The 57,671-nt window shown below is 33.5% G+C and carries 40 protein-coding genes, 2 tRNA genes and 1 pseudogene (1 of these 43 running past the window's edge); 17 read left to right on the top strand and 26 right to left on the bottom strand.

Annotated elements, in window-relative coordinates; translation table 11 throughout:
- Positions 1-458 carry the beginning of a M1 family metallopeptidase gene (locus E0I26_RS15010; RefSeq protein WP_131917259.1) on the bottom strand. 1,606 nt of this gene lie to the left of the window's left edge, so 458 of the gene's 2,064 nt are visible here — the first part of the coding sequence; its start codon is at positions 456-458; its stop codon lies beyond the left edge, outside the window.
- Positions 459-561: 103 nt separating this feature from the next.
- Between E0I26_RS15010 and E0I26_RS15005 the strand changes: the two genes are divergently transcribed.
- Positions 562-1,299: a Dph6-related ATP pyrophosphatase gene (locus E0I26_RS15005; RefSeq protein WP_131917258.1), complete on the top strand. Its 738-nt coding sequence runs from the start codon at positions 562-564 to the stop codon at positions 1,297-1,299.
- Between the two features lie 67 nt (positions 1,300-1,366).
- Here E0I26_RS15005 and E0I26_RS15000 read toward each other — a convergent pair whose 3' ends face one another.
- The 5 genes from E0I26_RS15000 to E0I26_RS14980 all read right to left on the bottom strand — a co-directional run bounded on the left by E0I26_RS15000 (position 1,367) and on the right by E0I26_RS14980 (position 5,832).
- On the bottom strand, positions 1,367-2,851 hold the full coding sequence (locus tag E0I26_RS15000) for an aminopeptidase P N-terminal domain-containing protein (protein ID WP_131917257.1): 1,485 nt from the start codon (positions 2,849-2,851) through the stop codon (positions 1,367-1,369).
- A gap of 254 nt (positions 2,852-3,105) precedes the next feature.
- Positions 3,106-3,531, bottom strand: coding sequence for a hypothetical protein (locus E0I26_RS14995; RefSeq protein WP_131917256.1), 426 nt, complete (start codon positions 3,529-3,531; stop codon positions 3,106-3,108).
- Between the two features lie 205 nt (positions 3,532-3,736).
- On the bottom strand, positions 3,737-4,282 hold the full coding sequence (locus tag E0I26_RS14990; protein ID WP_131917255.1) for a DUF1697 domain-containing protein: 546 nt from the start codon (positions 4,280-4,282) through the stop codon (positions 3,737-3,739).
- 114 nt (positions 4,283-4,396) lie between these two features.
- Entirely contained in the window at positions 4,397-5,050 is a 654-nt protein-coding gene (locus E0I26_RS14985) for a Yip1 family protein (RefSeq protein ID WP_131917254.1), read from the bottom strand.
- Positions 5,051-5,166: 116 nt separating this feature from the next.
- Positions 5,167-5,832, bottom strand: a complete 666-nt coding sequence (locus E0I26_RS14980; RefSeq protein WP_131917253.1) for a hypothetical protein — start codon at positions 5,830-5,832, stop codon at positions 5,167-5,169.
- Between the two features lie 190 nt (positions 5,833-6,022).
- On the opposite strand from E0I26_RS14980, the gene recG reads away from it, so the two are divergent.
- The 6 genes from recG to pheT all read left to right on the top strand — a co-directional run bounded on the left by recG (position 6,023) and on the right by pheT (position 17,712).
- Positions 6,023-8,128 (top strand): ATP-dependent DNA helicase RecG, encoded by a 2,106-nt coding sequence (gene recG / locus E0I26_RS14975; protein ID WP_131917252.1) that lies wholly within the window; start codon positions 6,023-6,025, stop codon positions 8,126-8,128.
- A 455-nt stretch (positions 8,129-8,583) separates the two neighbouring features.
- Positions 8,584-9,642, top strand: coding sequence for an efflux RND transporter periplasmic adaptor subunit (locus E0I26_RS14970; protein ID WP_131917251.1), 1,059 nt, complete (start codon positions 8,584-8,586; stop codon positions 9,640-9,642).
- 81 nt (positions 9,643-9,723) lie between these two features.
- Positions 9,724-12,819 carry an efflux RND transporter permease subunit gene (locus E0I26_RS14965; RefSeq protein ID WP_131917250.1) on the top strand — a complete coding sequence of 1,032 codons (3,096 nt, stop codon included), beginning with the start codon at positions 9,724-9,726 and terminating at the stop codon, positions 12,817-12,819.
- Positions 12,820-12,986: 167 nt separating this feature from the next.
- Positions 12,987-14,297 carry a TolC family protein gene (locus E0I26_RS14960; protein WP_131917278.1) on the top strand — a complete coding sequence of 437 codons (1,311 nt, stop codon included), beginning with the start codon at positions 12,987-12,989 and terminating at the stop codon, positions 14,295-14,297.
- 28 nt (positions 14,298-14,325) lie between these two features.
- On the top strand, positions 14,326-15,189 hold the full coding sequence (locus E0I26_RS14955) for a bestrophin family protein (RefSeq protein ID WP_131917249.1): 864 nt from the start codon (positions 14,326-14,328) through the stop codon (positions 15,187-15,189).
- Between the two features lie 102 nt (positions 15,190-15,291).
- A complete protein-coding gene (gene pheT, locus E0I26_RS14950) occupies positions 15,292-17,712 on the top strand; it encodes a phenylalanine--tRNA ligase subunit beta (RefSeq protein ID WP_131917248.1) in 2,421 nt (806 codons plus the stop codon).
- A 183-nt stretch (positions 17,713-17,895) separates the two neighbouring features.
- Here the strand turns inward: pheT and E0I26_RS14945 are convergent, their stop codons facing one another.
- The 8 genes from E0I26_RS14945 to E0I26_RS14910 form a co-directional block, all read right to left on the bottom strand.
- Positions 17,896-20,517: a DUF7619 domain-containing protein gene (locus tag E0I26_RS14945; protein WP_131917247.1), complete on the bottom strand. Its 2,622-nt coding sequence runs from the start codon at positions 20,515-20,517 to the stop codon at positions 17,896-17,898.
- Positions 20,518-20,653: 136 nt separating this feature from the next.
- Positions 20,654-22,432 carry a 30S ribosomal protein S1 gene (gene rpsA / locus E0I26_RS14940; RefSeq protein WP_131917246.1) on the bottom strand — a complete coding sequence of 593 codons (1,779 nt, stop codon included), beginning with the start codon at positions 22,430-22,432 and terminating at the stop codon, positions 20,654-20,656.
- Between the two features lie 416 nt (positions 22,433-22,848).
- Positions 22,849-24,225 carry a nucleoside permease gene (locus E0I26_RS14935; protein ID WP_131917245.1) on the bottom strand — a complete coding sequence of 459 codons (1,377 nt, stop codon included), beginning with the start codon at positions 24,223-24,225 and terminating at the stop codon, positions 22,849-22,851.
- A gap of 76 nt (positions 24,226-24,301) precedes the next feature.
- Entirely contained in the window at positions 24,302-24,994 is a 693-nt protein-coding gene (gene cmk / locus E0I26_RS14930) for a (d)CMP kinase (RefSeq protein ID WP_131917244.1), read from the bottom strand.
- A gap of 9 nt (positions 24,995-25,003) precedes the next feature.
- Entirely contained in the window at positions 25,004-25,450 is a 447-nt protein-coding gene (locus E0I26_RS14925; protein ID WP_131917243.1) for a hypothetical protein, read from the bottom strand.
- Between the two features lie 109 nt (positions 25,451-25,559).
- Positions 25,560-26,582 carry a type IX secretion system protein PorQ gene (porQ, locus tag E0I26_RS14920; protein WP_131917242.1) on the bottom strand — a complete coding sequence of 341 codons (1,023 nt, stop codon included), beginning with the start codon at positions 26,580-26,582 and terminating at the stop codon, positions 25,560-25,562.
- Between the two features lie 176 nt (positions 26,583-26,758).
- On the bottom strand, positions 26,759-29,212 hold the full coding sequence (lon, locus tag E0I26_RS14915; protein WP_131917241.1) for an endopeptidase La: 2,454 nt from the start codon (positions 29,210-29,212) through the stop codon (positions 26,759-26,761).
- A gap of 244 nt (positions 29,213-29,456) precedes the next feature.
- Positions 29,457-30,392 carry a DUF6252 family protein gene (locus E0I26_RS14910; RefSeq protein WP_131917240.1) on the bottom strand — a complete coding sequence of 312 codons (936 nt, stop codon included), beginning with the start codon at positions 30,390-30,392 and terminating at the stop codon, positions 29,457-29,459.
- A gap of 237 nt (positions 30,393-30,629) precedes the next feature.
- Here E0I26_RS14910 and E0I26_RS14905 point away from each other — a divergent pair, with 237 nt between their 5' ends.
- From E0I26_RS14905 to E0I26_RS14890, 4 genes are read left to right on the top strand one after another with little or no spacing between them, the layout of a single operon-like run.
- Positions 30,630-31,184, top strand: coding sequence for an RNA polymerase sigma factor (locus tag E0I26_RS14905; protein ID WP_131917239.1), 555 nt, complete (start codon positions 30,630-30,632; stop codon positions 31,182-31,184).
- Positions 31,181-31,717, top strand: a complete 537-nt coding sequence (locus E0I26_RS14900; protein ID WP_131917238.1) for an anti-sigma factor — start codon at positions 31,181-31,183, stop codon at positions 31,715-31,717. Before E0I26_RS14905 ends, E0I26_RS14900 begins: the two co-directional genes overlap by 4 nt.
- Positions 31,701-32,762 (top strand): hypothetical protein, encoded by a 1,062-nt coding sequence (locus tag E0I26_RS14895; protein WP_131917237.1) that lies wholly within the window; start codon positions 31,701-31,703, stop codon positions 32,760-32,762. Before E0I26_RS14900 ends, E0I26_RS14895 begins: the two co-directional genes overlap by 17 nt.
- Positions 32,763-32,781: 19 nt before the next feature.
- Complete coding sequence (locus E0I26_RS14890) at positions 32,782-33,516, top strand: head GIN domain-containing protein (protein ID WP_131917236.1); 735 nt, start codon at positions 32,782-32,784, stop codon at positions 33,514-33,516.
- A 34-nt stretch (positions 33,517-33,550) separates the two neighbouring features.
- Here the strand turns inward: E0I26_RS14890 and E0I26_RS14885 are convergent, their stop codons facing one another.
- The 7 genes from E0I26_RS14885 to E0I26_RS14855 all read right to left on the bottom strand — a co-directional run bounded on the left by E0I26_RS14885 (position 33,551) and on the right by E0I26_RS14855 (position 43,934).
- Positions 33,551-34,876 (bottom strand): MFS transporter, encoded by a 1,326-nt coding sequence (locus E0I26_RS14885; protein ID WP_131917235.1) that lies wholly within the window; start codon positions 34,874-34,876, stop codon positions 33,551-33,553.
- Positions 34,877-35,065: 189 nt separating this feature from the next.
- Positions 35,066-35,881, bottom strand: coding sequence for a M48 family metallopeptidase (locus tag E0I26_RS14880; protein ID WP_131917234.1), 816 nt, complete (start codon positions 35,879-35,881; stop codon positions 35,066-35,068).
- 88 nt (positions 35,882-35,969) lie between these two features.
- Complete coding sequence (locus E0I26_RS14875) at positions 35,970-38,369, bottom strand: glycoside hydrolase family 31 protein (protein WP_131917233.1); 2,400 nt, start codon at positions 38,367-38,369, stop codon at positions 35,970-35,972.
- 198 nt (positions 38,370-38,567) lie between these two features.
- Positions 38,568-38,975 (bottom strand): GxxExxY protein, encoded by a 408-nt coding sequence (locus E0I26_RS14870; protein WP_131917232.1) that lies wholly within the window; start codon positions 38,973-38,975, stop codon positions 38,568-38,570.
- Positions 38,976-39,256: 281 nt separating this feature from the next.
- Positions 39,257-41,164 (bottom strand): 1,4-alpha-glucan branching protein GlgB, encoded by a 1,908-nt coding sequence (gene glgB / locus E0I26_RS14865; RefSeq protein WP_131917231.1) that lies wholly within the window; start codon positions 41,162-41,164, stop codon positions 39,257-39,259.
- A gap of 71 nt (positions 41,165-41,235) precedes the next feature.
- Entirely contained in the window at positions 41,236-42,516 is a 1,281-nt protein-coding gene (locus tag E0I26_RS14860) for a glucose-1-phosphate adenylyltransferase (RefSeq protein WP_131917230.1), read from the bottom strand.
- The gene (locus E0I26_RS14855) at positions 42,513-43,934 is read right to left on the bottom strand and encodes a glycogen synthase (RefSeq protein ID WP_131917229.1); all 1,422 of its coding nucleotides are present in this window, start codon (positions 43,932-43,934) and stop codon (positions 42,513-42,515) included. The genes E0I26_RS14860 and E0I26_RS14855 overlap by 4 nt, the downstream gene beginning before the upstream one ends.
- A gap of 187 nt (positions 43,935-44,121) precedes the next feature.
- Between E0I26_RS14855 and E0I26_RS14850 the strand changes: the two genes are divergently transcribed.
- From E0I26_RS14850 to E0I26_RS14825, 6 genes are all read left to right on the top strand, one after another.
- Complete coding sequence (locus E0I26_RS14850) at positions 44,122-44,988, top strand: alpha/beta fold hydrolase (protein ID WP_131917228.1); 867 nt, start codon at positions 44,122-44,124, stop codon at positions 44,986-44,988.
- A gap of 89 nt (positions 44,989-45,077) precedes the next feature.
- The gene (gene msrB, locus E0I26_RS14845; protein WP_131917227.1) at positions 45,078-45,467 is read left to right on the top strand and encodes a peptide-methionine (R)-S-oxide reductase MsrB; all 390 of its coding nucleotides are present in this window, start codon (positions 45,078-45,080) and stop codon (positions 45,465-45,467) included.
- 4 nt (positions 45,468-45,471) lie between these two features.
- Positions 45,472-46,113: an endonuclease III domain-containing protein gene (locus tag E0I26_RS14840; protein WP_131917226.1), complete on the top strand. Its 642-nt coding sequence runs from the start codon at positions 45,472-45,474 to the stop codon at positions 46,111-46,113.
- Positions 46,114-46,212: 99 nt separating this feature from the next.
- Positions 46,213-48,948 (top strand): AsmA family protein, encoded by a 2,736-nt coding sequence (locus tag E0I26_RS14835; RefSeq protein WP_131917225.1) that lies wholly within the window; start codon positions 46,213-46,215, stop codon positions 48,946-48,948.
- A gap of 379 nt (positions 48,949-49,327) precedes the next feature.
- Complete coding sequence (locus E0I26_RS14830; protein WP_131917224.1) at positions 49,328-50,911, top strand: SWIM zinc finger family protein; 1,584 nt, start codon at positions 49,328-49,330, stop codon at positions 50,909-50,911.
- A gap of 22 nt (positions 50,912-50,933) precedes the next feature.
- Positions 50,934-51,401 (top strand): UPF0158 family protein, encoded by a 468-nt coding sequence (locus tag E0I26_RS14825; RefSeq protein ID WP_131917223.1) that lies wholly within the window; start codon positions 50,934-50,936, stop codon positions 51,399-51,401.
- A 39-nt stretch (positions 51,402-51,440) separates the two neighbouring features.
- On the opposite strand, the pseudogene E0I26_RS14820 reads toward E0I26_RS14825, so the two are convergent.
- The 5 genes and pseudogenes from E0I26_RS14820 to E0I26_RS14800 form a co-directional block, all read right to left on the bottom strand.
- Positions 51,441-51,823, bottom strand: a pseudogene (locus E0I26_RS14820) (virulence RhuM family protein); the annotation flags it as partial.
- A 198-nt stretch (positions 51,824-52,021) separates the two neighbouring features.
- Positions 52,022-54,829, bottom strand: a complete 2,808-nt coding sequence (locus E0I26_RS14815; RefSeq protein ID WP_131917222.1) for a DEAD/DEAH box helicase family protein — start codon at positions 54,827-54,829, stop codon at positions 52,022-52,024.
- An 81-nt stretch (positions 54,830-54,910) separates the two neighbouring features.
- Positions 54,911-56,815 (bottom strand): site-specific DNA-methyltransferase, encoded by a 1,905-nt coding sequence (locus tag E0I26_RS14810; RefSeq protein WP_131917221.1) that lies wholly within the window; start codon positions 56,813-56,815, stop codon positions 54,911-54,913.
- Positions 56,816-57,442: 627 nt separating this feature from the next.
- Positions 57,443-57,528: transfer RNA gene (locus tag E0I26_RS14805), tRNA-Leu, on the bottom strand.
- 6 nt (positions 57,529-57,534) lie between these two features.
- Positions 57,535-57,607 (bottom strand) — tRNA-Phe (locus E0I26_RS14800).
- Positions 57,608-57,671: the final 64 nt, after the last annotated feature.

Below are 57,671 nucleotides of genomic sequence, written 5' to 3'. Positions count from 1 at the left end.
TTAAATACGACATTCAAATTGAAAACCACTTTTTCATTCACATCATCAAAACTCGGAAACCAATGACTGGTATATTTTCCTTGTCCCTGTGTCCAAATTTGCACATTATCATTTGCTTCTGAACCAATAAAATATATCGTTTGCTTTGGCTTTGCCGAATACTGAAAAGTCAGATTGTTTTTTCCTTTTTTAAACGGAAAAATAATTTGTAATTGTTTCTGTGTATTGATGTAATTAATTGATTTTCCGTTCAGTTTTAAATCAGAAAATTCCATATTTTGAGCATCAATTTTAATGGTATCAATAGATTTCAAAACGTCAAAATCATAATCGATAGCGCCAGAAACTGTTTTTTCAATCGAATTTACAACTATTTTCCCCAGAACCGATTTAAAATCAACAAATTGGGTTTGTTGGGCGAATGTAAACGTGGAAATAAAAAAGAATAGGTATTTCATTATTAGGGCATTTAATGCTGCGATTCCCAAAGTTACAAAGGTTTCTCAAACTAATCCGACAAATTTTGTAAGTTTACCTCCAGAAAATCACAAGAAAACTACATTGAAAAAGAAAGCCCTATTTAATTGGAGCAGCGGAAAAGATTCTGCGCTAGCCTTATATAAAACCCTACAAAATCCCGAAATTGAAATTGCCTGTTTACTCACCAGCGTAAACCAGCAGTATCAACGTATTTCGATGCACGGTGTTAGAGTTGAATTATTGGAACAACAAGCCGAAAGCATCGGATTGCCGCTTGAAATCATGCAAATTCCCGAAATGCCCACGATGGAAGTCTATGAAAATGTGATGCGCGAAACATTGGCTAAACTAAAAAAACAAGGCGTAACGCATTCTATTTTTGGCGATATCTTTCTGGAAGATTTGCGTAAATACCGCGAAGATAAATTAGCCGAAATAGGTTTCGAAGGCGTTTTTCCACTTTGGAAAATCCCAACTCACGAAATCATTCAAGAATTTATAGGCTTAGGCTTTAAAACGATTGTGGTTTGTGTCAACGAACGATTCTTGGATAAAAGCTTCGTTGGTCGCGTGATCGACCAAGATTTCATCAATGATTTACCTGAAAATGTAGATGTTTGTGGCGAAAACGGCGAATTTCATACATTCACTTTTGACGGTCCTATTTTCTCGAAACCAATTAATTTTGAAATTGGTGAAATCGTGTACCGAAAATACGAAAAACCAGAAAAAGAAGATTCCTCGGATACCGCTTGCGACACGAGTGCTTCTGATGCATTTGATTTTGGATTTTGGTATTGTGATCTGGTTCAAAAATAATTTAAATAAAAAACTCCGAAGTCATAAGACAACGGAGTTTCATTTTTATAGAATCTGAAAGAAATTGCTAATCCAAACTTGGCACAGAAAAAGTATCCAAAACACTTTTTTCATTCATAAGAGCTTCAATTTCATTTGATTTCCTTGGTGCTTCACCAGATAAATTTACGGGCCCATTTGTGGTAATCAAAATATCATCTTCAATTCGCACCGCAATTCCCCACCATTTTTTATCACAATCACTACCGTTAGGAATGTAAATTCCCGGTTCAACTGTAATAACCATATCAGCTTCAAAAGCATTATACAAACCCGGATCGTGAACATCTAACCCAATGTGATGCGAAGTTCCGTGCGGGAAATATTTTCTGGACTCTTGTTCTGTTTTAACAATTCCTAATTTCACTAAACCGGCACTGATTATTTTACGAGCAGCATCATCCGGCGCATTAAAACTATTTCCCACTTTTGCGGCAGTAATTCCCGCTTCTTGAGCTTCATAAACCAAATCATAAATTAATTTTTGTTCAGTAGAAAATTTTCCATTAGCAGGAATTGTTCGGGTTACATCAGCAGTATAGCCATGATATTCCGCTCCTAAATCCATCAAAACCAAATCATTTTCGACTTTCATTTTACTGTTTTCAATATAATGCAACACACAACCGTTGTTCCCTGCACCCACGATTGACGGATAACCCTCAAACTCGCTGCCGTACTTTTTATAGACAAATTCGTGAATTCCCTGTATTTCCGTTTCAGACATTCCGGGATGCATCGCTTTCATTACTTCACGTTGTCCCATTGCCGAAATCCGAACGGCTTTTGTCAACAAAACCAACTCTTCTTTGGATTTTTTCTCGCGCAAACTCGCCATATACGTCAAAATCGATTGGGTATCGATAGTCGCTTTTTTTGCGCTAATACTTTTTTTAAGCCCTAGTTCCTTTTGTAAATTCGAATCCGGTTGTGGAATTACTTTCTCGTTATAACCAATTTGGGATTTAAACGCTCCAATTAATTTGTATAAATCGGCTTTCTCATTTTTCGAATTTCGGGTATCTTCTTCAAATTCTTTAAAAAAAACAGTGTCAAAATTTACATAATCAATCCCCGAATTTAAAAATGCTGCCCCATTCAAAGCATTTTCAAAACCTAACTCTTTTTTAGCGCCTTCTGTTCCTAAACGCACTCCTGTCCATTGTTCCGCTCTTGGATTTTTTTCCTGAACATACAGCAATTCATGGAATGATTTTCCGTCTTTATTGGTTTGATTGTTCGAAAAAATAACCAGAACTGAATTGGGTTCTTTGTATCCTGTTAAATAATAAAAATCAGGATCTTGATGGTAGATAAAATCCACATCATTGGCTCGGTTCCGAATGGGATTTCCAAAAAACACCGCCACACTATTCTCAGGCATTTTAGCACGCAAGGCTTCTCTGCGCTCTTTATGGAATTGAGCCGACAAATAATCGTTTGGATTTCCGTTTTGTGCTATTGAAACACAAACAAAAAACACCGTAAAAACAAAAGAAAGTTTTAAATTCATAGCGCTAAAATATTAGAGTTTTGCAAAATAAAGACGAGGTTTTGAATGAATTAATTAGTACGTAAATATAATTTTTTTGTGTGTACAAACTAATATTTTTATTGAAAGACTGATTCTTTTATTCGTTTAAAAATAGAAAAAGAGCACCAAAAGTTTTTCAACTTCTGAGTACTCTTTAGCAAAAGTGCTTCATCATTCTAAAATTAACCAAAACTAAATTTTATGAAAAATGGTTTTTAATAAGCACTTATAATTTACTTTTTGTATTCTAATCCTGGACCGTCACAGCTTTTCCAAGTACTGGACAAGGAATTATTGACAGTCAAATACAACACTTCTTTTAGATTTCCGTAACAGTTGCCTATAAGTTCGCTGTCATTGGGATATGTTAATTCAAAATAAATTCCGTCTGATTGAGTTGTAGTCGTGTAGGTTCCCGAAATCGAAGTTTTAACCAAATTTCTTTCTCTGGATTTTGTAAATGTTCCGTTAGTGTTGAACAAATAAAATTCCTGCCATTCCATTGCTGCGCCCGTAGTTTCAGAATTAGGAATAGAACCCGACATCGAGACCAAAGTCCATTTCCCATAATAACCAGTGCTATCCATTGTTACAGCATCATCCTTTGAACAAGAACTAAAAACAGAAAGAAAAGCAACAAGAATAACAAGATTTTTCATATATCAGTTTTTACAGATAATATGTAGATGAGACATTATACAAAAGGTTGCGTCAAATTATATTTTTTTTTTCTAAAGTCAAACAGTCACTTAAATTGATACTATTTATCGGTTTGCAGTTACTTATAAATCAATAGCCGCAGATTCACTGATTTTAAAAATCTGAGAATCTGCGGCTTATTTTTTTACTTGCGAAGTGCTTTACTTATCTTTCCTCGTAGAGTTTCAGCAACTGTGTCACCGTATTCCAATTGCGGATTGTAGCGGTAACATTCAGTTTTTTCTCGATGTATTTTTGGTCGAATCGGGTCTTTCCGGCTCCAACAGCGTATTTAATAAAAATTCTGCTGGCATCAATACTGGCTTCATCCGGCTTGAATTGGCTTATTTTCAAATCATTCATGCTGGTACTTTGCAAGGTCGTAGAAATAAACGCTACGTATAACTTTTTGATATCAATGTCCTTTTCCTTCAAGAAAGGATTGTTCTTGAAACACGCTTCCAAGTCTTCTTTGGCAATAACCACAATAGGCACTTCATGACCAAAAACCTTGAAAATTTCCTGCTTGATTAGAAAACCAACTTTTGCAGGACTTTCTTCTTCTGTATCCACAAAAACATTTCCAGACTGTATGTAAGTTAGCACATTTTGAAAACCAATGGCTTCCAAAGTCGTTTTCAGCGCCTCCATTTTTATCATGTTGTGACCGGAAACATTTATGCCGCGAAGCAATGCGAGATGAGTTGTCATTAATTTAAGCTTTTTTATTTTTGCGAAGATATTGTGTTTAAGTCAAAATTCCCATTTTAACCTAAATGTAAATGCTTTATCTAAAAATGCTGGTTTTAAATAAAACCACGCTAGCTAATCTATAACTTGAAACAGAAAAACTAAAACCAAAATAATAAAAACAAATAAAATTGCAGGCAATAATAAGTTTAAGATTGATTTACCTATAGATAATTTCTGTACTTCTGATATTCCAATTACGCACAATACAAGCGACCAAATTCCAAGTGCAAACTCAACAAAAAGGATAATATATAATACAATACTTTCCGTCGAGACCAAATTATACAAGTCATTATCTGATTTGAAAAGTTCATTGCCATAAATTGCAATTTGAGGTATCAGTAATATTAAAATAAAAATCGATGGAAAAAAAGCATATGCAAAAACTCTTAAAATGGATTGCGTATTTCCCTTTCCGTTCATCCAACTACCAGTCCAACTTATCAATGCAGAATAGATATAATAAGTAATCCAGCCAAAAAGCCCCCCGAAAATTACACAAATTGCTATTATCGTCCAAATGGAATAATTATCACCCATATTTTTCGTGGAAGCTCTATCAAAAGTTCTAACCATACCGGCAAGAAATAATAAAATGTACAAATGTTTCTCATATTTGTAATCATTTATAAATTTAAAAGCTTCTCTTGGGGATATCAATAATTTAAAAAAAATATCTTTCTCAGAGATTTTAGTTCTTTCAAGAGGATGTTCTAATTCATTCATTTTTTAAAGCTTTTTGTTTTGTGAAGATAATATATCTGGAAAGAATTTTTATTGTATAATTATACACAAATTCCGATAAACATAACATGAAGTAAGAAAATTATAATAATCAAGATTTATTTGTTTTCCTTGACCGCAATAATCATATTATGCACAAAATAATAAAGTGATATTGCTAAAATCCAAATGCTTAAAATCACAGATGATTTTTGTGTGAAATTTAATGTTGAAAAATCTATAATAAATTTCTTAATCCATATAAACTCAAGAATAAAAGGAACTAATACAAGACCACTTATCGGAAAAATTAGAATAGCTCCAAAACATCCAAATTTTGATTTTCCTTTATAACTTAAATTCCCAAGTTCTCCATAAATAGAAAAGGGAAGTATTGTTCTTGTAAAATCGTCCATATGTAAAGCATCATATTGAGTTGAATCTTTAAAGCTGAAAAAATCTATCGTAAATACTTTAATTATTTTATGCAATTCTGCTTTATGAGCACTTATTAGAATATATCTAAATATTAAAAAAGCAAAGACTAACGGAATAAAAATCTTTATAGAATTTATATCTTTAATAGATAAAGGACCAATTTGTATGCTATCTGTTTGCGAAATGTCGGCCATATAGAAAAGTAAAATTAAAATCAGCATTATAAGAGCTATTAAATTATTTTCTTTCTCAATGTCTTTACATTTTGCCAATAAAGCTGATAGATAAATATTTAATTTATCATCAGTATTATTCCTGAGTATTTCTGTTATTTCACCGTTTTTCATAAATTTTATTGTAAGTATAGTAACCGAATGTAAGTTTCAAATATACAAATTTTCTTACTCTATTTCCAAACATTCCCATTTCCAAATTTCCAAACAAAAAACTATCTTCGCTCCATCAAATTAAAAATCCGTTTTAATCTGCGTTTTTGCTTTTGCAAATCCGTTTCATCCGTGTCCAAAAAAAATCTAAATGCAAAACCTCCTACTAACTCCCATCGAATACCTCAAAGGCGTTGGTCCCAATCGGGGCGAATTGTTGCGTAAGGAATTGGGAATTTATAAGTACGTGGATTTGGTTAATTTTTTTCCAAACAGATACATTGACAGAACACGGTATTACAAGATTAACGAACTACAGAATAATATTGCCGAAGTTCAGATTATCGGTAAAATCATCAATATCAAAACCGTAGAATTTGGCAGAAACCAAAAACGATTGGTCGCGACTTTTGTGGATGATACGGGCCAAATGGAACTCGTTTGGTTTCAAGGTCACAAATGGATTCGGGAAAGTTTAAAGCTCAATGAAATCTGTGTAATTTTCGGGAAATGCACTTCTTTTGGAAATGCGTTCAATATGGCGCATCCGGAAATTGAATTGATGACCGAGCACGAACAAAGTCTGCGTTCTGCGATGCAACCCGTTTATCCTTCGACAGAAACCTTGACAAATCGCGGGATTTCGAATCGGGTGATTAATAAACTGATGCAGCAATTGTTTCTGGAAACACAAGCGTTGTTCACAGAAACTCTACCAGATTATTTAATCAACGAACTCAAGCTGATTCCTAAAAAAGCGGCTTTATTCAACATACATTTTCCAAAAAGCGCAGACGTTTTGGCGAAAGCCAAATTCCGATTAATCTTCGAAGAATTGTTCTTTATTCAGTTGCAATTAATAACTAAAAACCTGATTCGGAAACATAAAATAAAAGGACATCCGTTTGCAACCGTAGGCGAATATTTCAATGATTTTTATCAGAATCATTTGCCTTTTCAACTGACGAATGCCCAAAAAAGAGTCATCAAAGAAATCCGAACTGACATGGGTAGCAACGCCCAAATGAACCGATTGCTGCAAGGCGACGTAGGTTCCGGAAAAACAATTGTCGCTTTTATGAGCATGCTTTTGGCACTTGATAATGGTTTCCAAGCCTGCTTGATGGCGCCCACGGAAATCTTGGCGAACCAGCATTTTATTGGTTTAACTGAATTAGCACAAACATCAGACATCAACATTCGGATCCTAACGGGTTCCACCAAAATAGCGCAACGCAGAATTATCCATGAAGAACTGGAAAACGGCACGTTACACATTCTCATCGGAACGCATGCTTTACTGGAAGACAAAGTAAAATTTAAGAATTTAGGGCTTGCTGTTATTGATGAGCAACACCGTTTTGGAGTGGAACAGCGCTCTAAATTGTGGAAGAAAAATGTGATTCCGCCTCACGTTTTGGTGATGACCGCCACGCCTATCCCCCGAACTTTGGCGATGAGTTTGTACGGGGATTTAGATATTTCGGTGATTGATGAACTGCCTCCGGGACGAAAACCGATTCAGACCGTTCATCGTTTTGACAGCAACAGACTAAAGGTTTGGAAATTCCTTCGGGACGAAATCGCTTTGGGAAGGCAAATTTATATTGTCTATCCGTTAATCCAAGAATCGGAAAAAATGGATTTCAAGGATTTAATGGACGGTTACGAAAGTATTTCCAGAGATTTTCCGTTGCCACAATATTCGATTTCCATACTTCACGGAAAGATGAAACCGGCGGATAAAGATGCTGAAATGAAACGCTTTTCGGAAGGAAAAACCAATATTATGGTCGCCACAACCGTAATTGAAGTCGGCGTGAATGTTCCCAACGCCAGTGTGATGATTATTGAAAGTGCGGAACGTTTTGGATTATCGCAACTGCATCAGCTTCGCGGTCGCGTGGGGCGTGGTGCGGAGCAAAGTTATTGCATCCTGATGACGAGTCATAAATTGAGTTCTGACAGTAAAACCCGAATGGAAACGATGGTGCAAACGAACGATGGTTTCGAAATTGCCGAAGTCGATCTTAAACTTCGTGGTCCGGGAGATTTAATGGGAACCCAACAAAGCGGCGTTTTAAATCTTCAAATTGCCGATTTGGTTCGAGACAGAGATACTTTGGCTTTAGCCAGAAATTATGCTTTGAAATTACTTAAGGAAGATGCTGGAATGCAAAAACCGGAACATGCTGCTTTGAGAGCAGTTTTTATCGAAATGACCAAGAAGAAAAACATTTGGAATTATATTAGTTAAATCAATATGTGGCATACATTTTTTTAAACATATAAGAAATATAAGTTCATTTAAGAAATTGGCTCGTTATAATTTTAACACCCAAAACTTACTTTAAAACCCTATCAATCAAAATTTTGTTTGATTTGTTTATTTTAACAATCCCCCATTTAATAATAGTGAAACTGATATGAACTTATATTTCTTATATGTTTCAAATTACGCTATTAAATTTATTTCCATAAAAAGCTTTCTTTTTTCTATTCTTGATTAAACCATTTGATTTTTTAATAGTCCTACACTATAAAAAAGGTGTGATTGCTTTCTCCCATTTGTATGTGCCATATTTTTAAAAGTTAATATTTGTATGTACAAACGTTAAATAAAAATTAACAAGATCACAATTCCCATTTCTAAAAGCTAAATTTGTTTTTAACTAAAAATACTGAAACCTAATCCTACTTTACTCTATACCTATGAAAATTAAATACCTAGTTTATGCCTTGTTAACTATCGGAATCATTGGATTTATTGGCTACCGAATCACAGAAAATAAAAGTAAAAACGGAGATTCAAAAGACCAAAAAGGAAAAGGCAAATCCATGAGCGTTAACGGAATTGTGGCAACCCCTCAAACTTTTGACAATAATTTATCCCTTTCCGGTTCTATTGAAGCCAATGAGCAAGTCGAAATTCGCAGTGAAGTTTCTGGAATTGTTGAGGCTATTTATTTTCAGGAAGGAAGCAACGTGAGCAAAGGACAGGTGCTTTTTAAAGTAAATGATTTAGAGTTAAGAGCGCAATTGAGACAAACTTCTACCCGAGAAGGATTGGCTTCTGAAAACGAAAGAAGAGCTAAATTGTTATTACAAAAAGAAGCCATCAGTCAGGAAGAATATGATTTGGCCAGAGCCGATTTAAAATCTGCGCAAGCACAAAGTCAGTTGATAAAAGCACAAATCGCAAAAACATCGGTTAGAGCGCCATTCTCAGGAAGAATCGGATTGCGTTCTATTTCACCGGGAACCTATATTACACCTGCCATTTTGGTGGCGAAATTAGTAAATACGGGAAAGCTAAAAATTACTTTTTCAATCCCTGAAAAATACGCCAATCAAGTAAAAACAAATACTACAATCAGTTTCACGGTTTCGGGTTCTACTGAAAAGTATACTGCTAAAGTATATGCTATCGAGCCTGAAGTTACAGTAGCTACCAGAACATTACAAGTTCGTGCGATTGCAGATAACAAAAACGGAAAATTATTACCCGGAACATTTGCTGATGTCGAATTGCCTTTGGATATCATAAAAGATGCTATCGTTGTGCCAACAGAAGCAATTATTCCAGTACAAAACGGTAAAAAAGTTTTCATCTCCAGTAATGGTCAGGCCAAAGAAGTGATGGTAGAAACTGCCACAAGAACGGATACCTCTATTTTAGTACTTTCAGGTTTGAAAGCGGGTGATACCATTATTACCAGTGGTGTTATGTCTCTAAAAAATGAAACTCCTGTGACCGTTAAAATAAAATAATTTTAAAAGTTATAAATTATGAATTATGAGTTACACAGTGTAACTCATAATTCATAATTTATAATTCATAATTCAAAAAAAATGAGTTTATCCACAACAAGTATTAGAAGACCCGTATTTACTATAGTAATCAATTTATCCATCGTATTGTTTGGAATAATTGGTTATACTTTTCTGGGTGTTCGAGAATTTCCATCTATTGATCCTGCGCAAGTTTCCATCAGTACACGATATGCCGGTGCGAATGCTGATATTATTGAATCTCAAATTACGGAACCCTTAGAAAAAGCAATCAATTCCATTGATGGAATTAGAAACGTCACTTCTTCGAGTGCGCAAGGAAGCAGTAACATCACCATCGAGTTTAATCTGGATAAAGATCTGGAAGAAGCGGCAAATGATGTGAGAGATAAAGTTTCTCAAGCCGTCAGAAACCTTCCACAAGATATCGATTCCCCTCCTGTGGTTTCTAAGGCTGATGCCAATGGGGATGCGATAATTTCAATGACCGTTCAGAGTGATACCAGAAACGCATTAGAATTAAGTGATTATGCCGAAAATGTAATTTCACAACGATTAGAAACGATTCCTGGTGTAAGCGGTGTCCAAATTTGGGGACAAAAAAGATATGCGATGCGTTTGTGGATTGATCCCATAAAACTGGCTGCTTATGGTTGTACCGTTTCTGAAGTGAGAGACGCCTTGAACAAACAAAATGTAGAATTACCTTCCGGAAAACTAACCGGAGACAACACCGAATTGACGGTAAAAACAGTGGGAAACCTTTCTACTGCTGAAGAATTCAACAATATCATTATTCGTTCCGAAGGGGAAAAAGTAGTTCGCTTTAGCGATGTGGGAACAGCAAGTCTTGGACCAGAAAATACGGAAACCAAAATGACCCAATCAGGAACGCCTTTAGTTGGTGTTGCAATTGTGCCGCTTCCCGGAGCTAATTATTTAGATATTTCTACTGCTTTTTATAAAGAATTCGAACGTTTAAAAAAGGATTTACCAAAAGATATCCAACTAAATATAGCCATTGATAATACCATTTTTGTAAAAAAATCAGTTATTGAAGTTGCTGAAACATTGGGGATTTCTATAGTTTTGGTGATTTTGATTATCTATTTATTCTTTAGGGATTGGGCGATTGCCTTTAGACCATTGATTGATATTCCTGTTTCGTTGATTGCCACTTTCTTTATCATGTGGCTTTTTGGGTTTTCCATAAATGTATTGACATTATTGGCTATCGTTTTGGCAACAGGATTAGTGGTCGATGATGGAATTGTAGTCACCGAGAATATTTTCAAAAAAGTGGAAGAAGGCATGACGCCTATCGAAGCAGCCATCAAAGGATCTAACGAAATATTTTTTGCGGTAATTTCGATTTCGATAACCTTAGCGGCGGTATTTCTTCCTGTGATTTTTCTCGAAGGATTTGTCGGGCGATTGTTTAGGGAATTTGGTGTCGTCATAGGTGCTGCGGTATTAATTTCGGCTTTTGTATCGTTGACATTAACGCCAATGTTAAACGCCTATTTGATGAAAGGCGGGGAACAAAAAAAATCAAAATTCTACGTTCGTACTGAACCATATTTTCAAAAATTAAACAGTGGTTATGCCGGTGCATTAGACCGTTTTATGAAGAGAAAATGGTTGAGTTTCCCTATTTTGATTGCTTGTTTTGGATTAATTTATCTATTTTTCAACCTTTTGCAAAAAGAAACTGCACCTTATGATGACCGTAGCGGTTTTGTATTGCGTATGTCTACTCCCGAAGGTTCTTCTTATGAATACACGGATCGCTTCATGCAAGAAGTATCAAAATTGGTCGATGATTCGATTCCGAGCAAAAAAGTAGCTTTGGTTATCACCTCTCCCGGTTTTGGATCTTCCTCCGTAAACAGTGGTTTTATTCGAGTATCATTGGTTCAACCAGACGAAAGAAAAGATTCTCAAAAAGAAATTGCAGAGAAATTAACCAAATGGACCAAACAATATCCAGATGCAAAAACCTCCGTAATTGAGCAACCAACAATTGCCGTAAACAGACGCGGTGGATTACCAATTCAATACATTATACAAGCGCCAAACTTTAAAAAACTGGAAGAAAAGATTCCTGTTTTTATGGATGAAGTATCTAAAAACCCAACCTTTGCGGTCAGTGATGTAAATTTAAAATTCAACAAACCAGAAGTTAATGTCACCATTGACCGAGAAAAAGCCGAAAGTCTGGGAATTTCAGTTATTGATATTGCACAAACGTTACAGCTTTCATTAAGTGGACAACGCTTTGGTTATTTCATGAGAAATGGAAAACAGTATCAGGTTATTGGACAATTTAACCAAAAAGACCGCTCTAAACCATTGGATTTAACGTCAATGTATGTCAAAAATAATTTGGGACAATTAATCCAAATGGACAATGTGGTTACCATTGAAGAAAAAAGTAATCCACCACAATTATACCACAACAATCGTTACATGGCAGCCACTGTTTCTGCAGGTCTTGCTCCAGGCAAAAGTATCAGCGATGGAATTGATGCGATGAATGAAATTAAAGCTAAAGTTCTTGACGATACGTTTACCACTGATTTAGGAGGAGAATCCAGAGATTTTGTCGAAAGCAGCTCGAATACTGCTTTTGCATTCGGATTGGCTTTGGTATTAATATTTTTGATTTTAGCGGCACAATTTGAAAGCTTTATTGATCCTTTTATCATTATTTTGACCGTTCCGATGGCCGTTGCGGGAGCGTTATTCTCATTGTGGTTATTCGACCAGACTTGGAATATTTTCAGCCAAATTGGTACGGTAATGTTAATTGGTTTGGTTACCAAGAATGGAATCTTGATAGTCGAATTTGCGAATCAGCTTCGAGAACAGGGAAAATCGAAAATCGATGCGATATTAGAAGCCTCGGAAGCGAGACTTCGACCTATTTTAATGACGAGTTTGGCCATTTCATTAGGGGCATTACCGATTGCTTTGTCTCTTGGAGCTGCTTCAACCAGTAGAATTGGAATGGGAGTCGTGATTGTAGGCGGGACTATTTTCTCTTTGGTTTTAACGTTATTTGTTATTCCAGCGATGTATTTGATGTGGTCTAAAGCCAGAAAACATTATCCTGAATTTGATCATATTGAAGAATATGAAAAAGAAGTTAAATAGCCTTTTTCATTTATACTAAAAAACTTATATGAACTTAAATATCTTATATGTTTTAAAACACATAAGATATTTAAGTTCATATAAAAAATAAATACTTTTTAATTCTTAGTCAAATGATTTTTTGTTTTTCAAGAATTTAATGATTTTTTAAAAGATGTTGAATTATGATGAATACTAAAATACTATTTCAAAGCTTTATACTACTCCTGTTTTGTGTTGCAAAAGCCAATGCGCAAGAAGTTTTGACATTGGAAAGCGCAGTAAAAATTGCATTGGAAAACAATTATGAAATAAAAATTGCCACCAATAATTTAACCATTGAAAAAACAAACGTTGCCATTGGAAATGCTGGAATGTTACCTAAAGTTACTGCAACCGTTGTGGATAACAACAGTATTCAAAACAGTTCGCAAACGCGTCAGGACGGAACAGAAACCGAATTAGACAATGCCAAAAACAATAGTTTGACGTATGGCGTTGGATTGGATTGGACTGTTTTTGATGGTCTGCGAATGTTTGCCAGACTGGATCAGTTGAAAGAATTACAAAAATTAGGTGAAGCGCAATTAAAGTTAACCGTAATCACGAGAATCAGTGACGTGAATGCTGCGTATTACGATTTGGTTCAACAACAACAACAATTAGCCGCTTTGGATACGACAATTGTTATTTCGAATCAGCGATTGACTTTGGCACAAAACAGATTTACCATTGGAAAAGCATCGAAATTAGAAGTTTTGAATGCCCAAGTAGATTTGAATACGGATCAGGTGGCTTTGTTAAGACAAAAAGAATTGTATGCTAACAGTAAAATTTTATTAAACCAACTGTTGGCCAGAGATGTAACCACTGATTTCAAAGTAATTGATGAACTTGAAGTGGATGCACTATTATTACTGCCGGAACTAACAGCCTTAGCCGAAAAGCAAAACCCACAATTAGAAGCCCAGATTATCAATAAAAGAGTGGCTGAATTAGAATTAAAACAAATTAAAGCGGCACGTTATCCTACCGTTCGAGTAAATACTGCTTATAATTTTTCAGAAAGTCAATCCAGTCTTGGGTTTGTGGCACAATCTCAATCCAGAGGTTTAAACTATGGCTTTAGCGCTTCATTGAATATATTCGATGGTTTTTCACAAAACCGAAATGAGAAAATCGCCAAGATTCAAATTGAAAATTCAAAAATTACAATTGAACAACAAAATTTGGCTTTAAACTCACAGTTAGCCACTTCTTACCAAACGTATTTGACTAATCTAGAATTGATTGCTTTAGAAGAAAAAAACGAATCGATTGCGAAACAAAATTTGAATATTACTTTAGATAAATTCCGTATTGGAACCATTACTACTTTAGAATTCAGAACCGCACAATTGAATTATGTGAATGCTAAAGTGCGTTACAGCAATGCTCAATTTCTAGGTAAATTATCTGAAATTGCGCTTCGAGAATTGGCTGGAAATCTTAATTTTTAATTTACTTTTGTTAAAAAAAGTATCTTAAATGATTTCATACAATACAAAAGACTGGTTTACTTTTATCTTTCGTTTTCACAAAGCGGACACTTTTAGAACGTTAATGCCAATAATGCTTGCCATCGGTGCTTATTCAGGAATTGTAGGCTATTTGGAAGTTGAATATTGGAAATTAGCCGACAACAGTTATGTAAAAAACATTACGATCATGCACGGAATGTTAGGTTTCGTGATTTCGTTATTGCTCGTTTTCAGAACCAATACTGCTTATGACCGCTGGTGGGAAGGTCGCAAAATGTGGGGAGCATTAGTCAACAACAGCCGTAATTTCTCCATAAAATTATCGGCAATGTTGCACGATGAAAAAGATCGTAAATACTTTCGAAAAATGATTCCCAGTTATGCTTCCATTTTGCATAAACATTTGAATGATGATGATACCAGCAAACAATTATTTGAAGATGTAGATTTAGAAATTGATCATCACAAACACAAGCCCAATCAGGTAGCCAAAATGTTGTTTCAAAAGATTAATGATTTATACGATTCCAAAAAAATAACCGGCGATCAACTGATTATTTTAAACGAAGAAGTGAAATCGTTTACTGATATTTGCGGCGCTTGTGAACGAATCAAAAACACGCCTATTCCCTACTCCTACAGTGCTTTTCTTAAAAAATTCATCTTCTTTTATGTGATGACTTTGCCTTTTGGATATTCTTTTAGTTTGGGTTATTATGTAGTTCCGGTTGTGGTATTTATTTTTTATGTTTTGGCGAGTTTAGAATTAATTGCCGAGGAAATCGAAGATCCTTTTGGAAGCGATGAAAATGATTTGCCGACTCAAAAAATTGCTGAAAACATCAAAAAACATGTCGAAGAATTAATTTAAAAGGGTGCAGAAAAATAGAATAAGGTTTTAAAACTTTGTTCCCTACTAACTTTGAACCTCAAGAAACATTGATTATATTTGCAATCTCATTAAAATTGACAGATGAAAATATCTTACAACTGGTTAAAACAATTCATTAAAATAGACTGGAAATCCGAAGAAACGGCAGCTTTACTAACAGATTTAGGTCTGGAAGTAGAAATCGTTGACAAATACCAATCGGTAAAAGGCGGATTAGAAGGCATTGTTGTAGGACATGTTCTTACGTGTATCCAACATCCGGATGCCGACAGACTTAAAATAACTACCGTAGATTTAGGAAATGGTGTTCCTGTGCAGATTGTTTGCGGCGCCAGCAATGTTGCTGCGGGACAAAAAGTACCAGTTGCAACAATTGGAACTACATTATACGATGCAGCAGGTGTTGCTTTTTCAATCAAAAAAGGAAAAATACGCGGGCAGGAAAGTCACGGAATGATTTGTGCCGAAGATGAATTAGGTCTTGGTGAAAGCCACGACGGGATTATGATATTGGACGACGCATTACTACCTGGAACTCCAGCTGCAACCGTTTTCAAGATTGAAAATGACGAAGTCTTCGAAATTGGATTAACACCCAATCGTGCTGATGCGATGAGTCATTTAGGAACTGCACGTGACTTAAGAGCCGGAATGCTGCAAAGTGGTATCAACGTTGAATTGATTACACCTTCAGTGAGTAATTTCAGAGTGGATAAAAGAACTTTGAAAATTGACATTGACGTAAAAGAGCCTAAACTTGCTCCCAGATATTGCGGAGTAACGATTTCTGGAATTGAAGTGAAACCTTCTCCAGCTTGGTTACAAAACAGATTGAAAGCCATTGGATTAAATCCAAAAAACAATATTATCGATGTCACTAATTACGTTTTACACGAATTGGGTCAGCCGCTTCACGCCTTTGACGCTTCAAAAATTAACGGTAAAATAGTAGTTCAAACACTTCCTGCCGGAACAAAATTTACTACACTTGATGACATAGAAAGAACCTTACACGAAGAAGATTTAATGATTTGTGATGAAAAAGGACCTTTATGTATTGCAGGAGTTTTTGGCGGAAAAAAATCAGGAGTGTCTGAGAATACCAATTCTATATTCTTAGAAAGTGCCTATTTCAATCCGGTAAGCATTCGTAAAACAGCAAAAAGGCATCAATTAAATACCGATGCTTCTTTCCGTTTTGAAAGAGGAATTGACCCGACAATTACTGCATATGCACTAAAACGTGCGGCATTATTGATTCAAGAAGTAGCCGGCGGAGAAATCACTTCGGATATGGTTGATATGTATCCAAAGAAAATAGAAGACTTTTCTGTGTTTTTAAACTTCAGCAACGTTGCTAAAATTATTGGACAGGAATTACCAAAAGACACTATTAAGAAAATATTGGTTTCATTAGATATCAAAGTAAACAGCGTTTCAGATGCGGGATTAGGATTGACCATTCCTTCTTACCGTGTTGACGTTCAGAGAGAAATAGATGTTATAGAAGAAATATTGAGAGTGTATGGATACAACAATATTAATTTCTCTAAAAAACTGAATGCTACGGTTTCTAATGCTCCAAGAAACGAAGATTATAAAATACAAAATGTGATTGCCACACAATTAAATTCTCAAGGATTTAATGAAATGATGGCGAATTCATTGACGACTGCATCTTATGTTGCCCTTTCAGAAGAATTGAATCCGGCATACAACGTGACAATGTTAAATCCATTAAGTGCTGATTTAGCTACCATGCGTCAATCTTTATTGTTTTCCGGACTGGAAGCAATCTCTTATAATATCAATCGTAAAAATGCCGATTTGAAGTTGTTTGAATTTGGAAAAACGTACCATAACTATCTTGCCGGTTACGAAGAGAAAAAGCATCTGACTTTATTCCTTTCTGGGAATAGAAATCAAGAAAATTGGACCAGCGCCCAAAAACCAACTGATTTCTTTTTGTTTAAAGGATATGTAAATGGGATACTTTCTCGATTAGGCATTCCGAAAACACAAAATGTACCAGTAACTTCGGATGTATTTTCTGAAGGGATTGCCATTAGTGCTGGAACTGAAATTATAGTAGAATTAGGAGTCGTTAAAAAATCAATAGTAAAACATTTTGGAATCAAACAAGAAGTGTTTTTCGCTGATTTTAACTGGGCTTTGATTCTGAAATTGATTTCAACCAAGATTAAATATACTGAGATTCCTAAATACCCGGAAGTTCGTAGAGATTTAGCGTTGCTAATTGATCAAAACGTGACGTATGACAGTATTTATACTATTGCACGTCAAACGGAGAAGGCGCTCTTAAAAGACATTAATTTATTTGATGTATATGAAGGACAAAATCTTCCTGAAGGTAAAAAATCATATGCGCTAAGTTTTACAATTCAAGACAGTTCTAAAACGTTGACCGATACTCAAATTGATAAAATTATGAGTAAACTGCAAAATAATTTTGAAACTGAACTTGGAGCAAGTTTGAGATAATAACTGTTTTTATAAAATGCAAAAATCCCAATTCTTAATTTAGAATTGGGATTTTTTTTATACTTTAATTGAACCAAAAAAATTTATAAAAACAAATTCTAATGGTTAACCGGACGAGATAATACTTCATAAAAAAACCGTTTCTAAAATTAGAAACGGTTTTTTATCATTTAAATACAAGACTTATTTTTTAATGAACTTCATACTCGAACTTCCTTTATCTGAATTTATTTTAATGAAATAATTTCCAGTTTTTAAATTCGACACATCAATTTTAGAAATTACTTTTACATTAGGAAACGCTAGAACCAGTTGTCCCGAAATATTATAAACAGCAATCGATTTCACTTCAATTTCATTTGTTGTAACAATATTCAAAATTTCGTTTGCAGGATTTGGATATACAATAAAATAATTCGAAAACTCAAAATCTTTAGTCCCTAAAGTTTTAAATGTTGATGTAGCCTTGTTCGTTATAATTGGAAAATTATAATCAAAAAAGATACTGGCTTCGTTGGTAAATGAATCTCCTACCACAAGCGTTGGTTTTGTTTTAATTTTAAAAGCAATATAACCGTCATTATTAGCATCATCAAATGGAAGATTAATATTTTCAAAGATAAATTCCACTTTGTTGGCATCGGAAATTTTGGTAGTATAAGAATGACTTGAGCTAGTAGGAATCAATGTTAAAATATCAAATTTTGATAAGTCAATTAAATCTTTTACCACGATATTTTGTGCGGAATACGTACCTTTATTTTCAAAGCGAATCATATAATGCACATATTCTCCAATCAAAGCTGGAGTAATTGTAATTCCTTCTAAGCAGGTTTTATCATTTGGATCGAACGAACCTACAACCGTCTGATTCAGTGTGAATGTATTGTCTTTTGGAGTTTCATCTGTGTCTTCTGATGTAATTGTGGTAGTAAATTTCAAAACGTCACCATTATTTACTGCTGGTGTTTCTGTTGGTCTATTTATATTTAATGCAAATACGATTTCTCTGCTTTCAAAAGGTTTTAAGCCACTAAAGTTCCATGCAATGTTATCAACCGCTTGGCTATAAAAATTTGGACTTGACACAACATAATCTAAAATAGCATCATCAAATTTAAGATTTACAGAACCTGATTTTATTGCATTTCCTTTATTTTTATATACTATTTTGTATTTAGCGTCAAAACCAGGTATTGCTGGGTTAAGAGGTAGTAAAGTAACTTCTAAATCTGTATGATTACCATTTGCCGTAACACAAAAATACTGAACGATAGGACTTGCTTGTGTTGGAAAAGTAATATTTACACGTGATGGAGTTATGTTAAAATAATTTGGTTTTTCAAACACAGGTACTATAGTATGTGTGCCCGATAAAGCAGAAATAGAATAATTACCTAAATTATTAGATATTAGCCAACCGCTAGTAATGCCATCTGTAATTGTAAACTTTAAACTTGGAAAAACTATATCTGTAGCATCGCATCCATTTGCATTTTCATCAAAGTTAGTAAATCCTTTAACTGTATAAAAATCTCCACCTGGAACAAAAGTGCAATAACTATTTACTTGACAGTTGGTATAGCCCAACTGATTTATTAAATCTTGAACTTTTTTTAACTTAAATTCATCGACACAAATATATTTAAGATTAGGGCAATTAGAAAGATTGTTATATAGCTGATTTATAGGTGATCCATTTTTAAGAGACAGGGATATAAGATTGACATTATTTTCTAAATCCAAACTTGTAAGTTTAGTTAACTCACTTATATCTAATGAAGTAAGTTGATTATTATAACATACTAAAACCTCAAGAATAGGACAACCTATTAAATCTAATGCTGTAAGTTGATTAGATTCGCATTGTAAGGATACTAGATTTGGTAAATTATTTAATTTTAATGAAGTTAGCTGATTTCCCGCACAACTTAATCCTCTAAGTTTTGCCATATCAGTTATATTTAATGAAGTGATTTTATTATAGTTACAATTAAATTCTTCAAGATTAACTAAAGCACTTAGATCGAAAGAAATCAAAGCATTACTTAAACAATATAACTTTTTAAGTTTAGGCAAAACTCCAAAATTTATTATCGATATTTTATTGTAATTACAATTCAAAGTTTCAAGATTAATTAAATTAGTCAAGTCTAAAGATGTAAGTTGACTATCTTCACAAATCACAGATGAAAGGTTTACTAGACTATTAATATCTAAAGATGTAAGTTTTGTATCACTGCAAATCAAAGATTTTAAATTAGCCAAGTCACTTATATTTAGAAAAGAAAGCTGATAATTTGTCTCACAGTTAACATCTGTTAGGTTAGTTGAACCGTTCAAATCTAACGCACTAAGTTGATTAAACGAGCAATTTAACGACACAAGATCAACTAAACCATTTAAATTTAAAGAAGTAAGTTGGTTATTATTACAAATTAAAGTTTTTAACTTAGTCATAGTAGTCAAATTCAAACTAGGAATTCGATTTCCATCACATATCAATGTTTCGAGATTAGAAAATTTAGAGATCCCTTCTGAAGAATAAATTAGGCCATTAACTCCATCTGAATGAACGCTTAAATAACTTACCTGTAAGGCTTCATTTTCTTGAATTTCACCATCATTGTTGGCATCAATTTTTAATTCTTTACCCTGCAAGTCTAAAAAATATCCAGTATTATTAATAATCCCTGGCGTTTTCAATAACATTTTCTTAAATCTTGCATCCGGAATATTCACAATCTGCGCACTCAAACCATTAAAAAAACAAAAAGCTAATAACAAAAAGTAGATTTTTTTCATAAGTAAATATTTAGAAAAACAAATATATCCTTTTGATTCAACTTAGCAGTTTTTCTTGTTAAAAAAATCTAAAATAGATATAAAAAAAAGCTCCGCAAATTGCGGAGCTTTTTATATTCAAAAAAATTTCAAGAAATTATTTTTTCTCTGATTTTTCCATTTTAGCTTTCAATGCAGCTAATACATCATTGTTATCTCCTAAAGTTGCAGCTGGTGCATTTGTAGATGATGCAGATGAAGTATTTTCAGTTGCAGTTTTCACATTTTTCTCTTCTTCTTCACGGAAGATAGCAGTGTGAGATGCAACTACTCTTTTGAATTCTTTGTTGAATTCGATTACTTTGAAATCAGCTGAATCACCTTTTTTCAATTTCTTACCGTCTTCTTTTTCAAGGTGACGAGTAGGAATGAAAGCAACGATATCATCTCCGAATTCTACAGTAGCTCCTTTGTCAACAATTTCAGAAATCTCTCCGTTGTGGATAGTTCCAACAGCGAAAGAATCTTCATACTGATCCCAAGGATTAGCAGTAGTTTGTTTGTGACCTAAAGATAATTTACGTCCTTCAACATCTAATTCTAATACTACTACGTCAAGTTTCTCACCAACGTTTACAAATTCTGATGGGTGTTTGATTTTCTTAGTCCAAGAAAGGTCAGAGATGTAAATTAATCCATCAATTCCTTCTTCTAATTCTACGAAAATTCCAAAGTTTGTAAAGTTTCTAACGATACCTGTATGTTTAGAACCTACTGGGTATTTAGCAGTGATATCAGTCCAAGGATCTTGAGACAATTGTTTGATACCTAATGACATTTTACGGTCATCTCTATCTAAAGTTAAGATAACAGCTTCAACAACATCTCCTACTTTTACGAAATCTTGAGCAGAACGTAAATGAGTAGACCAAGACATTTCAGAAACGTGGATTAAACCTTCAACACCTTCAGCAACTTCGATGAAAGCACCGTAATCAGCGATCACAACTACTTTACCTTTTACTTTGTCTCCAATAGCTAATTTAGCATCTAGAGCATCCCAAGGGTGAGCGTTTAATTGTTTCAATCCTAATTGTATTCTTGTTTTTTCGTCATCGAAATCAAGGATTACAACGTTTAATTTTTGATCTAATTCCAGCACTTCACTTGGGTGGTTAATACGACTCCAAGAAAGGTCAGTAATGTGAATCAATCCATCAACACCACCTAAGTCAATAAACACACCATAAGAAGTAATGTTTTTAACAACACCTTCTAATACTTGTCCTTTTTGTAATTGACCGATGATTTCTTTTTTCTGGATTTCGATATCTGCTTCAATAAGCGCTTTATGAGAAACAACAACATTTTTGAATTCGTGGTTAATTTTTACCACTTTGAATTCCATCATTTTGTTTACATATACATCGTAGTCTCTAATTGGTTTAACATCAATTTGAGATCCTGGTAAGAAAGCTTCAATTCCGAAAACGTCAACGATCATACCACCTTTAGTTCTGCATTTTACAAAACCATTAACGATTTCTCCTGTTTCGTTAGCCGAAATAACTCTATCCCATGATTTGATAGTACGTGCTTTTCTGTGAGATAATACTAATTGACCAGTTTTATCCTCACGGATGTCAATTAATACTTCAACAGTATCACCTACTTTTAAGGCTGGGTTGTAACGGAATTCGTTCAATGAAATAACACCTTCCGATTTTGCGTTGATATCAACGATAACGTCTCTATCTGTAATTCTAACAACTACACCATCTACCACTTCTTCTTGATCTGTAGCGATAAATGTTTTTGAAACTAGTTCTTCGAATTCTAATAAGTTTTTCTCATCAACTGCATCAATACCTTCTTCGAAATTGTGCCAGTTAAAATTTGCTAAAAACTCTTCTTGTGATTTTACTTGTTCAGACATGCTGATTAAAAATTTGTATTCTGTATTCTCTCGAGTTTCTTACTGTGATAGAAAACAACAGAAGTTGTTTGTATAATTAATTGATACCTAAAGGAAACTCTTACTCACCAAAAGGTTTGCAAAGGTAATACATCTTTATTTAACTGTCAAGTTTTTTTGCCATGAAAATCAGCAATCAAAAAATAGTAACAAATTGATTATCAGCATCGAAGCATTTTTGCTTTTCTGTGGGTAACGTACCCGCTCTCGCCTTTATCTCTCCGTCCCTTCCCGAGGCTTCGGGATCGGGACTGCGAGGATATCTCCCGAAGCTTCGGGATCCATCGGGGCTAATTAGCTTTAATGGTGCTTTTTCAGCATTAAAAAACCCGATAACTCATTACAAATTATCGGGTTCCATTTATTAAAAAGGTGTTTTAATGACTGTATTTCTCCACCACTTTTGGGTCGTGTTTGTGCTTAAACAAAACAGCAAAAGCAATCGCTATAATCAAAGCATACGCTGCAAAAGATAACCAGATCGTGTGCCAGTCTTTCATTAAAATTTCTTTGCCAAAAATTCCATCTGCTGAAATTGAATTTCCCTGGCCTTTCACAAAATCTAACATTTTAGAATTTGTAGCATCCGTTTGTAAAAATCCAGCCAACTCAGTCGTGTTTTTAAACGATTTCGTAAAAAAGGAATCAATCGCCCAGCCCGAAGTCAAACTTCCTAAAACCGCTCCAACTCCATTGGTCATCATCATAAACAATCCTTGTGCTGATGAACGTATTTTAGAATCGGTATTACTTTCTACAAATAAGGATCCCGAAATATTAAAAAAGTCAAATGCCATTCCGTACACAATACAAGACATAATAATCATCCAAAGTCCATCCGTTGGATTTCCAAAAGCAAATAATCCAAAACGTAAAACCCAAGCAAACATACTAATTAACATCACTTGTTTGATTCCAAATCGTCTCAGGAAAAACGGAATTGCCAAAATAAACAAGGTTTCAGAAACCTGGGAAATCGACATAATAATAGTCGAATATTGTATCACAAAAGAATCCGCATATTTTGGAAAATGTTTAAATTCATCCAAAAAAACATCTCCGTACGCATTTGTCAATTGCAAAGCGCCTCCCAAAAACATCGAGAAAATAAAGAACAAAGTCATCTTGTAGTTCCCGAATAGTTTAAATGCTTCTAAACCTAAGGTTTCAACCCAAGACGCATTTTCTTTGGTCAAACGCTGTGGCTCACATTTTGGCAATGTAAACGAATAAAGACCTAATATTAAAGCGCCAATTCCTGCAATATAAAATTGAAACTCCGTTGACTTACTTCCACTTAAATTCGTAATCCACATCGCAACGATAAAACCTATTGTTCCCCAAACCCGTATTGGCGGAAAATCTTTTACTAAATCTTTATTACTTAGCTTTAGCGAAGTGTAAGAAATCGAGTTGCTTAAAGCAATCGTGGGCATATAACAGCACATCGCCGCAAGCATCACATAAATAAAAGTACCGGGTGTGGTTACTTGAGCAATCCCAAACAAAACCACTGCATATAATATGTGTAAAACGCCATATAATTTTTCGGCATTCACCCATCTGTCCGCAATAATCCCAGTCAGAGTTGGCATAAATAAAGATGCAATTCCCATGGTACCGAAAACCAAACCAAACTGAGTTCCCTCCCAATTTTTGGTTCCAAACCAATAATTTCCAATTGTAATAAGCCAAGCTCCCCAAACAAAAAACTGAAGAAAACTCATTATTACCAATCTATTTTTAATTCCCATGAGATGAATTGTTTTTTATTTTTTTTAAAAATTAACAAGGCGTAAATCTACTATTAAAAATGAGATCTGCAAATAATTATATCGTTTTAGTAATTTCATTTACTAATTCCAATACCAGCTCGAATTGTTCTTTACGATTCAAATGAGAATTGTCAATTTCTATAGCATCTTCAGCCATGACCAATGGGGAATCCTTACGGTGTGTATCAATATAATCGCGCTCTTCTACATTTGCCAGTACTTCTTCAAAAGTTACAGTATCTCCTTTTGCAACCAATTCGTCGTAACGTCTTTGCGCTCTTGTAGTTGCACTTGCGGTCATGAAAATTTTAAGCTCGGCATCAGGGAAAACTACGGTACCAATATCCCTTCCGTCCATTACTATTGCTTTGTCTTTTCCCATTTCTTTTTGCTGTTCGACTAATTTGGCACGAACCTCTGAAACTTCAGCTACTTTACTCACAAAACTGGAAACTTCAATCGTTCTGATTTCTGTTTCAACGTTTACTTCATTCAAGTACATTTCGGCAAAACCCAAATCAGCATTGAATTTGAATTGCAATTTTATATTTGGCAAACTATTAATTAAGGTTTGTTTATCAAAAGAATCCGCATTTATGTAACCGTTTTGCATCGCAAATAAAGTTACGGCACGGTACATTGCTCCGGTATCAACGTAGATATATCCTAAATGATTCGCGAGTTGTTTGGCCAATGTACTTTTCCCTGTAGATGAAAATCCGTCAATTGCTATGGTAATTTTTTTCATATTCTATTTTTATTTATTTTCTGGTGGTAGAGGCGGTTCTTCAAATGACTCTTGGGATTTAACTTTTTTAGATTTAGAAGAATCACAAAATTCTTTTACTTTAACTTTATTCAAGCCTTTTTTAGTAGTTGCAATACGTGTAAATTTATTTAGGTTGTCTTCCTTTTCTTCATTTACAAAATAACTAAAGTTAATATTTATTTTATGCTTGTCGTTTTTTGAAATAATAATTTTTTGAGTTACTCCTATAACTATTGAGTAAATCTCTAAAGATTGATTTTTTTGATTAATGATGATTTTATCAATTTTAAATTTCTCTACGAGATTTAGAGCACCAATCATTATTACTTCCTTTTCATCAAATTTAAGAAGATGTGGATGGCAAAATTTATAAAAAAAGAGCTCATTATTATTTTCTTCTAAATAATACCATTCTTTATTTGCATAATAATTCATTCATTTCTTTTTGTTTACTTTGCGAATACAAAAAACTATTAAATAAAAGAAAAATAGTAACCACGTATTTCATAACATTACAATTTATAATTGTCAATTTTAGATTTATTTATTCTTGGAAATTAATAGTTAACCCTAAAAGGCTTGTATTTCCTGCCAATGTGTATCTGGAATACGAATAATTAAATTTCAGTTTATTCAATTTAAGTCCGAAACCTAATGAAACTCCCGAAAAATTACGTTGTTCCTGAAGACGTAATTCCTCCGCTCTTCGAAAATTATATCCCACACGCAAATTAAATGCTTTTTTAGGAAAAAGCTCTACTCCCACTATTACATGTCGCAACGCATTATTTACAAATGAAATTTTTTCTTCGGTCTCCGTGCCATCAAATGACGATTCTGCTCGGACCGGATTCGAAAAAGCAATATTCCATTGTTGCAAATTTTCCAAGGTAAGATGCCAACGAATAGGTACATTTTCTAATTCTTGTGAAACGCCCGCAATGATTTCGAGGGGCAACTTTTCATTAGTACCATTATACGTAGAAAATTGAGTTCCAATATTTCGAATAGCCAAGCCCCAATTTACATCATTTTTTTCATCTATAAAAAGTGCTCCAATATCAATTGCGCCACCAAAAGAATTATAACTTTCTAAGGTAGAAGAAATCAGCTTGGCACTGGCACCTAAGTGAATAGTGGTATTAGGAATAGTATAGGCATACCCAAAAGAAAGGGCAATTTCGCTTCCGGTGAATTCCGATGTTGGCTGACCATTTTCGTCATAGCCTTCAAAATTACCATAGTTCACATAATTTACTCCAGCCTGAAAGGTTTGTAAATGACGATCGTACGTATAGGCGTAAGAAGCCGTTCCGTAAGTTACTTCCTTAAAATAACTTCCATAATTTAAAGCCAAATGGTTGTCCATTGCTGCATTTATAGTTGCCGGATTAAAATGGGATTGATTGACGTCATCATCATAAATCGTGATAACTTTTCCACCCAACGCGGCTTGTCTTGGTGAAGTGACCAAGTTCAAAAACTGATAGGTATACTTGCCTCCTATTTGACTGTAAGACACAGAACAAATAAAAAATAAGGAGTATAGAAAAAGTTTTTTCAGCATGCTCTAAATTGCAACTTATGTAAGGTAAAACGCAACTGCGAAGATAAAATTATAAATACAATAAATGGCAACTTTAAAACTCGTAATTGCAAATAAAAATTCCAAATTCTAAGCACTGAAAATCAGGTTTTAGAATTTGGAATTTTATCCCGAAGCTATCGGGATGGAATTAATTTTTATTTTAAATCCTTGGCATTCTTTACTTTCTGATCGGTTAAAGCAAATTTTAATACTTCGCTCATTTCTTTCACATAATGAAAAGAAAGTCCTTCCAGATATTCTGGTTTTATTTCATCAATATCACTTTTGTTTTCGTGACACAGAATAATTTCTTTGATATTGGCTCTTTTGGCAGCTAGAATCTTTTCTTTGATTCCTCCTACTGGTAAAACCTTCCCACGCAAGGTGATTTCTCCTGTCATGGCCAAGTTTTTCTTCACTCGTTTTTGTGTAAACAAGGAAACTAATGACGTCAACATCGCAATTCCTGCACTTGGACCATCTTTTGGAGTGGCTCCTTCCGGAACGTGCAAGTGAATATTATATTTAGAAAGTATCTCTGAATCCAATCCTAAAAGCTTCGCATTTGCCTTGATATATTCTAAAGCAATAGTGGCAGATTCTTTCATTACCGTACCTAAGTTACCGGTAATGGTCATGGTCCCTTTACCTGGAGAAAGCAACGATTCTATAAATAGAATGTCACCACCAACAGAAGTCCAAGCCAAACCAGTTACCACACCGGCAACATCATTATTCTCGTATTTATCTCTTTCTAATCTTGGAACACCAAGTGTTTTTATGATATCTTCGTCCGTTACTTTTTTGTTATACTCCTCTTCCATCGCAACAGATTTGGCTGCATTACGGATTACTTGAGCAATTTTAGCCTCTAAACCACGAACACCCGATTCACGTGTATATCCTTCGACGATTTTCTCCAATTGTTTTTTTCCAATGGTCAAATCTTTGGTCGTTAAACCGTGTTCTTTCAATTGTCTTGGAAACAAATGCTGACGCGCAATTTCTACCTTTTCTTCAATTGTATAACCTGACATTTTAATGATTTCCATTCTGTCTTTCAACGCAGGTTGAATTGCAGCCATATTATTAGACGTAGCAATAAACATCACTTTAGACAAATCATATCCCATTTCAAGGAAATTATCATAAAAAGAATTGTTTTGTTCCGGATCTAAAACTTCCAGTAATGCCGAAGACGGATCACCTTGATTGCTGTTTGATAATTTATCAATTTCATCCAAAACAAAAACAGGGTTTGATGTTCCGGCTTTTTTCAAACTTTGAATAATTCTTCCAGGCATGGCACCAATGTAGGTTTTTCTGTGTCCGCGAATTTCCGCTTCATCACGTAAACCACCAAGAGAAATTCTAACATATTTTCTACCCAAAGCTTCCGCAATGGAGCGTCCAATTGATGTTTTACCAACTCCCGGAGGTCCTGTCAAACAAATAATTGGGGACTTCATATCATTTCGCAATTTTAAAACTGCCAAATGCTCTATCATTCTTTTCTTAACATCTTCAAGACCAAAGTGATCTCTGTCAAGAATTTTTTGTGCTCTTTTTAAATCAAAATTATCTTTAGAATATTCTTCCCAAGGCAATTCCAAGAACAACTCTAAATAATTTCTTTGAATTCCAAAATCAGGCGCTTGTGGGTTCATGCGACGCATTTTAGACAATTCTTTATCGAAATGCTTTTTGGTTTTTTCGTCCCATTTCTTCGTCAAAGACTTCTGTAGCATTTCATCCATTTCCTCTTCCTGCGAAACGCCACCCAATTCTTCCTGGATGGTTTTCATTTGTTGGTGAAGGAAATATTCGCGTTGTTGTTGGTCTAAATCGAAACGAACTTTAGATTGAATGTCATTTTTCAATTCGAGTTTTTGCAACTCAACATTCATATATCGTAAAGTCTCTAAAGCTCTTTCTTTCAATTCATTAATCGCTAATAAATCTTGTTTCTCTTTAACAGACAAGTTCATATTAGAAGTAACAAAATTGATCAAGAAGGATTGACTCTCAATGTTTTTGATAGCAAAGGTTGCTTCGCTTGGAATATTCGGACTTTCTTTAATGATTTGAATCGCTAATTCTTTGATTGAATCCAAAATTGCTACAAATTCAGTATCGTTTTTCTTAGGTCTTTTTTCAGGAACTTCCTTAATTTTTGCTGTTATATATGGAGACTCATCAACAACAGAATCAATTTCGAAACGTTTTTTACCTTGAAGAATTACAGTGATATTCCCATCAGGCATTTTTAGCACACGCAAAATGCGGGCTACAGTTCCTATTTTATGAATATCATCTTTGGTAGGATCTTCATCTTCTTCATTTTTTTGAGCAACAACTCCTATCGTTTTACCGGCTGCATTAGCGTCATTGATCAATTTAATTGATTTATCACGACCAGCAGTAATTGGTATTACAACTCCTGGAAATAAAACCATATTCCGCAAAGGTAAAATAGCCAACAATTCAGGTAATGCCTCATTATTCATTTCCTCCTCATCTTCGGGAGTCAAAAGTGGAATTAAATCTGCTTCCGAATCAAATTCCTGAAGTGACAGATTGTCAATAGTAAGTATTTTATGATTTGACATATAGTATTTAGGTCTTTTTGTCATTAAAAAATTTCATTGTTTAAGCAAATATAAGGTATCAAAGTAATCTTTTTAAATAAAATCAATCTTTAACAGTCATATTTTACTTAACACTTAAAAAGACAATCATTATGCCAAAACGGATCTAAAATAGATTTGATTTAGACAAATTCAATCTATTAAATTGATTTTGGTTCATAAAAAAATCCGCACAAAGGCGGATTTAATAAAAACGGTGTCGAGATTAATATGAAACACTAAATGTTCCCTCAGTAATGGTATGTTTTTCGGTAGAAATAGATGAATTGGCTGAAAATTTAAAAGTTCCTGATACTTTTTTAGTTACTTTATCATGACTTGTAATCGTGATGGTACCAGTATCAGCACCAAATATACCCGAACCATCACTATTCGCATTTTTGTTATATACTCCAACATAAGTCCCAAATGACTCCAAATTATAAGTTCCAGAAATTATGGTACTAGGGAAAGACAACCCAATAGTTTCGACACTTCCTCTTCTGGCAGAAATATTTATTTTGTCCATAAGATTTATAGCCGTTGTATTTGTTGGAATGAAAGCTACCCCATCTAATTTTGCAGAAAAACTATTTCCCAATGGAGCGGGTGTATCAGCTGTATATGAAATATCTGTAAAAGAGCCGTTTGTCATCACTTTTGTTTCAATACTGGTTCCTGTTTGATCCGTAAATTTAGTTCCTGTAAATTGGAAAGTTCCTGATATTTTTTTATTGGCTGTATCAATTGTAGAAATAGTTATACTGGCAGTATCAGTATATTTTGGAAAATCTGAAGCGCCACCCGAACCTTTGGGTTCACTGATAAACCCCTCAACACCATTAGATGGAATATAGGCTAATGCCATTACCCCTCCAGCTGCTTCAACACTTTTCCAAGTATAAGTACCAACTTTGTTCGATGGTAAAGTGATTTGGACAAAATCACCATTTGGAGCTCTAAGTCCAGTTATTGAAATATAACTGTCATTAACTACTGCTTGAACAGAGGTTGAAACAAAAGTTTTACCATCAAAATCTACTTTTAAAGTACCGGATTTGGCATTATTATCCGTAATATTTTCAACTTTTTCATTTGAACAAGATGTAAAAATTAATCCTAAAACTAAAACTGGAATAAATAAAACGATAAACTTTTTCATGTATTTATTTTTTAATTGTTAAAATTCGAATGTAAAATTATTACAAAATTGTTTTTATAATGTGAAATTCTTGTTAAATTACATACAAAAATAATGATTAATATTTCATTATCAATACATTACATCTATATCTTATAAATTATAATTGAACGTATTCAAACAAAAAAAAACATATTTTTATAAAACTGTAACAAATGCAAAAACCTCTAGTCCTTATAATAAACTAAAATCAGCTGTTTGAGTTTAACCAACTATAATATCGAAGAATTAATCTTGCTTTGCAGGCAAAAAAATCAAAAAGCACAGTGCGAGGTTTACAATCGCTATGCAAAAGCGATGTATAATGTGTCCTTTCGGATTGTCAAAGATGTCCATTTTGCTGAAGATGTAATGCAGGAAGGTTTTTTAAAGGCATTCACTAAGATAAACGACTATAAACAAGAAGTTGCTTTTGGCGCTTGGTTAAAAAGAATTGTCGTGAACTCTAGTATCGATTTTTACAAAAAAAACAATCAATTCAAACCGGAAGATTTTAATACAACGCTTTATAAAATTGAAGAAAACGAAACGGCTTTAACTGAAAGTACAAATTTCAATGAATTAAAAATAAAACAAATTTTAGAGGTCATCAACGCTCTAAAATATAATTACAGAATGGTTTTGACTCTTTTTTTTATCGAAGGTTATGACCAGGAAGAAATCAGCGAAATTCTAAATATCAGTTATGCCAATTGTAGAACAACATTGAGCAGAGCCAAAGATTGTTTAAGAAAAAAACTAGAGGAAATATGAAAAAGGAAAATAAAAAACTAGACAAATTATTTGACAAATTTGAAAATCAATGGGACATCGAGACTCTTGAAAGCAATCATGAAGAACGATTTGTAAAAAAATTAAAGTCTAAAAAGTCCAATTGGAAACGTTTCGTGTCAATTGGTGTCGCTGCTTCTATCGTTGTTATGTTAGGACTTTCAATATTCAACAATACTCCTAAAAAAACAGAAGAGCTGCGATTTGCATCAAGAGAAACCAAACAAACAGATTCTATTTTTACCGTTTTAATTGAAAATGAATTAGAAAAAATAAAAGAAAAAAAATCTCCTGAAAATGAAAAAATAATTTCCGATGCGCTCAAGCAAATGAGAACATTAGATAGTGATTATGAAAAAATAATTAAGGAATTAGAAACAAATGGAGAAAGTAAGCAAATTATTTATGCGATGATCAGCAATCTTCAAACACGAATTTCTTTTTTACAAAATGTACTGTTACACATTGAAAACAATGAAAAATTAAAAAATATCACTGATGAAAAAACAATTTAAACTACTCCTATTATTCGTTTTAATTCCATTTTTAGGATTTTCCAATGATCCTGATTATATCCATACCAAACAAAAAACCATTAAAAAAGCCTATTTCGTAAATTCGGATGCGGGTCTTTATATCGATAACTCTTACGGCAATATTTCAGTAACAACGTGGGATGAAGATAAAACCGAATTGGATATTGTTATAAAAGTCAGCGGTGATAATGAAAATTGGGTGAACCAACGCATCAACGATATCGATGTTGATATAATTGCGCTGAAAGGGATGATTACTGCAAAAACCATTTTGGGAAACTCCAGTTATAAGAGTAATGGCAAAAACAATAGTTTTCAGATCAATTATACGCTCAAAATTCCAAAAAATGGAAGTGTAAAACTCCATAATAAATACGGAAATATCAATACATCGGACTTGTTCTCTGAGGCTGAAATCAAATGCAAATACGGCAAAATAGCACTAGGCAGATTATCCGGAAACTCAAGTAACATTCAAGTAGAATACTGCTCTAACTCGACTATTTCATTTTTAAAAAATGCAACTATTACGGCAAAGTATTCGAATTTAAAAATTGGAGAAGTCACAAAACTAGATTTGGCTTCTGATTATACTGATGTAGATATTCAAGAAAGTGATGTGGTTAAATACATCAGTAAATACGGAAATATTAAAATTCAGAATGTAAAATCATTGGATGCTACTGGAAATTATTTAACACTCAAAATTGGTGAATTATCTAATAATTTAAAACTGTCCACAAAATACAGCAATGTAACTATTGGAACTATTAACGCCAAAGCCAATACTATTAATATTGCAGCAGGTTACACTGGACTAAACATTGGATTTGATGCTAATTATGCTTTTGATTTTAATGTGACAGTAAAATATGCCAATTTTAAACATGACAATGAATTAGAAATAAATTCTAAAGAAGACTCACATAACTTGAAAAAATACAGTGGTTTTTACAAGAAAAAAGGAGTCAACAATGTATCTATAATTTCAGATTACGGAAATGTAATACTATTAAAAAAATAATAATCTTAAAACTTTATTTATGAAAAATTCAATCAAATTATTTGTTAGTTGCACCTTATTACTAACAACAATGACACATGCCCAATGGTCATCCAATCAAAAAATAAAAGGTAATGGAAAAGTAACTTCTGAAAAAAGAAGTACAGCTTCTTATGATGGAATTGCAATAACAGGATTTTTTGATGTCGAATTAGTTTCAGGAAAAGAAGGAAGCATTACTATAAAAGGTGAAGAAAATTTATTGCCTTTCATCAAAGTTGAAGTTGTCGATCAAGTATTGAAAATTTCTACTGAAAAGAACAAACAAATCAGTACCAGCAAAGGAAAACAAATTGTGATAGTTGTCCCTTTCGAAAGTATCAGTCAAGTTTCTTTGACTGGTTCAGGTGATGTAATAACTAAAAACAGTATTAAATCGAAATCATTTTCAGCTAAATTAGCCGGCTCAGGTGATATGAATTTAGATGTTGAAGCAAATGACTTTGATGTCAACTTAAGTGGTTCTGGAGATGTTGTTCTAAAAGGTAAAACTGAAAATTTCAATAGTAATTTAAACGGTTCCGGTGATATTGATGCGGGTGATTTAAAATCTAAAAACGCAAAGATTACCGTTTCTGGTTCAGGAGACAGTAAAGTTTTTTGCAGCGAAAGTCTTCATGCCAGAGTTTCTGGTTCCGGAGATATTGAATACACTGGAGATCCAAAGAAAAAAGATACGAAAGTGAATAGCTCAGGAGCTATTTCGAGAGCTTAATTTTTTCTAGTTATTATCTTAACAAGGTGTTTTATTAATTTAAAACACCTTTTTTTGGCACTCTTCTTAACAAAACTATACCAATAACAAAAAAGGCTCCCAAAAATACAATAGCAAGTCTTGTGCTTCCTGTAATTTGGTCTATGATTCCGTAGACGCACATCCCAATAACAATTCCCACTTTTTCGGCAACATCATAAAAACTAAAAAACGAAGCGGTATCCTCGGTTTCCGGCAGCAATTTAGAGTAGGTGGAACGAGACAAGGTCTGAATTCCTCCCATCACCAGCCCCACAAAACCCGCCATAATATAAAATTGAATGGGCAAGGTGATAAAATAAACTACAGCACAAACTAAAACCCAAAAGCAATTGAGAGCTATCAAAGTAGGAATGTTTCCGAACTTCGCCGAAGCTCTAGAAGTTAAAACCGCACCTAAAATAGCGACCAACTGGGTCAATAGAACACAAATAATTAAACCAATTGTACCTTCACTTTTAGATTCCCAAGCAATTTCCTGGGTTCCAAAATAGGCGGCTATGAGCATCACGGTTTGCACCGCCATGCCATAAACAAAGAAGCTAAGCAGGTAGCTTTTTAAAGCCTTATTGTGTTCCAATAAATCCCAAACTTTTTTTAATTCTCTAAAACCATTAAAAACAACATGGTGTGTCACTTTACGATCTGCATTTTTGTTGCCTTTTGGCAAAAAATAATAGGTGTACTGACTAAAAACAATCCACCAAATTCCTGCCGTAACAAAAGAATAACGCATGGCTTTCATGGCGGCCTCTCCTTTGGTTCCAGTTATTCCAAAAAATTCGGGCTGCATAATCATTCCTAGATTGATGATTAACAAGATAACGCTTCCTATATAACCAAGGGAATATCCTTTGGCACTGGCTCCATCTTGTTGCTCTACAAATGCAATGTCTGGCAAATAGGAATTATAAAACACCACACTTCCCCAAAAACCTATTAAGCCTAATAAATAAAAGAGCAAGCTGATATAAATATTTTCTAAACTAAACCAATACAGACCCACACAAGATAAGGCGCCCAAGTAACAGAAAAACTGCATGAAGGATTTCTTATTTCCCACATAATCAGCAATTCCAGACAAAAAAGGAGAAATCAAAGCCACAACTAAAACGGATACCGCAGTAACAAAGCTAATTAAGGCCGAATTCTTAATACTCGTTCCAAAAACATGGATGTAATAGTCCCTATCGACAAATAAGGCCTCGTAAAATATCGGAAAAACGGCAGAGGTAATCACTAATGGGTAAACTGAATTCGCCCAATCATAAAAAGCCCATGCATTTAATAATTTTTTACTCCCTTTTGGTAAATCTGCCATATTGTTTTTGTTTGCGATGCGAATTTATTTATTTTTTGTTAAGAATGATCTAAAAAGCAAATAATTTATGCTTTAACAAATCATTAAAGAATGATAACAGCCGTAAATCTTTTATAACTTAAATTCAAAAAAACAGGCTATCCCTTTCAAGGACAGCCTGTTTAACTGTTTTTATAATACTATTAAGTACTATCTGTAAATAACACCAACTTTAGCTGCTAAAGCTTTTGCTTCAGGAATTAGTGCTTTTAGATTTGCGATTCTGGTTGCATCAGATGGGTGTGTGCTTAAAAATTCCGGCGGCGCTTGTCCCGCAGATTGCGAAGCCATTCTTTGCCAAAAAACAATAGATTCATCCGGGTTATACCCTGCAATTGCCATTAAAGTAAGTCCTATTTTATCCGCTTCCGTTTCATGTCCTCTACTAAAAGGGAGCATTGCACCATATTGCGTTGTTACACCATAAGCTTGCTGCCAGATTTGTTGATTCTCTTCACTTTTACCTCCTGTAGCAACTGCAACTCCCACAGCTCCTAATTGCTGCAATTGAGCTGCGCTCATACGTTGTGCCCCATGATTGGCTAATGCGTGAGAAACTTCATGTCCCATTACAGTTGCTAAACCGGCATCATTTTTAGTGATTGGTAAAATACCGGAATAAACAACAATTTTTCCACCAGGCATACACCAAGCATTCACCTCTTTATTATCAATTAATTTATATTCCCAACGATACTCATTCAAATATTGTGTCTGCCCTAAATAGGTTAAATATTTTTCTGCCGCTGCTTTAATTCGCAACCCAACCGTTTCTACTTTTTTAGCATCTGCAGTTCCGGTAATCACTTTATTTGCCTTTAAAAAAGTACCGTATTGCTGAAAAGATGTTGGAAACAACTCACTATTAGAAACAAAATTTAGGCTTTTTTTTCCTGTAAGTGGATTAGTAGCACAGGAATAAACCAATCCAACTGCAAAAATCCCTACTAATAAATGTTTTTTCATAATTTTAGATTTTAAATATTAAACAAAAATACAATTATTATAAACATTTATATTTACATAATTAAATATAAATATATCAACTTTTTTGTTATTCACCTGTTATATGCAACGTTGTAAATTCCTTATTTACAATCAAGTAGTCACTATTTTTCAAAGTGTTTTCATCAAAAGAAACTTCCACATTATCAATTTCAATCATTTTAACTTTAAATGGTAATCCGATAAGATTTATTTTATATTTCGAATAATTTGTGTCATATTTTCCTTCTTTATGTAGCTGAATAATCAGTTCTTTCTCTTTACCGGTTGTTTGAAACGATAAGAAACTATACCTCCCTTTTTTGTAATCATATCCATCCTGAGCATCTTCATAAACTACTGATTTCTCTTTTCCTTCTTTGTAGTAAATATCTAATGTTAACTCATCAAATTCTAACTCTCCAACATATTGTTGCACTGGATATTTAGGAATGATTGCTCCTGCTTTTACAAAAATTGGAATTTCATCGAATTTAGTATCTACCCAAATTTCTTTTCCTCCATTAACTGTCTCATTGGTCCAATAATTATACCACTGCCCTCTAGGAATATACATTCTTCTACCTAAAGCATTTGGTTCTAAAATAGGACATACTAAAATTTGGTTTCCAAAAACAAATTCATCATTTCTATAATGCGTTTGAATATCTTCTTGATCATAATATACCAATGGTTTTAGCATTGGAATTCCCTCTTCAATATATTGCCAAAACATAGTGTACAAGTAGGGTAATAATTGATACCGTAAATTTACGAATTTTCTAGTGATATCTATCACCTCTTCATCAAAAGCCCATGGTTCCTGATTGCCATGATCACCAGATGAGTGGGTTCTGCAAAAAGGATGAAAAACACCCAATTGAATCCAACGGGCATACAACTCACCCGAAGGTTGTTCCGCAAATCCACCAATATCTGATCCCGTAAAACCCATCCCGGAAATAGACATGCGTTGCACCTGAATATTTGCAATCCATAAATGTTCCCAAGTGGCCACATTATCTCCTGTCCAAGAAGACGTGTAGCGCTGTGCTCCTGCGTATGCTGATCTTGTTATTACAAAAGGCCTTTTTGGATAAGCAAATCGTTTCACACCGTGATACGTGGCTCTAGCCATTTGCGTGCCATAAATATTGTGTGCTTTTCTATGGCTGCAAGGATTTCCATCGTAATCGTGACGTACATCCATAGGAAATGTTTTATTGGGAACTTCCATAACCGCAGGTTCGTTCATATCATTCCACACTCCTTTCACTCCAATATCTGAAATTAATTCTTTAAATAATCCCGCCCACCATTCTCTTACTGCTGGGTTTGTATAATCTGGAAAGTTACATTCTCCCGGCCATACTTTTCCTTTCATATACGGACCATCGGCTCTTTTGCAGAAATAATCTTTTTCTAAGGCTTCTTTATATACAGCGTATTCTTTGTCAATTTTTATTCCCGGATCAATGATTACAACTGTTTTAAAACCATCTTCGGCTAATTCAGCCACCATTCGTTTTGGATCGGGAAAATATTCTTTGTTCCAGGTGAAACATCTAAAACCTTCCATATAATCAATATCCAAATACAACGCATCGCATGGAATTTGTAATTCCCTGAATTTGGCTGCAACTTCTTTCAAATTACTTTCCGGATAATAACTCCATTTACATTGATGATATCCAAGTGCCCAAAGCGGCGGCAGTTCCGGTTTTCCAGTCAAATCAGTATACGTAGTAACAACATCCTGCATTTGCGGTCCGTAAATGAAATAGTAATTCATCTCTCCACCTTCGGCCCAATAACTCGTTACATTTCTTCGTTCATGACAAAAATCAAAATAGGTTCTAAAAGTATTGTCGAAGAAAATTCCGTACGATTGTTTGTTTTGTAATCCAATGTAAAACGGAACGACTTTGTATAACGGCTCTTGGTCTTTTTGAAAAGCATATTGATCCGTAGCAAAATTCTCCAGTCTCTTTCCCTTCAAATTCATTTGGGTTGCTTTATCGCCAAGTCCGTAAAAGCATTCACCATCTTTGGAAGCCTTACTCATTTTTACGATATTACCGCCATATTCATAGCTTTCTTCCCAATGAAAACCCAATTCATCTTCTAATATGACATTTTCATCCAAATCAAAAATAGACAGTCTCATGTCTGTTTTTTGAATTCTGCACAGTACTTTACTGGTTTTTATCTGATAATAATTTTCCACTTCAGAAACCTCAAGAAAATTATATCCATGAGAATGACTTTTATCAATTGCATAAGAAAAATCATTGCTGAAATATCCTTTTGTAGTAAACCGAAATCGGATTAAACTATCTCTTAATATGGTCACTTTAAGTATTACACTATTACCGGTATGAAAATAGACTGAATCTACTTCATGCTCAAAAGAAACTATTTTTGAAGGATATAAATCCCCTTTATATTCTAATTCTGTATTTGTAATCATATCTTGTGAAATTAATTTTAATCATTTTTTTGGTTTTCAAACTTACAAAAAACCGTGGTAAGCACATGTAAATCTGAGGTTTATTCGCGAAAACGTTATAGTTTTTAAACAATGAGATTTAGAGATTAAGAGGGATTGTTTTGTTATTAACAAAGAGGCCTAGAGATTTAGAGAGGTTGGTTTTTATTTCTGTTTTATTTAGGGCAATTGGTTGTAATATTCGTTTAGAAATACAAATTTGCCTTCTGACATTATATTTTTTACATTAAAGTTTACAAGAATTCCTTTTGGTGCTTTTGCGATTTTCATTTGACTAATTAGTTTTGCTTTAAAATAGGGAATAATCTCTTGAACTGCTTTTAATTCTAGCATGATACAATTTTCCACAAACAAATCACATCTAAAATCAGTTGTTAAATCTAAATCTTTGTAGTTAAAATAAAATGAAGCTTCAGAAGTGAAATTAATATTTCTCAGTTTTAATTCGTGGGCCAAACATTTATGATAAATGCTTTCTATCAAACCAGGCCCAAGACTCATGTGAACTTCAATTATTGAAGCAAAAATTTCATAACTTAAATCGTCTACAAATTCTTTTGTAACCATATGATTATCATTTTTCTATTCGTTACTCAATTTTCTAATCTAATATTTCAGTTTACTTTTCAACAATGAGATTAAGAGATTAAGAGCAAATGCTATTAAAATTCTTGAATTAGTGCAAATTTTATGGGTTAGATAAATTTGTTTGCTTACAAAAATGTAAATTGTGTCATGAATGCCTCTTAACCTCTTAATCTCATTGTAAAAAAAATCAGCTTCTCTAAATCTCTAAACCTCTTTGTTTAAAACAAATCAGCTTCTCTTTATCTCCAAATCTCTTTGTTTTATAAAATTTTAAAAACCGTTACACCCAAAGGCGGCAAAAGCAATTCAATTGAATAATCCCTTCCATCATAAGGCATCGCTTCAATTGTTAATTTACCATGATTGGTTACGCCACTTCCTCCATAAATTTTGGCGTCACTATTAAAAATTTCTGTTAGTTTTCCTTTTTTTGGCAGACCAATACGGTAATTGGAGCGAACAACTTGAGTAAAGTTACAAACTACAATCACATCGTCTTTTTGGTTATTCCCTTTTCGGATGAAAGACATCACTGCATTTTGATGATCCGAATAATTAATCCATTCGAAACCTTCTGGGCTAAATTGTTTTTCATACAGTGCCGGTTGGGATTTATACAATTTATTCAAGGCTGTAATCAACTGTTTTACGCCTTCATGGTACGGATATTCCCATAAATGCCAATCAAGACTTCCTTCAAAATTCCATTCGTTACTTTGTCCAAACTCACTTCCCATGAATAATAATTTTGTTCCGGGATGTGTAAACATATAGCCGTATAACAATCGTAAATTCGCAAATTTCTGCCATTCATCGCCAGGCATTCTTCCGGCGATAGATTTTTTCCCGTAAACCACTTCGTCGTGGGAAAGTGGCAGCATGAAATTTTCGGAGAACGCATAAGTCATCGAAAAAGTCAAATCGTTTTGATGGTATTTTCTGTAAACCGTTTCTTTTTGAAAATAGTCCAAAGTATCATGCATCCAGCCCATCATCCACTTCATACCAAATCCTAATCCGCCAACGGATGTAGGTCTGGAAACCATTGGAAAAGAAGTACTTTCCTCAGCTATGGTTTGCACTCCTTCAAAATTAGAATAAACCGCTTCATTGAATTCTTTCAAAAAACTTATGGTGTCAAGATTTTCTCTGCCTCCATAAATATTAGGCTCCCATTCCCCTTCTTTTCTGGAATAATCCAAATATAACATAGAAGCTACGGCATCTACACGAAGCCCATCGGCATGATAATGTTGCAGCCAAAACAGCGCATTACTTATCAAAAACGACCGAACTTCATTACGTCCATAATTAAAAACCAAACTTTTCCAATCCGGATGATAGCCTTTTTTTCGATCAGGATGTTCAAAAAGATTCGATCCGTCAAAAAATCCTAAACCATGTGCATCATCCGGAAAATGAGAAGGAACCCAATCCAGAATTACGCCAATTCCTGCTTGATGCAATTTATCTACTAAAACCATGAAATCCTGTGGGTTCCCGAAACGGGAAGTCGGCGCGAAATACCCAACCAATTGATATCCCCAAGACGGATCATATGGATATTCCATTATAGGCATAAACTCAACGTGAGTAAACCCGGTTTCTTTTACATAATGGACTAAATCTTCGGCAAATTCAAGATAAGTCAAAAAGCGATTGTCTTCGGTATGACGCTTCCAGGAACCTAAATGTACTTCATAGACAGAATAAGGTTTGTCTAAACCATTATGGTTTTTACGCGATTCCATCCAGTGCGCATCTTTCCATTTGTAATCCAGATCCCAAACCACTGAAGCTGTATGTGGAGGTTTTTCGCAGTAAAAGGCAAATGGATCTGCTTTTTCGGTGATAATTCCACCATTATTAGATTGTATTTTATATTTATAGGTTGTCCCTTTTTCTATATTTGGAATAAAACCTTCCCAAATCCCTGAAGAATCCCAACGAACTTGCAGCAGATGTTCTCCTTGTGTCCAAAAATTAAAATCCCCAACCACTGATACCGAATGTGCCGTAGGAGCCCAAACCGCAAAATAAACGCCTTTAATGCCATCGACTGTTACAAGATGCGCACCTAGTTTTTCGTATAATCGGAAATGTTTCCCTGCTTTAAATAAATCGATGTCAAAATCGGTAAAAAGGGAATGCGAGATAACTTTATTCATATAACAATTGTATAATTCTATTTTTAGAAAAAGAATAGAATATTATTTTTAAGAAAAAACAGTTTATAAATTTACTTTATGATGTAATTATCCGGTATAACTGCTCCTTTTTTAATGACAACAATTCCATCTTTTATGGCATACAATTCATTAGAAAAATCTTCTAAATGATTTCCTCCATTGATATAAGCATCATTACCAATCCTACAATTCTTATCTACTATAGCATTGTTTATAAAACATCTTTCACCAATTCCTACCAATTGTCTGTCGTTTTTAAGATCTTCATTCATATCATCAATATTCTGATAGAAATCATTCCCCATTACATAACAATTCTGAATTATGGTTCCTTCCCCTATTCTGGATCGAATACCAATTACGGAATGGTTTATTTCTTTGGCATTCAAAATGCAACCTTCGGAAATTAACGATCTATCAACCAATGTTTTTTGGAATTTTGATGGAGGCAACAATCTTGGCCTTGTGTAAATTTTATTGTTGTCATCGAATAAATTAAATTTTGGCAAGTCTTCCGTTAATCCAATATTAGCTTCAAAAAAGGAATCTATATTACCAATATCTGTCCAATATCCTTCATATTGGTAGCTTAATATTTTTTTATGACCTACAGCTTGTGGAATAATTTCTTTACCAAAATCTTTAGTTTCTTTATTTGACATGATCTCTACCAACAGTTTTTTGTTGAAGATGTAGATTCCCATTGAAGCCAAATAATGCTTTCCTTCGTTCTTCATTTGCTCACTCACATCCGATTCCCAATCTGATAACAATTCCTTTGCTGGTTTTTCAATAAAGGACTCGATACAACTTTCGGAGTTTGTTTTTAATATTCCAAATTCAGGTGCATCTTTCGCATTTACTGGCAAAGTTGCGATCGTGATATCAGCTTCATTTTTAATATGCTCCTCTAACATATCGTTAAAATCCATTTGATACAATTGATCTCCTGAAAGAATCAATGCATAATCAAAATCATGATTCAAAAAATGGGGCATACATTGTCTTACGGCATCCGCAGTTCCTTGAAACCAAGTTGGATTATCCGGAGTTTGCTCTGCGGCAAGAATATCAACGAAGGCATGGCTAAAAATACTAAAGTTATAGGTGTTTTTTATGTGGGCATTTAAGGAAGCTGAATTAAATTGAGTCAATACAAACATTCTATAAATATCCGAATTCATACAATTTGAAATTGGAATATCAACTAATCTGTATTTTCCTCCTATTGGTACAGCTGGTTTAGATCTTGTTTCTGTTAACGGGTATAATCTGGATCCTTGTCCACCTCCTAAAATAATTGCAATAACATTTTTCTTTTTAGCTTTCATTTTTTATTAATGATTAAATTATATATGTCTATGTATTCTTGGCAGACACTACTCCAAGAATGATCTGTACTCATTCCTATTTTTCTAATTTCATTTAGCTTTTTTCTGTCTTGGTATAAATCCACTGCTCTTTGAATCGAATAACAAATGTCAGCAACACTTGCCTGATCATGGCAAATTCCGTTTCCATTGTCACCAAAATCAATAACAGTATCTTTCAATCCACCGGTTCTTCTCACAATAGGAATGGTGCCATACCGTAAGGAATACATTTGGTTCAAACCACAAGGCTCAACTCTTGATGGCATTAATAAAAAATCAGAACCTGCATAAATCAAATGGGCTAACTCTTCATTGTATCCAATAAAAGTATTGTAGTTGCCTTTATAATCAGACAACAAGCCATTCAATTGATTTTCAATCAGTGTATTTCCTGAGCCTAAAATTAAAATATTAATTTGTTGATAATTTTCAGATAAAGCAAGTGCTGAAGCGTGAGGCAATAAATCGCCTCCTTTTTCTTCCAATAATCTACCTATAAAACTAAAAAGTGGTTTTGTTGGATCTAAATTAAAAAGGTTACACAATTTTTCTTTATTTTCCTGTTTCCCTTTCTCGAAATTCTTGATAGAATAATTGGTTGACAGCATAGCATCTTTAGCCGGATCCCAAACTTCAATATCGATACCATTCAAAATTCCTTTTGACTTGTATCGCACCAAATTAAATAAGGATTCCAGTCCATTAGCAGAATAATTTATCTCATTCAGATAATTTGGAGAAACGGTCGTCACTGCCCAAGCACATTTAATTCCTACGGCAAGCGAATTGATATAATTGTCCCATTCTAAAACTTTCACATGCGATAAATCAAACTTTGGCAAGTAATACAATTTATCAAAACCAAACTGCCCTTGATACAAACCATTATGAATGGTAATCATAGAAGGCGTATTTCGCAATTTTTCATATTCGTGACAATACAACATCATAAAAGGAATCAAACCGGTATGATGATCATGACAATTAATAACATCAGGAACTTCATTTCTCCCTATCATCCAATCTAATGTGGCGATCTGGAAAGACAAAAAACGCTCAATATCATCTTCATAGCCATACACTTCTTTTCTATCAAATAGCTCCGGAATTTCTACCAAATACAGTTCAAATTCCAACTTGTCTGTTTTCTCTTTTAGAATGTTAAAAGGGAAATTAAAACTCCCCAATTTTACATGTCCCCAATGCACGCATTCAAACTCATTTTTCTTTCTGAATTTTGTGTCATAACAAGGCATCACAACTCTCACCTGATGACCTGCACTATTCTGATATTTGGGTAAAGCCCCTACAACATCAGCTAATCCCCCCACTTTTGCTACAGGATAACATTCTGCACTAATATGAAATATTTCCATTTATGAAATTTTATTATTTTTAAATTATTACTTAACAATACTACAGTTTATTCTTTGATATTTCCCTTTGCAGATTTTAAGTAAATGCTATTAATTCATTAAATTTTTATAAAATATACTACTTTTATGTTTTTCTAAATTTAGTGAAAAATATATAAAATAATAACTCGGTTGAAAATTTATTGAAATGACAAAAAAGACTTCTATTCATACACAATCATTAGAAATTCCTAGATTTATAATCCTAACCAGTAAACTTATCTCTTTTATTTCACCGAAATTAGTGACTCAATTTGCTGCGAAATTATTTACAACACCTATAAAACATAAAATTCCAAAAAGAGAATTGGAAATGGATCATAATAGCATCCAAAAATTAATCACCATTCCGGCAATTGACAAAGAGGTTGTTTTATATCAATATGGAAAAAGTGAGAAGAAAATTTTACTGGTTCATGGTTGGTCTGGACGCGGAACGCAGTTATTCAAAATAGCCGATGAATTGATAAAAACAGGTTATTCCACCGTTAGTTTTGATGCACCGGCACACGGAAAATCTCCCGGAAAAACGACTATTATGGTCGATTTTATTGCCACTATTTTAGAAATAGACAAACAGTTTGGTCCTTTCGAAGCTGCAGTTGGTCATTCATTAGGCGGAATGTCCGTTTTGAATGCCATAAAAAAAGGGCTTAAGGTAAATCATGCCGTTATTATTGGCAGTGGCGATATCGTTCAAGATATTATGGATGATTTTGTGGCAAAATTAGAATTGAAACCAAATATAAGCACCCGTTTGCGTTTGCATTTCGAAAAAAAATACAAGGAAGATATGAACAGTTATTCTGCTTATTTGGCTGCGAAAGAAACGGCTATTCCCGTTTTAGTCATCCATGATAATAATGACCCTGAAGTTCCTGTGACAGCTGGAATACACATTCATAAATACTTACAAAATGGGGAGTTATTATTAACGGACGGATTAGGACATCGAAAAATCCTTGGCAACCATAAAGTAATTGAAAAAACAGTTCAATTCATTCACGATAAGTAATTGAATTACAATGAAATAAAAACTTTTATAATCTTGCAGTAAGAGTTAAAAAATAAAGAATAATAATTTTTTAATAAAATTAATAAATCATGAAATATCCTGTAGAAAAAACCGAACAAGAATGGAAGGAACAATTAGGAGAAGAACGCTACCGAATTCTTCGCCAGAAAGGAACCGAATATCCACACACGGGAAAATACAACTTGAATTTTGAAAAAGGAACCTATTGTTGTGGCGCCTGCGGAGAGCCTTTGTTTGAAAGCAACTCTAAGTTTGATGCGCATTGTGGTTGGCCCTCTTTTGATGAGTCCATTCCTGGAAAAGTACAATATATTTCGGATGTTACACATGGCATGAAACGCACTGAAATCTTATGTGCCAATTGCGGCAGTCATTTGGGTCATGTATTTGAAGACGGACCTACCAAAACTGGGCAACGCTATTGTGTGAATTCCTTATCTGTAGATTTTAAAGAATGATACTATGGATTTATTTGGAAATTCAAACGATTGGGCTAAGAAATTAGAACCAATTCTAACGAAGTACAAAGGAAGAAAACATCCGTTGGACTACCATAATTTATACCAGCTTTTGATGATGGTTGTTTTATCTGCACAAGATTCTGATGCTAATATCAATAAAATTGCCCCTGCTCTATTTGAAGTGTACCCAAATATGGAAAGCCTGTCTGTTTCAAATGTGGAGACATTATTTCCCTATATCTCCAAAGTCCGGAATTTTGGAACCAAAGCCAACTGGCTTCTGGAAATCGCGAAAACAATCAAAAAAAACGAAAATATTCCGCTCGCTATGGACGGTTTAGTGGCATTAAAAGGCATCGGACGAAAATCAGCAAATGTAATCCTTCGCGAAGCTAAAGTTCCTGCAGAAGGAATCATCGCCGATTTGCATGTCATAAGGGTTGCTCCAAGAATAGGATTAATCACAGAATCCAAAGATGGCATTAAAGCCGAAAAGCAACTCATGCAAGTGTTACCAAAAGAAATCTGGGGCGAAATCGGGATGGCAATTTCATTTTTGGGAAGAGAAATTTGTCGGCCTCAACCCAAGTGCCCTGAATGTCCTATTAACTCGATTTGTGAGTATTATAGAAATTTAAAATAGTCTAAAAAACCAATCTGTTTCCCCAAATTATCAGTTGCTTTTTGAGTACATTTGCCCCTTATTTTATTTAATCAAATAATTCCCAAAAAGGATTTACTCATGCCTAACAATAAACTTAAAGCAGTTACTCTTAAAACATTAAAATACATAGGAATTACTATTGTCGTTATTCTTTCTTTGATGTTCATAACCCCTTTTATTTTTTCAGAAAGGATTGAGCAGGAAATCAAAAAAGCGGCTAATGCCAAATTAAATGCTGAACTGAATTATTCGGATGCAAAGGTTTCCTTTTTCTATCATTTCCCATCTTTAACACTTACGTTAAATGATTTTAAACTCAACGGTTCTGCTCCATATAAAAACGAAAAATTTATTACAGCCAAAGAAGTTTCGTTTGGTATAAATGTCTCAAGCCTAATTTTTAGCAGTACCATTGAAATTGACCAAATCTACCTGAACCATTCCTTTATAAATGTAAAAGTCAACAAAAATGGGGAATCAAACTATAATGTATATATCGCCCCAAAGGAAACAAAAAAAAGTGACAGCTCTGAAACAGCTTTAAAACTGGAAAAAATTGAAATAAAAAACAGCCAAATTGTTTACGACGATCAATCGACCTACATCCATTTTGATGCTTTGGGTTTTAATTATCTTGGCAATGGAGATTTAAGCAAAGATGTATTTGACTTATATTCAAAAGCAAAAATCGATCGATTAAATATCATTTATGGAAATGTGCCCTACTTGATGAACAAAAAAGTAGATGGAGATTTAATCACTAAAGTAAATGTCAATTCATTGTCTTTTGTATTTGAACAAAATGATTTAAAAATCAACAAATTACCGGTAGATTTCAAAGGAAAATTTGACTTTCTAAAAGATGGTTATAATATAGATTTCATTGTTAAATCTACTGATAGTAATCTGGAAGATTTATTTACGGCTTTTCCTCCAAAGTATATTACATGGCTCAAAAAAACAGAACTTAAAGGGAAAACTGATTTACTGCTGACTTTAAAAGGAGAATATATTGCTTCCAAAAAGAAAGCACCCAATTTAAATCTGGATTTAAAAATAAGAGATGGTTTTGTAAATTATGACAAGAGTAAATTTCCTGTTTCAAATCTAAACTTGGATCTATCAACTCAACTTCCTTCCTTAAATCCTGATCTTTTGATTGTTGATGCAAAGAATTTGTCTTTGAACATTGCTGCCGATTATTTGAAAACGAAATTGTATGTAAAAGGAATACATAATCCCCAAATTGAAGCTACTTTAAACACCAAAATTGATTTAGAAAAACTCAATCGTGCCCTTGGAATTCCTGATATAGAATTAAAAGGAATACTTACTGGGGAAGGAACCGCAAAAGGAAAATACGATTCACAAAATCATATTTTTCCAGTTACAAATGCAACTATAAATTTAAAAAACGGCTATTTAAAAACCAAATACTATCCGAATCCAATTACTAATATCAACATTGTTTCCAAAGTAACCAATCAAAAAGGAACATTCAGCGACCTGAAAGTAACAATAAAACCAACACAATTTACCTTCGAAGGAAAACCGGTTTTTGTGGAAGCTGATTTGAATAATTTTGACGATCTTACCTATGACATCAAAGCCAAAGGAACGCTCGACATCAGCAGAATATACAAAGTTTTCTCTCAAAAAGGACTGGATATTGATGGCTCTATCAAAGCAGATTTAGCATTAAAAGGAAAACAAAGTGATGCCGAAAAAGGCAACTACAGCAAACTGCATAACAAAGGCACACTCGAACTCCGAAACATTCTTGTAGCGTCTGAATACCTGCCAAAGTCATTTCTTATAAAAGAAGGGATATTCAAAATCAATCAGGATAAAATGACTTTCAATCGCTTTTTGGCCGCTTATGGTCAATCTGATTTTAAAATGAATGGCTATTTACAAAACGTATTCAATTTCATAACTTCCAAAAACAGTGTTTTGAGAGGTGCATTTACGCTAAATTCTAAATACGTCAATGCCGATGAATTTATGTCGAGTACCACCAAAATGGCTGCAACGACAACGGCTGCACCATCAGAACTAGAAACAGGAGTAATCCTGATTCCGTCTAATTTCGATTTGCGATTCCAAGCCAATGCTCAAAAAGTAAATTTCAATGGACTGACTCTCAACGATGCCAAAGGAGCGCTCCAAATGAAAAATAGCAAATTAAACATGCAAAATACCGGTTTCAATCTGATTGGTTGTGCCGTTACGATGAATGCCAAGTATAAAGGCATTACGCCCAAAAAGGCCCAATTTGAATATGAGATAAAAGCCAGCGATTTTGATGTTAAAAGAGCGTACAACGAAATAAAAATTTTCAGAGAAATGGCAAGTGCTGCCGAAAAAGCGCAAGGAACCATTTCATTAGACTACAAGCTCAAGGGGAAATTAAATGGAAAGATGGAACCCGTATATCCTTCATTAGTAGGTAACGGTGTCGTTTCTATAAAAGATATAAAATTATACGGCATGAAGATGTTTAATGCCGTAAGTAAAAAAACCAGTCACGAAGGAATCAAAAATCCTGAAATTTCAAAAGTGGATATAAAGTCTTCGATAAAAAACAACATCATAACTATCGAGCGTTTCAAATTCAAATTTGCCGGTTTCCGACCAAGAATCGAAGGAAAAACAAGTCTCGACGGAAAACTCAACCTCAAAATGCGATTGGGATTACCGCCTTTAGGAATTTTCGGAGTTCCATTAGTTATCACAGGAAACAAAGACAATCCTAAAATAAAAATTGGAAGAAAATCCGATGAACTAGAAGAAACGAAAGATACAATTGACTAGTTGATGCTATTTCATCTCGTGAATTTCTAAACCATACAGATTGGGTTTTATAAATAATAATTGATTTTGGGAAAGGCTTTAGCCAAAATATTGATTTAAAACTATTTCATCTTTGTCAAAGTTTTAAACTTTGACAAAGATTCACATTCAAATTTCTTGACTTGATGACATTGCACGCGGGTATCCGTTGAACATTCAATCCCGAAGCTTTGGGACAACCATTTTTTAGCAAATATTCGATAGATCAAATCTTCAATCGAATTGGTGACATCTCCGTAAAAACCTATTTTTTTCCTTTCATTCAAAAACCATTTCGAAATTCAAAAACATTAAAACATTTTTAATTTTTATTTACATTTGGATTATAAAAAAAAATGAAATGTCAATACTAGCATTAAACGAAGAATCACATAACAAATGGGTTGCCCGATATGCCGGAAATTATGGAACTTATACCATAAAAATTAGATTAGGAGAAAATAATCAGTTCGAAAACTACAGTTGCTCTTGCCCGAGTGATTATTCTCCTTGCAAACATATTGGAATGATTCTGTCAAAGATTGGAATAAAAACAGCATCTATAACAAAGATAAATTCAGAGGATAATGAAGCCTTAATCAGAAAACTGTTTGAAGGTAATTCTAAAGAAAAATTCTTTGATTTTCTGATTGAATACTCCAAATACAACCCTGATTTTATCCAAAAAATCAAACTTGATTTCTTTACGGAAGAAAAAATAAAAAACGAAATCAACCTAAATGCAATCATTAGAATTGGTTTAGAATCGGTTAGTTCCGACAATGATGAAGACGATTATTATTACAATCACGATGGAATAGAACTGGACATTTTGGACGAATGGAAAACGAAAGCCGAAAGCGAGTTAGAAAAAAACAATCCTGAAGCAGCCTATCTTATAGCCAAAGCAATGCTTGAAGAATACTCGGAATGGCTGGAATATCTAGATTCTGATTTTATGGATTACATCTCGGAGGATTATGAGAGTTATCCTTTTATGATTCTAGATTTGATTTTAGAAAACAATAATACTTTTGATTTAAGGGTCTTTACCTATCTCAAAGAGCAGTTTGAGGATTCGAAATATCTTTATGCTGATGTTTTCTTTTTTGATTTTTTTGGCAAATTGGCAAAAACGGAAGAACAAGAAGCATATTATTTAGACCTTCTTAATAACGCCCTTAAAAAAATCGATTCAAAATACAAAGAGGAATGTATTCTGGGAAATCTTATTGATTTTTATGTTCAAAACAAACAGCCAGAAAAGGGATTTGAATTGTTAATGGCCAATTTACATATCGATAGTTTTAGAAAGAATGTCGTAGAGAAATACATGCTTGAGGACAATTTATCGGGCGCAAAACAATTGATTCATGACAAATTAAAAACCCTAGAATCCAACCATTACAAATCAGATTGGTACACCTATCTACTGCAAATAGCTGAATTGGAAAACGACACGGCCGACATACGACAATATTCCCATTACTTTATTTCAAACCGTTTTGAAAAGAAGCATTACCTTAAATACAAAGCTACATTTGCTGAAAATCAATGGAAAGAAGGATTTCTGACCTTGGAAAAAAACTATGGTGGTGACAATTATTTCTCCAGTTCATTGGTCGAATTGTGGATTGAAGAATGCCAATGGAATAAAATATTGCCTTATTTCAACACAAAATCTAGCATCCATAATTTAGAAAACTATTCTAAATATTTTCAAAATCAATTCCCGAAAGAAACCTTGGAATTGTATAAAAAACAGTTAAATTCCTATGCTTTCAATAATACAGGAAGAAATCATTACGAATATATCGCGACCATTTTACAGAAAATGAAACAAATAGAAGGCGGTACCGAAATGGCAAATATTTTAGTGGCAAATTACCTAATCGAATATAAAAACCGCCCTGCCATGAAGGAAATTTTAAACAAATTGAAATAGCAGCCTCATTAACAAAATCATAATGACACCATTAAACAAATCCCAAATAAAGGAAATCGCCGAGAACTTAGACTGTGGACTAAACTGTTATTGGAACAAAAAAACCGGTGAAATACTTTTTCTGCCAGAGGAATTAGGCCATTTGCTAGACGATGATTCAGACGATACAGCTATTGGCAATCAATGGTTGCAAGAAGATTTTGATTCAATCAAAAATAATCACGAAGATGTAGCAGTAATCGAAAAGCCTAATTCAAATTATTCTTTTGGGATTATGGAAGCATTTGCGGAACAATTACCCAACAAATTGGAATTTAAGCTCAAACTTTTCCAAGCTTTAAACAGAAATAAACCCTTTCGCGAATTTAAATTCATCATAGATAATTCCGATTATAGGGAAGAATGGTTTGCTTTTAAAGCGCTGAAATTGCAAGAATGGGTTGAGGAACAAATTGAAGAAATTGAGAAGAATGATTTAAGGGAGTTATAATAGTCCCTTTTTTTATAATAAAAGGTATTTGAGTGTACTATTCAGGACAAACTCCTTTAAAAAAAGATATTCTTTGAGTCGTTGCGTTGCCCAAATACGGAATTGTGTGCCTTGAAGTGATTTCACACGATAACCTACTGAAATGATTACATCGAGATTATAATACTTCACGTCTTTTCCCTGAGTCTTCCCTTCAATTGCGCCATGTACAGTGGTGTGTCGGAAATCCCGACACACCACTTTTTCTTCCAATTCGCCTTCTTAAAAACATTTTGAATATCTTCGGTTATCATGGTTCTACCTTTACCAAAAAGTGTCGCTATTTGTGCTTGAGACAACCAAACCGTTTCCTCTTAAAGCCGAACATCAATTTTGATAGTACCTTCTTGGTTTTGATAGATTAGTATTTCGCCCGTATTCATAAATTAATTCTTTTATATTGCGATATAATTGTTTTAATTTATATCTATAGCATTAAAAAACAACCCACTATCTATTTTGTTTTTTGAATGGATAAACCCCCTTTGTCAAAGTTTTGAACTTTGATAAAGGGGGTTTATAATCTCTATACTATTCGGCTAAAGCCAACGACAATTCAAAAAACAAAAAATGATTAAAAATTAAACCTCAATCTCCAAACAATCCTTTACAGCTTTCTTAAAGTTTACAGTATTTTTCGCATTATATAAAGGCAAACCAAATAACTTATAGTCTTTATTTTCTGCTTTTAATACTTTTTCAACACCGTATTTTTCTGTAATTTGTTCTAAAAATGTTTCTTTCCAACCCTCTTTACCCTCTTTGAAATTACCAGAAGCATCTTCAAATTGACTTCCTTTGGGCTCTATGAATACTTGATAATATAATAATTCTTCTTTGGATGATTTTAGGAATAATAGAAAATCGGGCTGAAAACCTCTTCCTTTTTCAAAGTCATAAATTTTATATACTTCTTCGTTTCTTAATAGAAATACTTTTCCATATTCACTTTCAAAATTAGCCATTGTATCTTTTAGGAAATTAATCAAGTTTCTCTCTTCACTTGTTCCACTAAATCCATTATAGATATACCAATCCTTGTCTTTTAAATCCCTTTCTAAATCTATATTTTCCTGTTCTTCTTCAATAGATTTTTCTTTGTACCAAACATCCATTTCCTTGAATGGTATTGCAACAAATTCTGAACCGATATAAGGATTTGAAATTAGTTGCAATTCTAACGTTACTTTTTCAAAAAAGCGTATTAAGGCACTTAGTTGATTTACATTCACAACATCATCTAAATTATTATAGGTTTTTGGAACAATTAATGTTATTGGAAACAAGCCAAGTAAATCATCTTTCATAATTTCATCAATAGAATTAATATTTAACTCCTCTTTCAATCTATTAAATCTTAATAATGAATTATCTCTTTTGGCAATGCTGTTAATGGCTTTTCTGATGATATGATTTTCAAAATTTTTTAATACTAATGCCAACGTTTTACTATCTGATGTTCCTTGTTTAAAACGGGTTGTATCATTTTCGTTTACTTCAAAATTTACAGTGGTTTCATTAATCTTAAATGTTTCTACTTTATAAAAAAAATCAAAACTATCTTTTACCTCCTTTAAAGTTGATTTTCGTTTGTTTGGATTGGTTAACCGATTGTTGTAATAGAGTTTAATATTGTTATAGAACTCCTTATCGCTATCAATAAAAGTCTGTTTTAGTTGGTATGTTTTTAAAAATTTGTCTTTGTCAGGAAGTAATTCCTGCCTTTTTAATTCGTTTTTTAATTCATTTAAATACTTCTCGTTATTATCACTGTGAAAATAGAACTCCTCTAAAACTCTTAATTCGTGATTGAGCTGATTATCAAACTTTCTTTTGTTTTTTTCTTTTCCCTCAAATTCAAATGGATAATATCGAACACCACGACCAATTAACTGCACTTCAGATGTTGTTGATTTTCCCGCTTTCCTATCACCTTTTTCATCTTTACCTTCATCACGTCCTTCGTACATTCTGACAATATCATATAGATTCAAAACATCCCAACCTTCAGTAAGACGTTGAACAGTAAAAATAGCTCTGATATGATTATTTTTATCTTCAAGACTGTTTAATAATCTTTCGGTTTCGGCTTCGGTTTTCTCTATTGTTTTAGTGCCTTTTTTTGAGTTGGTAATAATACAATTCCGTTCTACAAATGCGCCTTGAAGATAGGTTATGATATTACTTGAAGTAAGTTTATTTTCAAGCATATAGCGTTTAATATCAATAATTCTACTTTGACCTTTCTTGTACAATTCAGTAATATTGAAAAGTGCTTCTTCGTCAAATTCATTTAAGAAACTAAAATCTTCTCCTTTTAGGTCTTTTATCAGATTTATAAAAAATTCATAATCTTCTTGGGAATTATTCTGTTGCTCTTTGTCAATATACTTGCTTCTAAATAGGATTACAGGCTTGAAGTTAGGGATGTTATATTTTAAAGCGATTTCGTTTCTATACCAATTAAACAATAATGTTTGTAATACTCTTTTGCGCTTGTCAAATGAGCTTGAAACAAGGTTTATTTCTTTGGTATAACCTGCTTTTAGAAAGTCTTTTAAATCAAATTTATGAATTGTTTTCGGAACGTATTTTTTCTTCACCTCTTCATTGTCCGGAACGGTTGCCGTAAACTCTATTAATGCATTATGGTTTGGGGAAGTATTGATTTTTTTACCTTTATTTAATAGCAATTCAATAACGGTATGCTCCCAACTTTTTTCTATTTGGTCTTGACTTGCTTTTTCTGATAAAGCTGTGATTATTTCTAATTCTTCTTGAACTGCTCCTTTTTTCTTTTTGGTTGTTGCATTCAAGTGATGAGCTTCGTCACCAAGCATTATAATATCGTCTTTTTGCAATTGCTCCAAGAAAATACTATCTTCTTTTACTTTATAAACCGAATTATGTAAACCGTGAATGGTAGTAAAAAGGATTTGAATATCTTCGTCGTAGTTAGAAAATGAATCAACTTTTTTGATGTTTACTATTTTATCATCGACAACAATGTTTTGTTGGAATAAATACTTATTGTGCAAAGGATTGGTAAGATTGTCTTCGGTCTTACCAACAATATTATTTTGGTTTACAAAAAAGATAAACTTGTTTTTACCTTGTTTGTAATAATATAAAATCACGGCAGCCATCAGCAAGGTTTTCCCTGTTCCGGTTGCCATATTAAAAAGTAAATGGGTAGGATTATTGTCTTCTTCAACTTGTTTTATATCTTGATAAAGCAAAAAATTAAGCAACGCCTTTTGTTGCCAATCGAATAACTCAAACCTTAGATTATCTTTAATGTAATCAGGAATTTTAGGTTTTCTAATATCTAAATCAAAGGCTTTAGATATTAGTTCTTCAAAAAGATATTTAATGGGAAATAAACTCATTATTTTGTCTTCTAATTTAGGTTGTAAATGATATTATGTTCTAGCTTATATCTTTGTCAAAGTTTAGAACTTTGACAAAGATTATATTTGATAAAAATCTTTTGTTAATGCAATATCTGCCACACTCAAAGCATAACGACTGTCTTCCATATCAGAAACATTTACATAGAGTTGATTTAAATCGAGCATTTTGATAAACATTTCTTTTTGCTTGTCTAATGACAGTTTTTTGAAGTTTTCTTCTTTGCAAATTACTTCTCTAAACTCTTTTACTTTTACATTATAATGCAAGAAATATTTATCACACATTTCTTCAAAATAGCCAACCAATTCCTCATAACTTTTGCATCCTTGAATATGTTCTATGGCTGTTTGATTGTTTTTTGCCAATTCTAAATAGACGAATGAACCTTTTACATTATTCTCTATTACTTTTAAAATTCTATTTGAAGTAATATTTTGTGCATAATCCATCTGCTCTATCATTATAAATTTTCTATCTCCACCGTCTTCTTCATTTAATTCTAAAACAGCGTGAGCTGTTGAACCACTACCAGCGTGAAAATCTAATATAATATCATTTTTATTTGCACCTATACGAATTAAGTGTTTCAATAATGGTACTGATTTAGAGAAGTCAAAAGCCCTATATCCCAAAAGTTTCTCCAATGCAATAGCAGCTTGTTGATTTGTACCGTATTCTTTATCAATCCAATCACTTGGAATTTGTCCTTTAGAATTTTCTAAATAAATTTTACCATAAGGTTGTTCATCACCTCCAGAAGTCCAATATATTCCATTAGAGTTTCTTAATTCTTCAAATTTCTTTTCATTAACCATCCAAGGTCCGTTTAACTTAGTACCAGAAGGAGTTATTATTTCATAATTATTAGTACCTCTTGTTTTGTGTAATAAAATTGCTCTTCTAAACTTTCCATTTTCATCACTATACCTGTATTCTTTTATAGCCTTATCAGTTAGAGGTATCTTATTTAAAGTAATGGTTTTAGATTTTGAATATAGCAGTATGTATTCCTTTACTCTCGCAATATTACCAATGTTTGCTTGGTTGTCAGTTTTTCTGTAAGCAATGCAACTTAAAAAATTCTCTCTTTTATAAATTTCATCTAAAAGAATTTTCAAATATGCCTGCTCATTATCATCACATTGAACGAATATTATTCCATCTTCTGTTAATAATTCAAGGGATGTAATTAATCGATTACGCATAAATGTTAACCAAATTGAATGATTAAAACTATCATTATATGCAAAACTATCATTGCCAGTGTTGTATGGTGGATCTATGTAAATCAATTTTATTTTACCAACAAATTCTTTCTTTAAGGAATGTAACGCCAAAAGATTATTTCCTTTAATGATAAGGTTATCTTTAATCGTTCCGTTTTCATATCTTTCAAAAGAAGATAGATTTTCTTCACCGTTAGCAGTATATTTTTTTATGTTGGCAAATGCTTTTGGCTCAAGCAATCTATCAATTTCATCTTTTGCTAAAACTTGATTAAAGAATATTTCTTTTCGTTTGGCTTGCTTTTCTATATAATGCTGATCCTTTTCATCATATTCAAAATAAGTATCTGTTCCTTCTACGGTGCTTTGTCCGCCTTCAAGAACACAGTCTTTATAGGGAAAATCCAATACCACATCGGAATTGTCTTTTAGAAATTTACCATTAGCCGTTAGACCTATTCTATTCTCATATTGGGTATAGGAATTGTCTATTTTATTTTCGTCAAGATAAAACTTGAAATCATTGGTTTTGAAAACATAAACATCTTTGATTTTAAAGAAGAATTTTTCTCTTAATTCTTGGTTTTCTAAAAACAAACCAATTAAGTTTTCATCGGTTTTATCCACTAAATCGTGGATTTTATTGAGCATCAAATCACCTTGATTGTCTAATAAATTTGTATGGTAATTGGATTCTGATTTTAAAACCCTTTCAAGTGTAGCGTATAATTTCATATTTTGTCAAGCGACAAAAAAATAGGCGCAGGCTAATTGCAATGCTCGTATTCTGCGGGATTCGACGCCCGTACCTACAAAGCAAAGCAACGCCCACGCCTACGCGTGAACGTTAGCTTAAACTTCCCTGTAGGTATTTTGAAGTGTCGAATTTTCAGAATACAGGCTTATTCGCTAAACGCTAATTTTATATGTCTTTAATTATTTTTCTATAATTTCGTTTTTTATTGGATAGCAAATATAGGTGTTTAATTTCTATGCTAAATAATATAAGTTCAAAACTTATCACAGCAATAGCTCAATACTATTAAGTTAAAAGATTTTTGAATAAAGAGTAACGATTTCTGATTGCAGATTTTCGACCGAGGTATTAAAATAAAAAATGATGCTCTCTTTATTTGATTACCAATATAAATATTTATGGGTTTACAGAAATCTGAAATCAAAAATCATAAATACGTTACAAACAAACACTTAACTGAAAAATTTACAGGTAATTACAAACAACACCATTTTGAGTAAAGTAATATATATAACCGAAAAAATCTCCATCAAATGAATGATGAGGATTCTTTAATCTTAAAAATAAAAAAACTTCAGCCAGCGTTAGCCAACTGAAGTCTCTTGTACTCAGAGCGGGACTTGAACCCGCACGAACATTGCTGTTCACTGGATTTTAAGTCCAGCGTGTCTACCAATTTCACCATCCGAGCATTTTGTGGTACCTCCAGGGATCGAACCAGGGACACATGGATTTTCAGTCCATTGCTCTACCATCTGAGCTAAGGTACCGGTATACTTTACTTATAATGAAGAAGTATGAATAAAAAACCCCGTTCGTTAGAACAGGGTTTTC

Source organism: Flavobacterium rhamnosiphilum, assembly GCF_004349195.1.
In the GTDB taxonomy this organism is placed as follows: Bacteria; Bacteroidota; Bacteroidia; order Flavobacteriales; family Flavobacteriaceae; genus Flavobacterium; species Flavobacterium rhamnosiphilum.
Note: the sequence above shows the minus strand (reverse complement) of the source record. Positions and strands in the feature narration are given on the sequence as shown.

Coding starts and splice junctions, on each gene's coding strand:
- E0I26_RS15000 (WP_131917257.1), bottom strand. CDS start 2,851: ATGAATTTAAAACTTTCTTTTGTTTTTACGGTGTTTTTTGTTTGTGTT.
- E0I26_RS14995 (WP_131917256.1), bottom strand. CDS start 3,531: ATGAAAAATCTTGTTATTCTTGTTGCTTTTCTTTCTGTTTTTAGTTCT.
- E0I26_RS14990 (WP_131917255.1), bottom strand. CDS start 4,282: ATGACAACTCATCTCGCATTGCTTCGCGGCATAAATGTTTCCGGTCAC.
- E0I26_RS14985 (WP_131917254.1), bottom strand. CDS start 5,050: ATGAATGAATTAGAACATCCTCTTGAAAGAACTAAAATCTCTGAGAAA.
- E0I26_RS14980 (WP_131917253.1), bottom strand. CDS start 5,832: ATGAAAAACGGTGAAATAACAGAAATACTCAGGAATAATACTGATGAT.
- recG (WP_131917252.1), top strand. CDS start 6,023: ATGCAAAACCTCCTACTAACTCCCATCGAATACCTCAAAGGCGTTGGT.
- E0I26_RS14970 (WP_131917251.1), top strand. CDS start 8,584: ATGAAAATTAAATACCTAGTTTATGCCTTGTTAACTATCGGAATCATT.
- E0I26_RS14965 (WP_131917250.1), top strand. CDS start 9,724: ATGAGTTTATCCACAACAAGTATTAGAAGACCCGTATTTACTATAGTA.
- E0I26_RS14960 (WP_131917278.1), top strand. CDS start 12,987: ATGAATACTAAAATACTATTTCAAAGCTTTATACTACTCCTGTTTTGT.
- E0I26_RS14955 (WP_131917249.1), top strand. CDS start 14,326: ATGATTTCATACAATACAAAAGACTGGTTTACTTTTATCTTTCGTTTT.
- pheT (WP_131917248.1), top strand. CDS start 15,292: ATGAAAATATCTTACAACTGGTTAAAACAATTCATTAAAATAGACTGG.
- E0I26_RS14945 (WP_131917247.1), bottom strand. CDS start 20,517: ATGAAAAAAATCTACTTTTTGTTATTAGCTTTTTGTTTTTTTAATGGT.
- rpsA (WP_131917246.1), bottom strand. CDS start 22,432: ATGTCTGAACAAGTAAAATCACAAGAAGAGTTTTTAGCAAATTTTAAC.
- E0I26_RS14935 (WP_131917245.1), bottom strand. CDS start 24,225: ATGGGAATTAAAAATAGATTGGTAATAATGAGTTTTCTTCAGTTTTTT.
- cmk (WP_131917244.1), bottom strand. CDS start 24,994: ATGAAAAAAATTACCATAGCAATTGACGGATTTTCATCTACAGGGAAA.
- E0I26_RS14925 (WP_131917243.1), bottom strand. CDS start 25,450: ATGAATTATTATGCAAATAAAGAATGGTATTATTTAGAAGAAAATAAT.
- porQ (WP_131917242.1), bottom strand. CDS start 26,582: ATGCTGAAAAAACTTTTTCTATACTCCTTATTTTTTATTTGTTCTGTG.
- lon (WP_131917241.1), bottom strand. CDS start 29,212: ATGTCAAATCATAAAATACTTACTATTGACAATCTGTCACTTCAGGAA.
- E0I26_RS14910 (WP_131917240.1), bottom strand. CDS start 30,392: ATGAAAAAGTTTATCGTTTTATTTATTCCAGTTTTAGTTTTAGGATTA.
- E0I26_RS14900 (WP_131917238.1), top strand. CDS start 31,181: ATGAAAAAGGAAAATAAAAAACTAGACAAATTATTTGACAAATTTGAA.
- E0I26_RS14895 (WP_131917237.1), top strand. CDS start 31,701: ATGAAAAAACAATTTAAACTACTCCTATTATTCGTTTTAATTCCATTT.
- E0I26_RS14890 (WP_131917236.1), top strand. CDS start 32,782: ATGAAAAATTCAATCAAATTATTTGTTAGTTGCACCTTATTACTAACA.
- E0I26_RS14885 (WP_131917235.1), bottom strand. CDS start 34,876: ATGGCAGATTTACCAAAAGGGAGTAAAAAATTATTAAATGCATGGGCT.
- E0I26_RS14880 (WP_131917234.1), bottom strand. CDS start 35,881: ATGAAAAAACATTTATTAGTAGGGATTTTTGCAGTTGGATTGGTTTAT.
- E0I26_RS14875 (WP_131917233.1), bottom strand. CDS start 38,369: ATGATTACAAATACAGAATTAGAATATAAAGGGGATTTATATCCTTCA.
- E0I26_RS14870 (WP_131917232.1), bottom strand. CDS start 38,975: ATGGTTACAAAAGAATTTGTAGACGATTTAAGTTATGAAATTTTTGCT.
- glgB (WP_131917231.1), bottom strand. CDS start 41,164: ATGAATAAAGTTATCTCGCATTCCCTTTTTACCGATTTTGACATCGAT.
- E0I26_RS14860 (WP_131917230.1), bottom strand. CDS start 42,516: ATGAAAGCTAAAAAGAAAAATGTTATTGCAATTATTTTAGGAGGTGGA.
- E0I26_RS14855 (WP_131917229.1), bottom strand. CDS start 43,934: ATGGAAATATTTCATATTAGTGCAGAATGTTATCCTGTAGCAAAAGTG.
- E0I26_RS14850 (WP_131917228.1), top strand. CDS start 44,122: ATGACAAAAAAGACTTCTATTCATACACAATCATTAGAAATTCCTAGA.
- msrB (WP_131917227.1), top strand. CDS start 45,078: ATGAAATATCCTGTAGAAAAAACCGAACAAGAATGGAAGGAACAATTA.
- E0I26_RS14840 (WP_131917226.1), top strand. CDS start 45,472: ATGGATTTATTTGGAAATTCAAACGATTGGGCTAAGAAATTAGAACCA.
- E0I26_RS14835 (WP_131917225.1), top strand. CDS start 46,213: ATGCCTAACAATAAACTTAAAGCAGTTACTCTTAAAACATTAAAATAC.
- E0I26_RS14830 (WP_131917224.1), top strand. CDS start 49,328: ATGTCAATACTAGCATTAAACGAAGAATCACATAACAAATGGGTTGCC.
- E0I26_RS14825 (WP_131917223.1), top strand. CDS start 50,934: ATGACACCATTAAACAAATCCCAAATAAAGGAAATCGCCGAGAACTTA.
- E0I26_RS14815 (WP_131917222.1), bottom strand. CDS start 54,829: ATGAGTTTATTTCCCATTAAATATCTTTTTGAAGAACTAATATCTAAA.
- E0I26_RS14810 (WP_131917221.1), bottom strand. CDS start 56,815: ATGAAATTATACGCTACACTTGAAAGGGTTTTAAAATCAGAATCCAAT.